49 protein-coding genes are annotated in these 56,570 nt (G+C 69.1%); 20 read left to right on the plus strand and 29 right to left on the minus strand.

The genetic code is table 11. The features are described from left to right. Window positions 1-115 precede the first annotated feature (115 nt). Genes folP through J7495_RS15730 form a run of 3 tightly spaced genes read right to left on the minus strand, consistent with a single transcriptional unit; the run spans window position 116 to window position 2,937 of the window. A complete protein-coding gene (folP, locus tag J7495_RS15720) occupies window positions 116-1,201 on the minus strand; it encodes a dihydropteroate synthase (protein ID WP_294057676.1) in 1,086 nt (361 codons plus the stop codon). A gap of 42 nt (window positions 1,202-1,243) precedes the next feature. Then, a complete protein-coding gene (locus J7495_RS15725; RefSeq protein ID WP_294057678.1) occupies window positions 1,244-2,512 on the minus strand; it encodes an MFS transporter in 1,269 nt (422 codons plus the stop codon). After that, window positions 2,509-2,937 (minus strand): MarR family winged helix-turn-helix transcriptional regulator, encoded by a 429-nt coding sequence (locus tag J7495_RS15730; protein WP_294057680.1) that lies wholly within the window; start codon window positions 2,935-2,937, stop codon window positions 2,509-2,511. Before J7495_RS15730 ends, J7495_RS15725 begins: the two co-directional genes overlap by 4 nt. Window positions 2,938-3,120: 183 nt before the next feature. Here J7495_RS15730 and J7495_RS15735 point away from each other — a divergent pair, with 183 nt between their 5' ends. Further along, window positions 3,121-5,076 (plus strand): oligopeptide transporter, OPT family, encoded by a 1,956-nt coding sequence (locus J7495_RS15735; protein ID WP_294057681.1) that lies wholly within the window; start codon window positions 3,121-3,123, stop codon window positions 5,074-5,076. A gap of 169 nt (window positions 5,077-5,245) precedes the next feature. Here the strand turns inward: J7495_RS15735 and J7495_RS15740 are convergent, their stop codons facing one another. The 3 genes from J7495_RS15740 to queF form a co-directional block, all read right to left on the minus strand. Further along, on the minus strand, window positions 5,246-6,526 hold the full coding sequence (locus J7495_RS15740; RefSeq protein WP_294057683.1) for a glycoside hydrolase family 130 protein: 1,281 nt from the start codon (window positions 6,524-6,526) through the stop codon (window positions 5,246-5,248). A 42-nt stretch (window positions 6,527-6,568) separates the two neighbouring features. Then, window positions 6,569-8,845: a glycosyltransferase gene (locus J7495_RS15745; RefSeq protein WP_294057684.1), complete on the minus strand. Its 2,277-nt coding sequence runs from the start codon at window positions 8,843-8,845 to the stop codon at window positions 6,569-6,571. 137 nt (window positions 8,846-8,982) lie between these two features. Then, window positions 8,983-9,429 carry a preQ(1) synthase gene (queF, locus tag J7495_RS15750; protein ID WP_294057685.1) on the minus strand — a complete coding sequence of 149 codons (447 nt, stop codon included), beginning with the start codon at window positions 9,427-9,429 and terminating at the stop codon, window positions 8,983-8,985. Window positions 9,430-9,483: 54 nt separating this feature from the next. Here queF and J7495_RS15755 point away from each other — a divergent pair, with 54 nt between their 5' ends. Genes J7495_RS15755 through J7495_RS15770 form a run of 4 tightly spaced genes read left to right on the plus strand, consistent with a single transcriptional unit; the run spans window position 9,484 to window position 14,006 of the window. Then, a complete protein-coding gene (locus tag J7495_RS15755; RefSeq protein ID WP_294057686.1) occupies window positions 9,484-10,344 on the plus strand; it encodes a sulfurtransferase in 861 nt (286 codons plus the stop codon). After that, a complete protein-coding gene (gene metC / locus J7495_RS15760; RefSeq protein ID WP_294057687.1) occupies window positions 10,341-11,528 on the plus strand; it encodes a cystathionine beta-lyase in 1,188 nt (395 codons plus the stop codon). The genes J7495_RS15755 and metC overlap by 4 nt, the downstream gene beginning before the upstream one ends. Next, window positions 11,528-12,820 carry a mechanosensitive ion channel domain-containing protein gene (locus tag J7495_RS15765; protein WP_294057817.1) on the plus strand — a complete coding sequence of 431 codons (1,293 nt, stop codon included), beginning with the start codon at window positions 11,528-11,530 and terminating at the stop codon, window positions 12,818-12,820. The genes metC and J7495_RS15765 overlap by 1 nt, the downstream gene beginning before the upstream one ends. Before the next feature lie 46 nt (window positions 12,821-12,866). After that, entirely contained in the window at window positions 12,867-14,006 is a 1,140-nt protein-coding gene (locus tag J7495_RS15770; protein ID WP_294057689.1) for a GNAT family N-acetyltransferase, read from the plus strand. Window positions 14,007-14,133: 127 nt separating this feature from the next. On the opposite strand, the gene J7495_RS15775 is transcribed toward J7495_RS15770, so the two are convergent. Continuing rightward, window positions 14,134-16,032, minus strand: a complete 1,899-nt coding sequence (locus tag J7495_RS15775) for a hypothetical protein (RefSeq protein WP_294057691.1) — start codon at window positions 16,030-16,032, stop codon at window positions 14,134-14,136. A 68-nt stretch (window positions 16,033-16,100) separates the two neighbouring features. Next, on the minus strand, window positions 16,101-17,858 hold the full coding sequence (locus J7495_RS15780) for a hypothetical protein (protein ID WP_294057692.1): 1,758 nt from the start codon (window positions 17,856-17,858) through the stop codon (window positions 16,101-16,103). 101 nt (window positions 17,859-17,959) lie between these two features. Here J7495_RS15780 and J7495_RS15785 point away from each other — a divergent pair, with 101 nt between their 5' ends. The 3 genes from J7495_RS15785 (at window position 17,960) to J7495_RS15795 (ending at window position 21,238) form a co-directional block, all read left to right on the plus strand. Then, a complete protein-coding gene (locus J7495_RS15785; RefSeq protein ID WP_294057693.1) occupies window positions 17,960-19,168 on the plus strand; it encodes a glycosyltransferase family 2 protein in 1,209 nt (402 codons plus the stop codon). Window positions 19,169-19,446: 278 nt separating this feature from the next. Further along, window positions 19,447-19,878, plus strand: a complete 432-nt coding sequence (locus J7495_RS15790) for a DUF983 domain-containing protein (RefSeq protein ID WP_294057694.1) — start codon at window positions 19,447-19,449, stop codon at window positions 19,876-19,878. After that, window positions 19,871-21,238, plus strand: a complete 1,368-nt coding sequence (locus J7495_RS15795) for a PLP-dependent aminotransferase family protein (protein WP_294057695.1) — start codon at window positions 19,871-19,873, stop codon at window positions 21,236-21,238. Before J7495_RS15790 ends, J7495_RS15795 begins: the two co-directional genes overlap by 8 nt. Here J7495_RS15795 and J7495_RS15800 read toward each other — a convergent pair whose 3' ends face one another. The 5 genes from J7495_RS15800 to J7495_RS15820 all read right to left on the minus strand — a co-directional run bounded on the left by J7495_RS15800 (window position 21,239) and on the right by J7495_RS15820 (window position 26,736). Then, window positions 21,239-21,703, minus strand: coding sequence for a YaiI/YqxD family protein (locus tag J7495_RS15800; RefSeq protein WP_294057696.1), 465 nt, complete (start codon window positions 21,701-21,703; stop codon window positions 21,239-21,241). It abuts the gene before it with no gap. Then, complete coding sequence (locus tag J7495_RS15805) at window positions 21,700-23,394, minus strand: DEAD/DEAH box helicase (protein WP_294057698.1); 1,695 nt, start codon at window positions 23,392-23,394, stop codon at window positions 21,700-21,702. The genes J7495_RS15800 and J7495_RS15805 overlap by 4 nt, the downstream gene beginning before the upstream one ends. Window positions 23,395-23,501: 107 nt before the next feature. Next, the gene (locus tag J7495_RS15810; protein ID WP_366811304.1) at window positions 23,502-24,167 is read right to left on the minus strand and encodes a DUF6445 family protein; all 666 of its coding nucleotides are present in this window, start codon (window positions 24,165-24,167) and stop codon (window positions 23,502-23,504) included. Further along, complete coding sequence (locus J7495_RS15815; protein ID WP_294057699.1) at window positions 24,164-25,381, minus strand: argininosuccinate synthase; 1,218 nt, start codon at window positions 25,379-25,381, stop codon at window positions 24,164-24,166. Before J7495_RS15815 ends, J7495_RS15810 begins: the two co-directional genes overlap by 4 nt. A 32-nt stretch (window positions 25,382-25,413) precedes the next feature. Then, window positions 25,414-26,736 (minus strand): MATE family efflux transporter, encoded by a 1,323-nt coding sequence (locus J7495_RS15820; protein ID WP_294057700.1) that lies wholly within the window; start codon window positions 26,734-26,736, stop codon window positions 25,414-25,416. Window positions 26,737-26,895: 159 nt separating this feature from the next. On the opposite strand from J7495_RS15820, the gene J7495_RS15825 reads away from it, so the two are divergent. Then, window positions 26,896-27,315, plus strand: coding sequence for a DUF1801 domain-containing protein (locus tag J7495_RS15825; RefSeq protein WP_294057701.1), 420 nt, complete (start codon window positions 26,896-26,898; stop codon window positions 27,313-27,315). Here J7495_RS15825 and J7495_RS15830 read toward each other — a convergent pair. The 4 genes from J7495_RS15830 to J7495_RS15845 all read right to left on the minus strand — a co-directional run bounded on the left by J7495_RS15830 (window position 27,303) and on the right by J7495_RS15845 (window position 31,472). Next, window positions 27,303-28,556, minus strand: coding sequence for a cyclopropane-fatty-acyl-phospholipid synthase family protein (locus tag J7495_RS15830; RefSeq protein ID WP_294057702.1), 1,254 nt, complete (start codon window positions 28,554-28,556; stop codon window positions 27,303-27,305). The two genes, J7495_RS15825 and J7495_RS15830, sit on opposite strands and share 13 nt — an antisense overlap. Window positions 28,557-28,620: 64 nt before the next feature. Beyond that, window positions 28,621-29,370: a molybdopterin-dependent oxidoreductase gene (locus tag J7495_RS15835; RefSeq protein WP_294057703.1), complete on the minus strand. Its 750-nt coding sequence runs from the start codon at window positions 29,368-29,370 to the stop codon at window positions 28,621-28,623. Further along, the gene (locus tag J7495_RS15840; RefSeq protein ID WP_294057820.1) at window positions 29,367-30,116 is read right to left on the minus strand and encodes a cytochrome b/b6 domain-containing protein; all 750 of its coding nucleotides are present in this window, start codon (window positions 30,114-30,116) and stop codon (window positions 29,367-29,369) included. Before J7495_RS15840 ends, J7495_RS15835 begins: the two co-directional genes overlap by 4 nt. A 129-nt stretch (window positions 30,117-30,245) precedes the next feature. Beyond that, on the minus strand, window positions 30,246-31,472 hold the full coding sequence (locus J7495_RS15845; protein ID WP_294057705.1) for a cyclopropane-fatty-acyl-phospholipid synthase family protein: 1,227 nt from the start codon (window positions 31,470-31,472) through the stop codon (window positions 30,246-30,248). Between the two features lie 109 nt (window positions 31,473-31,581). Between J7495_RS15845 and J7495_RS15850 the strand changes: the two genes are divergently transcribed. Continuing rightward, window positions 31,582-33,033: a GH1 family beta-glucosidase gene (locus J7495_RS15850; protein WP_294057706.1), complete on the plus strand. Its 1,452-nt coding sequence runs from the start codon at window positions 31,582-31,584 to the stop codon at window positions 33,031-33,033. A 52-nt stretch (window positions 33,034-33,085) separates the two neighbouring features. Here J7495_RS15850 and ppc read toward each other — a convergent pair whose 3' ends face one another. Both ppc and J7495_RS15860 read right to left on the minus strand, forming a co-directional pair. After that, window positions 33,086-35,758: a phosphoenolpyruvate carboxylase gene (gene ppc / locus J7495_RS15855; RefSeq protein ID WP_294057707.1), complete on the minus strand. Its 2,673-nt coding sequence runs from the start codon at window positions 35,756-35,758 to the stop codon at window positions 33,086-33,088. A gap of 76 nt (window positions 35,759-35,834) precedes the next feature. Further along, window positions 35,835-36,869: a L,D-transpeptidase family protein gene (locus J7495_RS15860; RefSeq protein WP_294057709.1), complete on the minus strand. Its 1,035-nt coding sequence runs from the start codon at window positions 36,867-36,869 to the stop codon at window positions 35,835-35,837. A gap of 136 nt (window positions 36,870-37,005) precedes the next feature. Between J7495_RS15860 and J7495_RS15865 the strand changes: the two genes are divergently transcribed. Next, complete coding sequence (locus J7495_RS15865) at window positions 37,006-37,866, plus strand: oxygenase MpaB family protein (protein WP_294057710.1); 861 nt, start codon at window positions 37,006-37,008, stop codon at window positions 37,864-37,866. 115 nt (window positions 37,867-37,981) lie between these two features. Here J7495_RS15865 and gyrB read toward each other — a convergent pair whose 3' ends face one another. Beyond that, window positions 37,982-40,519 (minus strand): DNA topoisomerase (ATP-hydrolyzing) subunit B, encoded by a 2,538-nt coding sequence (gene gyrB / locus J7495_RS15870; protein WP_294057711.1) that lies wholly within the window; start codon window positions 40,517-40,519, stop codon window positions 37,982-37,984. Window positions 40,520-40,816: 297 nt separating this feature from the next. Here gyrB and J7495_RS15875 point away from each other — a divergent pair, with 297 nt between their 5' ends. Continuing rightward, window positions 40,817-42,235 (plus strand): M20/M25/M40 family metallo-hydrolase, encoded by a 1,419-nt coding sequence (locus tag J7495_RS15875; RefSeq protein WP_294057713.1) that lies wholly within the window; start codon window positions 40,817-40,819, stop codon window positions 42,233-42,235. Here the strand turns inward: J7495_RS15875 and J7495_RS15880 are convergent, their stop codons facing one another. The 3 genes from J7495_RS15880 to J7495_RS15890 form a co-directional block, all read right to left on the minus strand. Beyond that, a complete protein-coding gene (locus J7495_RS15880; protein ID WP_294057714.1) occupies window positions 42,236-42,775 on the minus strand; it encodes a hypothetical protein in 540 nt (179 codons plus the stop codon). It abuts the gene before it with no gap. A gap of 64 nt (window positions 42,776-42,839) precedes the next feature. After that, window positions 42,840-43,685 (minus strand): SPFH domain-containing protein, encoded by an 846-nt coding sequence (locus J7495_RS15885; protein ID WP_294057715.1) that lies wholly within the window; start codon window positions 43,683-43,685, stop codon window positions 42,840-42,842. Continuing rightward, the gene (locus J7495_RS15890; RefSeq protein WP_294057716.1) at window positions 43,682-43,912 is read right to left on the minus strand and encodes a hypothetical protein; all 231 of its coding nucleotides are present in this window, start codon (window positions 43,910-43,912) and stop codon (window positions 43,682-43,684) included. Before J7495_RS15890 ends, J7495_RS15885 begins: the two co-directional genes overlap by 4 nt. A gap of 407 nt (window positions 43,913-44,319) precedes the next feature. Between J7495_RS15890 and J7495_RS15895 the strand changes: the two genes are divergently transcribed. The 3 genes from J7495_RS15895 (at window position 44,320) to J7495_RS15905 (ending at window position 45,750) form a co-directional block, all read left to right on the plus strand. Further along, window positions 44,320-44,694, plus strand: coding sequence for a cupin domain-containing protein (locus tag J7495_RS15895; protein ID WP_294057717.1), 375 nt, complete (start codon window positions 44,320-44,322; stop codon window positions 44,692-44,694). 97 nt (window positions 44,695-44,791) lie between these two features. Then, complete coding sequence (locus J7495_RS15900; protein WP_294057719.1) at window positions 44,792-45,163, plus strand: ester cyclase; 372 nt, start codon at window positions 44,792-44,794, stop codon at window positions 45,161-45,163. Next, complete coding sequence (locus J7495_RS15905) at window positions 45,163-45,750, plus strand: TetR/AcrR family transcriptional regulator (protein WP_294057721.1); 588 nt, start codon at window positions 45,163-45,165, stop codon at window positions 45,748-45,750. The genes J7495_RS15900 and J7495_RS15905 overlap by 1 nt, the downstream gene beginning before the upstream one ends. Here the strand turns inward: J7495_RS15905 and recF are convergent. The 5 genes from recF to J7495_RS15930 all read right to left on the minus strand — a co-directional run bounded on the left by recF (window position 45,747) and on the right by J7495_RS15930 (window position 51,051). Next, window positions 45,747-46,814, minus strand: a complete 1,068-nt coding sequence (gene recF / locus J7495_RS15910; RefSeq protein ID WP_294057722.1) for a DNA replication/repair protein RecF — start codon at window positions 46,812-46,814, stop codon at window positions 45,747-45,749. The genes J7495_RS15905 and recF overlap by 4 nt on opposite strands. 45 nt (window positions 46,815-46,859) lie before the next feature. Next, entirely contained in the window at window positions 46,860-47,621 is a 762-nt protein-coding gene (locus J7495_RS15915) for a Coq4 family protein (protein ID WP_294057723.1), read from the minus strand. Window positions 47,622-47,646: 25 nt separating this feature from the next. Continuing rightward, the gene (locus J7495_RS15920; RefSeq protein ID WP_294057725.1) at window positions 47,647-49,164 is read right to left on the minus strand and encodes a hypothetical protein; all 1,518 of its coding nucleotides are present in this window, start codon (window positions 49,162-49,164) and stop codon (window positions 47,647-47,649) included. 18 nt (window positions 49,165-49,182) lie between these two features. Beyond that, window positions 49,183-50,295: a DNA polymerase III subunit beta gene (dnaN, locus tag J7495_RS15925; protein WP_294057822.1), complete on the minus strand. Its 1,113-nt coding sequence runs from the start codon at window positions 50,293-50,295 to the stop codon at window positions 49,183-49,185. Between the two features lie 150 nt (window positions 50,296-50,445). Beyond that, a complete protein-coding gene (locus tag J7495_RS15930) occupies window positions 50,446-51,051 on the minus strand; it encodes an outer membrane protein (RefSeq protein ID WP_294057726.1) in 606 nt (201 codons plus the stop codon). Window positions 51,052-51,339: 288 nt separating this feature from the next. On the opposite strand from J7495_RS15930, the gene J7495_RS15935 reads away from it, so the two are divergent. Further along, window positions 51,340-51,993 (plus strand): histidine phosphatase family protein, encoded by a 654-nt coding sequence (locus J7495_RS15935; protein WP_294057728.1) that lies wholly within the window; start codon window positions 51,340-51,342, stop codon window positions 51,991-51,993. After that, window positions 51,990-52,448, plus strand: a complete 459-nt coding sequence (locus J7495_RS15940; RefSeq protein WP_294057729.1) for a hypothetical protein — start codon at window positions 51,990-51,992, stop codon at window positions 52,446-52,448. Before J7495_RS15935 ends, J7495_RS15940 begins: the two co-directional genes overlap by 4 nt. A gap of 45 nt (window positions 52,449-52,493) precedes the next feature. On the opposite strand, the gene J7495_RS15945 is transcribed toward J7495_RS15940, so the two are convergent. Then, window positions 52,494-53,381 carry a LysR family transcriptional regulator gene (locus tag J7495_RS15945; protein WP_294057730.1) on the minus strand — a complete coding sequence of 296 codons (888 nt, stop codon included), beginning with the start codon at window positions 53,379-53,381 and terminating at the stop codon, window positions 52,494-52,496. Between the two features lie 91 nt (window positions 53,382-53,472). Between J7495_RS15945 and J7495_RS15950 the strand changes: the two genes are divergently transcribed. From J7495_RS15950 to rlmN, 3 genes are all read left to right on the plus strand, one after another. Beyond that, a complete protein-coding gene (locus tag J7495_RS15950; protein WP_294057732.1) occupies window positions 53,473-54,453 on the plus strand; it encodes an NAD-dependent epimerase/dehydratase family protein in 981 nt (326 codons plus the stop codon). A gap of 100 nt (window positions 54,454-54,553) precedes the next feature. Next, complete coding sequence (locus J7495_RS15955) at window positions 54,554-55,276, plus strand: NYN domain-containing protein (protein WP_294057733.1); 723 nt, start codon at window positions 54,554-54,556, stop codon at window positions 55,274-55,276. 17 nt (window positions 55,277-55,293) lie between these two features. Continuing rightward, entirely contained in the window at window positions 55,294-56,490 is a 1,197-nt protein-coding gene (rlmN, locus tag J7495_RS15960) for a 23S rRNA (adenine(2503)-C(2))-methyltransferase RlmN (protein WP_294057734.1), read from the plus strand. The last annotated feature ends 80 nt before the right edge of the window (window positions 56,491-56,570 follow it).

Raw genomic sequence — 56,570 nt, forward strand, 5'->3', positions numbered from 1 at the left:
CCGCAGCCGCTCCCACTGATCGTCTCGAAGCACTTCGCCTTCCACGCCAGCCTCCAAAAGCCAGCGTTGAATCAGAACTCCCCACTAAAGGGAATCCCTAAATCGTCACCACATCCTAGCGCGCGACCAGCGCGGCGTCGCGCATGCCGCGCCAGACGCGCAGCGCCTGCACCGTCTCGAACACGTCGTGCACCCGCACCAGTTGCGCGCCCTGCTCGGCCCCCTTGAGCGCCAGCGCCACCGACCCGCCGAGGCGCGCCTCGGCGGGCGCTTCGTTCGACAGCGCGCCGATCATCCGCTTGCGGCTCGCCCCGACCACGATCGGGCAGCCGATCCCGTGGAACAGCGACAGCCCGTTCAGCAGCGCGAGATTATCCGCGAGCGACTTGCCGAAGCCGATCCCCGGATCGACGAGGATCTTCGACCGCTCGACCCCCGCCGCCGCCACTTCGGCCACGCGCCGCTCGAGCCAGTCGTAGACGTCGAGCAGCACGTCGCCGTAGCTGCCGCCCATCACGCCGCCGTGCGGTCCCTTGGCGGGGTCGGGCGAATGCATCAGCACCACCGGGCAGCCCGCGCGCGCCACCACGTCGAGCCCGCGCGGATCCCAGAGCAGCGCCGCGACATCGTTGACGACGTGCGCTCCGGCCCGCAGCGCCGCTTCCATCACCTCGGCCTTGCGCGTGTCGACCGAGACGATCGCGCCCGAGCCCGCGAGCCGCTCGATCGCGGGGAGCACGCGCGCGATCTCGTCGCCTTCCCAGACCTCCTCGGCGCCCGGCCGCGTCGATTCGCCGCCGACGTCGACCACCGCAGCGCCGTGGATCGTCATGTCGACGCCCGCCTGCGCTGCCGCGGCGAGGTCGCCCGCATGCTTGCCGCCGTCGGAGAAACTGTCGGGCGTCAGGTTGAGGATGCCCATCACCTGCGGCTGGTCGAAGCGCAGCACGCGCGTGCCGAGCGTCAGCGCCGGGCGCCGGGCGGTCACGCGCTCCGCGATCGGCATGAGCAGCTCGGCCTCGGGCAGGTCTGCCAGCACCGCGACCGGCACGGTGCGCTTGGTGATGCCGCCACCCTCGCGGGCGATCCATTCCCAGGCAGCGAACCAGCCGAGCCCGCCCGCGAGCCGCGCGACCTCGCCGTCGCGCCCCACCGGCGTGTCGACGAACTGCACGGGGCGGAGATAGTGTCTGGCGGCCATGGCCGCGGCTCTAGAGCATCCGCGGTTCGCTTGCGATAGCCGCTACGCCACCGCCAGCCGCCGCGCGCGCTGCACGCCCGTCGCGACGAACATCGCCGCCGCGACCAGCCCGAACAGCCCGGCGATCACGAACGCCGGCGTGTAGCTCCCCCAGCCCTGGCGGATCACGCCCGCGCCCAGCGCCGCGGTGGCCGCGCCGATTTGGTGGCCGGTGAGGATCCAGCCGAACAGGATCGGCGCGTCGCGCTCGCCGAAGGCCTGGTTGGCGAGCTTCATCGTCGGCGGCACCGTCGCGATCCAGTCGAGCCCGTAGAGGATCGCGAACAGCGTGAGGCTCACCGTGCCGAAGTCGATGAAGGGCAAGGCGATCAGCGAGAGCCCGCGCAGGCCGTAATAGACCGCGAGCAGCTTGCGCGGATCATAGCGGTCGGTCAGCCAGCCCGAGGCGGTGGTGCCGATCAGGTCGAACAACCCCATCAGCGAGAGCAGCCCGGCCGCGGCGACCGGCGCGATGCCGTGGTCGCCGCAGAAGGCGATGAGGTGCGTGCCGACCAGCCCGTTGGTGGTGAGCCCGCAGATGAAGAAGGTCGCGAAGAGCAGCCAGAACATCGGCACGCGCGCGGCGCGGAACAGTGCCTCGAAGGCGATCATCGGCGTCGCCGCCTGCTTCATCGGCGGCGCAGGGGGTGTGTCCGGATGCTCGCCGTAGCGGCGGGCGTGGACGTCGGCCGGGCACTCCGGGACGAGGAAGAGCACCAGCGGGATCAGCGCAGCGCTCGCGATCGCGACGGCGAGCGCCACCGGTCGCCACTCGGCGCCGCGCGAGAGCCAGGCGAGCAGCGGCAGGAAGATCAACGCCCCGGTCGCGGTGCTCGCCGAGAGCACGCCCATCATCAGTCCCTGGCGCGCGGCGAACCAGCGGTTGACCACTGCCGCGCCGAGCACCGCGGCGATCGCGCCGGTGCCGATCCCCGAAGCGACGCCCCAGCTCAGCAGATAGTGCCAGGGCTCGCGCATCCACAGGCTGGAGAGCGTCGCGCAGGCGATCAGCACGAGCCCGCCGAGCATCGTCTTGCGGATGCCGACCGCCTGCATCAGCGCCGCGGCGAAGGGGCCGACGAGGCCGTAGAGGAAGATGCCGACCGCGGCGGAGAAGGAGATGGTCGCGAGGTCCCAGCCGAAGCGGAGCTGGAGCGGCACGAGCATCACGCCCTGCGCCGAGCGAGCGCCCGCCGAGACGAGCAGTGCGACGAAGGTCACCGCGGCGACGAGGAAGGGCCAGGCGCGGGGCGGCAGCGGCAGGCGGATCATTGCGCGATCTCGACGGTCTCGGCGAGCAGCGTGCGCAGCTCCGCCCATCTTGCTTCGCCCAGCGCTTCGGTCATCCGCTGCTGCGTGCCTTCCCAGCGCTCGACCGCCGAGTCGAGCACCGCGGCGCCGGCAGGCGTGAGCAAGGCGAGCTTGGCCTTGCCCGCGCCGGCCGCGACCGTCACCCAGCCGCGCCGCTCGAGCGGCTCGAGCGTGCGGTAGAGCGAGGTGCGCTCGAGCACGAGCTGGTCCGCCAGCCGGCTGAGCGGCACCGTCTCCGCGCGGGCGATGTGCCGCAGGATCGCGAACTGCACCGTGGTCATCCCCGCCGGATGCAGCGCCTCGTCATAGACGCGCGTCACGGCGCGCGACGCCTTGCGCAGCGCCGTGCACAGGCAGGGGCCGAGGGCTTCGGATACATGATGCATATACATCATATGCCATGCGCCGGCGGCTGGGTCAACAACCAACCGTCATCCCGGCGAAAGCCGGGACCCAGGGCCTCGAGCGACGTCCTCTGTAACCCTGGGTCCCGGCTTTCGCCGGGATGACGGTGGAAGGGATGGTAAAAACGCTGTTCTACCCCCGCAACTCTATGCCATCCCCTGCCGATGGCCACCCCTGCACCCGCCCGCCCGATCGCCGAGCTCACCGTCCGCGGCATCCTGCTCGGCGGGCTGATCACGCTGCTGTTCACCGCGGCGAACGTCTACCTCGGGCTCAAGGTGGGGCTCACCTTCGCGACCTCGATCCCCGCCGCGGTGATCTCGATGGCGCTGCTGCGCTTCCTGCCCAACGCCTCGATCCTCGAGAACAACATCGTCCAGACGATCGCCAGCGCCGCGGGCACGCTCGCCGCGATCATCTTCGTGCTGCCGGGGCTGATCATGATCGGCTGGTGGCAGGGCTTTCCCTTCGTCACCACCGCGGCGATCACCATGCTCGGCGGCATCCTCGGCGTGATGTTCTCGGTGCCGCTGCGCCGCGCGCTCGTCATCGACTCGCCCGAGCTGCCCTATCCCGAGGGCCGCGCCGCCGCCGAGGTGCTCGAGGTCGGCTCGGGGTCGCGCGCAGGCGCTGCCGAGAGCCTGCAGGGGCTGTGGCTGATGATCTGGGCGAGCATCGCCTCGGCCGGCTTCGCGATCCTCACCCAGATGAAGCTCGCCGCAGCCGAGGCCTCGGTCTGGTTTCGCGCCGGCGCGGGCGCGACGGGGATTTCTGGCGGCCTCTCCTTCGCATTGTTCGGTGTCGGCCACCTCGTCGGCATCTCGGTGGGCGCGGCGCAGTTCGTCGGGCTGATCACCGGCTGGTGGATCCTGCTGCCGATCCTGACCGCCGCGCACCCGATCGCCGGCGAGCCCGAGGTGTGGGCCAACACCGTGTTCCGCGCCGACGTCCGCTTCTTCGGCGCGGGCGTGATCGGCGTCGCGGCGGTGTGGACGCTGATCAAGATCGCAGGGCCCGTGGTCGGCGGTGTCCGCTCGGCGCTGGCGGCGAGCGCGGCGCGGCGCGGCGGCGAGGCGCTGGCGCTCACCGAGCGCGACCTGCCCTTCGGCATCGTCCTGCTCGGCTCGCTCGCGCTGCTCGTCCCGATCGCCTGGCTGCTGTGGGACGTGATCGCCGGCGGACCGCTCGCGGGATCGGCGGCGCTGCTGATCGGCGGCGCGCTGGTGTTCGTGCTGGTGATCGGGCTGCTGATCGCCTCGGTGTGCGGCTACATGGCCGGCCTCATCGGCGCGTCCAACTCGCCGGTCTCGGCGATCGGCATCCTCTCGGTGCTCGCTGCCTCGCTGATGCTCGCGGGGCTGTTCGGCCGCGACAATCCGCCCGAGACCACCCAGGCGCTGATCGCCTATGCCCTCATCGTCACCGGCGTCGTGTTCGGCGTCGCGACGATCTCGAACGACAACCTCCAGGACCTGAAGACCGGCCAGCTCGTTGGCGCGACGCCGTGGAAGCAGCAGGTGGCGCTGGTGATCGGCGTCGTCTTCGGCAGCCTGGTGGTGCCGCCGGTGCTCAACATCCTCAACACCGGGATCGGCTTCGCGGGCGCCCCCGGCGCGGGCCCCGACGCGCTCGCCGCGCCCCAGGCAGGGCTGATCTCGGCGCTGGCGAAAGGCGTGCTCGGCGGCGACCTCAACTGGCCGATGCTCGGCTATGGCGCGCTCGCGGGCGTGGGCTTCATCGTCGCCGACGCCCTGCTCGGCAAGCTCAAGCTGCTCCGCCTGCCGCCGCTCGCGATCGGGATCGGCATCTACCTGCCGATGGCGGTGATCCTGCCGACCGCGCTCGGCGCGGTCACCGGCTGGTTCTACGACCGCTGGGCCGATCGCACCGCCGATCCGGAGAAGGCCCGGCGGATGGGCGTGCTCACCGCCACGGGCATGATCGTCGGCGAGAGCCTATGGGGCGTCGCCTTCGCGGGCATCGTCGGCGCGACCGGCAAGGATTCGCCGCTCGCGATCGTCGGCGACGGCTTCGCCCAGCCCGCGCTGATCGGCGGGACCGTCTTCTTCATCGTGCTGACCGCGCTGCTGTATACGCGCACCCGCAAGGTCGCGCAGTGATCTACTCGCCTAATACAGTTTACACGATTGACACCGAGAATGTGAAAAAACGCCGTTCGTCATAAGCAAACGCGAACCGTTCCGGCGTGGCCGCTGGCGTGGATCGACGATGCGAAAGAGCAACGCGACGCTCGCACCTCGAATCCAATTTTGCAATCGAAGCGCGCGCCTACATCAGCTCGAGCAGCGACTCGATATCGACGAACGCGAAGGCCACCGAACTGTCCGCCACGCCGTAGGGGATGAACAGCTTGTCGCCGTGGCGCAGCGCCCCGCAGGTGTAGACGACGTTGGGCACATAGCCTTCGCGATCCTGGTCGGCGGCGGCGAGGATCGGCTCCGGCGTGCGGCCGATCACCTTCGAGGGATCGTGCTTGTCGAGCAGCGCCGCGCCGATCGAATATTTCCGCATCGCGCCGACGCCGTGGGTGAGCACCAGCCAGCCCTCGTCGAGCTCGATCGGCGGGCCGCAATTGCCCATCTGGACGAGCTCCCAGGGGTAGAGCGGCGTGAGCAGCTTCTCGCCGCCTTCCCAATGGGTGATCGAGTCCGAGGAATGGAGGAAGATGTTCTCGCCGTCCTGGCGGCCGAGCATCATGTAGCGCCCGCCGATCTTGCGCGGGAAGAGCGCCATGCCCTTGTTGCGCGCCGCGCCGCCGGTCATCGGCACGAGGTCGAACGAGCGCCAGTCGCGCGTGCGCAGCAGCTCGGACTGGATCTGCGAGCCGTTGTAGGCGGTGTAGGTGCCGATCCACTCCTGGCTGCCGTCGTCGTGGTGGAAATGGCAGATGCGCAGATCCTCGAGACCGTTCGACTGCGCCTTGGTGATCGGGAAGATGACGGTGCCCGACAGCGTCGAATCGCGGTGGCGATAGACTGTCACCGGCCCCTCGGGGATGTGCTCCTCGTCCTCATGCGCGTCGGCGGCGGTGGCGAAGGGCGGCTCGGGCGCGAGCGTCATGTCGCTGCCGTCGGTGATGATCCCCTCGCGGAAGGCGACCGAGCTGATATGCCCCTCGCCCACCGCGCGCAGGCTCATCAGGATGCGGAGCGACCCCTTGGGCATGCCGCTCTGGTCGTAGTGCGGCACTGCGCTCGGGTTCATCAGCGCGGCGGCGGCATAGCTGTATTCGTGGCAGAAATAGGCGCCGATCAGCTGGCGCTTCTCGTCGCCGATCGCCGCGCCGTCGAGCCCGAGCAGCGTCTCGATCTCGTCGTAGCGCGTCATGAACACGCGGCGCGTCTGCCAGTGGCGCGCCTCGAAGTCCTTGAGCACGATCTCGAGCTGCGTCCGCGCCTCGCCCGGCGACATGTCGAGCACTTCCTTCACCAGCCGCTCGGTGCGGCTGGGCGCCGTGCCGTTGGCCGCCCAGGCGATGTGGAAGGGCCGCACCACCACGCGCGAAGGATCGGCCTTCAATCGCAGGCTGTGGGTGACCAAATCGAGCATCCGTGCGCCCCCGAACCTTAACCCAGGTGGCGCCAGAACTGGTCAGGCCACCGCTCGTTCTGGTCCTGCCATGTTTTTCGCACGCTTTAAAAGCCCAGAAATCGCGCAATTCGCCAGCTGGAGCGCCAAAATCGACTCGGCGCCCTGGTTTCGGTTCAGGCCGTGCGGCATCAGCCCGTCGAAGCAGCCGCCGTCCTGCGGCGAGGCGAGCGGCAGGTCGAGGTCGTTGACCCCGAGATACCAATTGTACGCGCGCATCGCTTCCCTCGCCCAGAAGGGTTCGTCGGTGGCGGCGAGCGCGGCGATGCAGGCGTCGACGGTCGCCTGCGCCTCGAGCGGCTGCTGGTCGAACGGCAGCGGATCGGCATAGGGCCGGCCGAAGCTCTCGGTCCCCACCGCGCGGAAGCAACCCTCGGGCGAAGTCTGGCGCGACACGATCCATTCGAGCGTCTCGAGCCCGACGCTGGTGAACTCGCTGCGACCGAGCACCGCGCCGGCGCGGAGCAGCGCCTCGGGCAGGCGGGCGTTGTCATAGGCGAGGACGATCTCGAACCATTGCCATTCGGGCCGGCGCGCGGTGTCGAGCAGCGCGATCAGCTGCTCGCCGAACTGCGTGAGGATCTGGCGCGAGAGCGCGTGGCCAGGGTGCGCCTCGGCCGTCGCCGCCGCGCCGAGCATCGCGAACGCCTGCGCGCGCGGGCTGCCGAGCTCGAAGGCGATCGGCGCGGTGATGTCGAACAGGTTCGAGGCCCAGTCGCGATGCTTCTGCGCGCGGGCGTCGCGCGCCGTCACGCCGAGCGACCAGAGCGCGCGGCCGTTCGAATCCTCGGAGCCCGAATCCTCGCACCAGCTGCGGTCGAACGCCATGAAGTTGCGGAAGCGCCGGAGGTCCGGGTTCCAGGCGTGCTGGACGAAGCTGGCGTAGACGCTGGTCCATTTCTCGCGCGTCGCTTCGTCGATCGTGTCGAGCTTCGACATCAGGATCAGCGCGCGGGCGTTGTCGTCGATGCAATAGCCGTGGCGGCGATCGGGCACCGAATAGATCGAGTGCTGGAGCATGCCGGTCGCGTCGCTCATCCGCTCGACGGCGCTGAGATCGGGGGCGAGCGCGACGGGGTCAGCCGCCGCCTTTCCCTTGGCGATGCGCCGCGGCCGCGCAGCGAGCGCCGCCTCGATCACGCCGCGCGCCGCTTCGGCGAGCCGCGGCCAGATCATCGTCCGCCCGCGCGCATAGGCCCGCTCGGAAAGCGCACGCCGCGCGGCGGGGTCGGCGAGCAACCCGATAATCTCGCGCGCGAAGCCCTTGCTGTCGTTGAAGCCGACGAGCACGCCATGGCCGTCGTCGAGGATCTCGGTGGCATGGACATAGGGCGTCGAGATCACCGCCTTGCCGACGCCCACCGCATAGGAGAGCGTGCCCGAGGTGATCTGGGCGGGATTGGTATAGGGCGTGGCGTAGATGTCCGCCGCCTGGAGATAGTCGAGCAGTTCCCCATTCTCGACGAAGCCGTCGATGAAGGCGACGTGGTGGGCGACGCCCCTCGCCTCGGCGAGCGCCTTCAGCCGATCGCGATAGGCCTCGCCTTCGTGAGCGACGAGATTGGGATGCGTCGCGCCGAGCACGACGTAGAGCGCCTCCGGGCGCGCGGCGACCACCTCGGGCATCGCTTCGATGATCGTCTCGATCCCCTTGTTGGGCGCAAGCAGCCCGAAGGTGAGGATCACTTCGCGGCCCTGCCAGCCGAACCCGGGCTTGAGCGTGCCGGGATCGACGAAGACGCGGTCGGGCACGCCGTGCGGGATCATCGCGATGCGGCGGTCGTCGGCATTGTGGACGCGGCGGAGGATGTCGCGGCCGCGCTCGGCCATCACGATCACCTTGGACGCGCGCGCGAGCAGCGCGTCCATCACCCGGCGCTCCTCGGCGCTCGGATTCTCGAGCACGGTGTGGAGCGTCGCGATCACGGGGATCGTCAGCCGGTCGAGCAGCGCGATCAGATAGTCGCCCGCCGAGCCGCCGAAGATGCCATATTCATGCTGGACCCACACCGCCTGCGCGCCGCTCGCCTCGATCGCGCGCGCGGCCTCGAGATAGGCGCTGCGCTCGTTCTGCGGGATCGCGCGGGTGACTTCGGCCGGATAGTCGTAGCGGCCGGGGTGGTCGTCCATCGCATAGACGTCGACCTGGAGCTCGGGAAAGCGGGCCTTGAGCGCGAGGAACGTGTCGGTCGTGTATGTTGCGATGCCGCACTTTCGCGGCAGATAATTCCCGATCAGCGCCAGATGCCGGAACGCGGGACCCTGGGTCGTGGACGCCATTGCTGTCCTTTCTTTATCGCAACTTACACAGGCCAGACGGCCCATTCCCCCGTCTCAACTCCCCTTCGGCGATTCAGTTTCCATCTTGCTGCAATGCACAATGATATACCTGCGACGAGCCGCTGTAAATCATTCGTTCAGCCGCGTCCGCGGTACCCCGCGACTCCCTGGTCGGGCACCCAGACGCCATCGGGCACTGCGCCCGACTGCCAGAAGACGTCAATCGGAATCCCGCCGCGCGGGTACCAATAGCCACCGATCCGGAGCCATTCGGGCTTCATCTCGTCGAACAGCCGCTGGCCGATGCCGACGGTGCAATCCTCGTGGAAGCCGGCGTGGTTGCGAAAGGCTCCCAGGAACAGCTTGAGCGACTTCGATTCGACGATGCGCTCGCCGGGCACATAGTCGATCACGAGGTGGGCGAAATCGGGCTGGCCGGTGACCGGGCAGAGCGAAGTGAACTCGGGCGCGGCGAAGCGCACGAGGTAGCGCGTGCCGGCGCGCGGATTGGGCACATAGTCGAGGACCGCCTCTTCCGGCGAAGCGGGGAGCGCGCTGGCTTTTCCGAGATGCTGGGTTTCCATCGGCGCCATGTAGGCGTTTGCGCCCGCCTTTGCATCCATCTAGGAGCTAAGCCCATGGAAGCCCTTGTGACGACCGAATGGCTGGCCGGCGAGATCGGCAGCCCCGACCTTGCCCTGCTGGATGCGAGCTACACATCGACGATCCCCGGGACGATCCCGGGATCGCCGCCGAGCGATCCCCGCGCGGCCTTCGAGGCGGGCCATATCCCCGGCGCACGCTTCCTCGACCTCGACACGCTGCGCGATCCGCTGAACCCGCTGCCGTCGACCGTGCCGAGCGCCGAGGCGATCGCCGAGCGGCTGGGCTCGCTGGGCGTGACGCCCGAGATGCGCGTGCTGCTCTACGACGACGGCGGCCACCACACCGCCTGCCGTGCCTGGTGGCTGCTGCGGATCGCCGGGGTCGACGCCTCGATCCTCGACGGCGGCATTCCGAAGTGGATCGCCGAGGGCCGCCCGCTCGAACAGGGCACGGCGGAGGGCGACGGCACCACCTTCCCCGTACGCCCGGCGATCGGCCAGCTGCGCACGCTCGACCAGATGCGCGCCAACCTCAAGAGCCGCGCCGAGCAGGTCGCCGACGCACGCTCGGCGGCGCGGTTCAGCGGCGACGAGCCCGACCCGCGCCCCGGCTGCGCGCCCGGCCATATCCCCGGCTCGCGCAACATCCCCTCGGGCCGTTTCTTCAACGCGGACGGCACCTGGAAGCAGGGCGCCGCGCTCGAAGCCGTGTTCGCCGAGGCCGGGATCGATCCGGCGCGGCCGTTCGTCGCGACCTGCGGCTCGGGGATCACCGCGGCGATCATCGTGTTCGGCGCACACCTGCTCGGCCATGAGGCGGCGCTCTACGACGGCAGCTGGACCGAATGGGGCACGACCGCCGACACGCCCAAGCACCTGGGGGCCGTGGCGTGAGCGAGGAGGAGAAGGACGCGACGCGCCTCGTCGAGGCCGGGCGGCGCAAGGAATGGACGCAGGGCATCGTCAACCCGCCGGTGTGGCGCGCGTCGACGATCCTCTACGACAGCGTCGCCGAGCTGCGCGCGCGCGGCGCGGCCGACACGCACCACAAGCTCTTCTACGGCCGCCGCGGCACGCCGACGCAATGGTCGCTCGCCGATGCGCTGACCGCGATGGAGCCGGGCGCCGAGGCGACGCTGCTCTACCCTTCCGGCGTCGCCGCGGTCGCTTCGGCGCTGCTCGCGGTGCTCTCGCCCGGTGACGAGCTGCTGCTCGCGGACAGCGTCTATGATCCGACGCGCAACCTCGCCAACGGCCTGCTCAAGCGGATGGGGATCGCGACGACCTTCTACGATCCGATGATCGGCGAGGGCATCGCGAGCCTCGTCACCGAGCGGACCCGGGCGATCTTCCTCGAAAGCCCCGGCAGCCTGACCTTCGAAGTGCAGGACCTGCCCGCGATCGTGGGCGTGGCGAAGGACAAGGGGCTCGTCACGCTGCTCGACAACACCTGGGCGACGCCGCTGCTGCTCCCGGCGATCGGCATGGGGATCGATTATTCGATCCTCGCCTGCACCAAATACATCGGCGGCCATTCGGACGTGATGCTCGGCTCGGTCACCGCGGCGCGGGGGAAATACCAGCAGTTGCGCGCCACGACCTACCAGCTCGGCCAATGCGCCTCGCCCGACGATGCGTTCCTCGGCTCGCGCGGGCTGCGCACGCTCGCCGTCCGGATGAAGCAGCATGGCGAGGCGGCGCTCCAGGTTGCCGAGTGGCTCAAGTCGCGCCCCGACGTCGCGCGGGTGCTCCACCCGGCGCTGCCCGACTGCCCGGGCCACGAGATCTTCCACCGCGACTTCAAGGGCGCCGCGGGGCTGTTCTCCTTCGTGCTCAAGGGTGGCAACGACGCCGCGCGCGCCGCGCTGATCGACGGGCTCGAGCATTTCGGCATCGGCTACAGCTGGGGCGGCTACGAGAGCCTCGCGATCCCCGTCGATCCCAGCAGCTACCGCAGCGTGACGCGCTGGGAAGCCGAGGGGCCGGTGGTCCGCCTCCAGATCGGGCTCGAGGATCCCGACGACCTGATCGCCGACCTCGAGGCCGGGCTCGCGCGCTTCCGGGCGCTCGCGGGATGATGCAGGACCTCGCCCAATGGCTCGCCGGCAACGGCATGGCGATGCCGAGCCAGGGCGAGATCATCCAGGCCGCCGTCGCCTATGCCCTCGCCGCCGTCGCGCTCGCCGCCGGCTGGCTCGCGGGCGACCGGCTCGGCCATCCGCTCTCCGCCGCCTGGGAGAAGCATGTCGGCGCCTCGGCCGAGGGGCTGGCGCCGCGGATGTGCAAGATCAGCCAGCACGGCACTGCGGCGATCCTGCTCGCGCTCGTGTTCAACGCCCAGTCCTGGCAACCGCTCGCGGCCTTCGGGCTGGGGTTGGCGCTGGGCGTTTCGGTGGCCCTGCTGGTCAAGGCGGTGCTGCGCGGGCTGCACCTGCCGGTCTGGGCAGCCTGGAGCATGGCGGCGCTCGCCTTCACCGCGATCCTCAGCCGGGCGATGCACGGGCTCGATTCGATCCGCAACACGCTGGGCCGGGTCGGCTTCACCGTCGGGATGCGCGAGGTCAGCCTGCTCAACGTGCTGACCTTCCTGATCACCGCGGTGATCCTGTTCGCGGCGGTGCGGCTGATCAACCGCGTCGTCGCGCACCTCATCCGCCGCTCGAAGACCTTCGACCCGACGCAGAAGCTGCTGTTCGAGAAGCTCGCCGGGATCGCGGTGGTGGTGGTCGCCTTCTTCGTGGGCATCGACCTGCTGCGCATCGACCTGACCGCCTTCACGGTCTTCACCGGCGCCTTCGGGCTCGCGGTGGGCTTCGGCATGCAGAAGACGATCGGCAACCTCATCGCCGGGATCATCCTGCTGATGGACCGATCGGTGAAGCCCGGCGACGTGATCGTGGTGGGCGACAGCTTCGGCTGGGTGAACAAGATCGGCGTGCGCGCGGTCTCGGTGGTGACGCGCGACGGCAAGGAACATCTGATTCCCAACGAGGACCTGATGACCCGCGAGGTCGAGAACTGGTCCTACACCGATCGCAACGTCCGCGTCCGCGTGCCGGTGACCGTCGCCTACAGCTGCGACCTGAAGCTCGCCCAGTCGCTGATGCTCCAGGCCGCCAAGGACAGCCCGCGCGTGCTCGACACGCCCAAGTCCAACGTCTGGCTGACCGCGTTCGGACAGACGGGCGTCGAGCATGAAATCCTCGTCTGGATCAGCGACCCCGAGAGCGGGGTGGGCAACGTCAAGAGCGACGTGCTCAACCGGCTGTGGCTGCTGTTCAAGGAACACGGCATCGAAGTGCCCTATCCGGTGCGCGACATCCGGGTGCGCGAATGGCCGGGCGCCGCACCCGAGGGCACGAAAGACTGATCGGCCCCATTGCCGAATCCCGGGGGCAGACCTTATTTTGTCGCTCGTGCCCCCCTCCCCCGTGACCGCGCGTATCGCCGATGGAGTCGGCTCGATCCCACCGGCGGAGTGGGATGCCTGCGCCGGTACCGGCAATCCGTTCCTCAGCCATGCCTTCCTGTCGATCCTCGAGGCCTCGGGGTCGGTCGGGCCGAACACCGGCTGGCAGTCGCTGCCGATCGTGATCACTGCCGCCGACGGCAAGGCAGGCGCGATCGCGCCGGCCTATGGCAAGACACACAGCCAGGGCGAATATGTCTTCGACCACAGCTGGGCCGACGCCTGGGAGCGCGCGGGCGGGCATTATTATCCCAAGATCCAAGTCGCGGTGCCCTTCACCCCCGTGCCCGGCCCGCGGCTGCTGCTGCGCGACGCCGCGCTCGCGCCGGCGCTGATCGCCGGGATCGAAGCGGTGACCGACCAGAACCGCCTTTCCTCGGCGCACGTCACCTTCGTCGAGGAAGGCCAGCTGCCGCTGTTCGAGCAGGCCGGCTGGCTGGTCCGCTCGGGCACGCAATTCCATTGGCAGAACCACGGCTATGGCGACTTCGGCGACTTCCTCGGCGAGCTCGCCAGCCGCAAGCGCAAGGCGATCCGCCGCGAGCGCGAGCGCGCGGTCGAGGGGATCACCATCCGCCATCTGACCGGCGCCGAGATCGGCGAAGCGCATTGGGACGCCTTCTGGGCCTTCTACCAGGACACCGGCAGCCGCAAATGGGGCCGGCCCTACCTCACCCGCGAATTCTTCTCGCTGCTGGGCGCGGCGATGGCCGACAAGGTGCTGCTGATCTTCGCCGAGCGGGGCGGTGTCGCCATCGCCGGCGCGCTCAACCTGATCGGCGCCGACACGCTCTACGGCCGCTATTGGGGCGCGGTCGAGGAAGTGCCCTTCCTCCATTTCGAGCTCTGCTACTATCAGGCGATCGACGCCGCGATCGCGCGCGGCCTTTCGCGAGTCGAGGCCGGCGCTCAGGGCGAGCACAAGCTGGCGCGCGGCTATGCGCCGGTGACGACCTGGTCGGCGCACTATCTCCCCGATCCGGGCTTCCGCAGCGCGGTTGCCGAGTTCCTCGAGCGCGAGCGGATGGCGGTCGAGCAGGAGCAGGAATTCCTCGGCGAGCTGACGCCGTTCCGGCGCGAGGGGTAGCGGGCGATCGATTTCGATCGAACCCCGCCCGTCATCCCGGCGAAAGCCGGGACCCAGGGCCACGAGCGACGCCCTCTGCAACCCTGGGTCCCGGCTTTCGCCGGGATGACGATGGATTGATCGAACCTCAGTCCTGAGGGTGCGGCTCGGCCGCCTCAGGCGCCACCCCGGGCGCTTCAGTCGGCGTCGGGCGCGGCTTGGGCCGGGCCTTGGGCTTCACGACCTTCTTCACCGGGCACGGCTTGCCGCGATGACACTTCTTCTTTTTCTTCTTCGGCTTGGGCGTCTCGGTCGGCGTCGGCGTGGGAGCCGGGGCGCGGATGATCTTGATCGGCTTGAGCTCGATGCCGACGGTGTTGCCCGGATAGCGGCCGTCGCCGTGGATCTCGAGATAGGCCATCGGCTTGGGCACCGGCAGCCCTGCGGGCACCGCGGGGGGGATCGCGCGATCGACCTTGAACACCGCGCTCGATCCGTCGCGCCAGATCGGGATCAGCCCGCGCTCGAGCTTGTGGTCGTAGGCGGGCGGGCGGATCACCCAGACATAGTCGAACGCGTCGCGCGGGAAGCGCGTCAGGCTGATGTCGATCGGCTTCCACCATTCGCGCGGGCATTGCTTGTCGGTGACGATCTGCGACGCGTCATGGACGAAGCGCTTGCCCACGTCGCCGCGCGGCCGGTCCATCAGGTAGCGCACCGTCAGCAGCTGCCCGCCCGCCATCGACCATTGGTCGTTGGTATAGGCCAGCCGCCGCTCGAGCGCGAGCGCGGGGACGTGCTGGAGGCGCGTCATCCGCCACTCGTTGTAGCAGGTCTCGCCGACGAAGGTGATCAGCCGCGCGCCGACCGGCACATGGTCGAGCGCCTTCAGCTCGCGGTCGTAGCTCGCGTCGTAGAGCGCGAACGACCAGGTCGTCGCGACGATGCGCGCCGCGAAGAAGGCGAGGCCGAGCACCGCCACCACCGCGGTGCCGCGGATCGACAGGCCGGGCTTGGGCCGGATCGCGATGATCGCGATGGCGATGAGGAACGGCACCAGCCGCATGTCGGCATAGGCGGACCCGAACACGATCCGCGGCAGCAGGATGTAGACCAGCAGCAGGAAGATCGCCGAAAGTGCGAGGTTGCGCGAATATTGGATGTTCGGGTCGCGGATCGCCTTGAACATCAGCAGGAAGATCACCCCGACCGAGGCGATGTCGAACAGCTGCCAGCGGTCGCGGAACACCTGGGTGACCCAGAGGATCTTGGCGCGCCAGTTGAACCAGTCGCCGGTCTCGCCGGTCACTGCGCCGCTGCGCCAGGCGAGCATCAGCAGCAGCGGGAAGGCGAGCGACAGGCACTGCACGCCGGCGAAGAACCAGGGGACGATCCAGGCGTCGAACACGCCGGGCCAGCCCTGGCGCGCGGTCTGGCGGCGCAGGTCGTGCTGGCGGATCAGCTCGGCCGAGAAGGCGAGCACGCCGAGCGTCCCCCAGCCGAAGGCGTGCGCCACCCAGATCGCGATCGAGATCGGCACGAACAGCGCCGCGCGCAGCCTGAACCTGCCCAGCCGCCCGAGCCGCAGCCAGAAGCCGAAGGCGAGCAGCGCGAACGCCATCGACAGCGCGAAATTGACGAAGCCGAAGTGGAAGGGGAACGCATAGGCGAGCGGCAGCGCGAACAGCGCAGTCGCCGGGATGCGGCCATGCACTTCGCGCGCGATCCACAGCAGGCCCGCGACGGTCATCGCGGGGATCGCCATCACGATCAGCTTCACCGCGAGCTCGAGCCCGAAGATCTTGGAAAGCGGGATGACGAGCAGGTCGACGCCGAGGTTGCCGATCAGCATCCAGCGGAAGTCATACCATTCGGCAAGCCAGGGATAGCGCCACCCGTCGAGCTGGACGCGGTAGCGCCCCATGTGCCCGGGCAGGTCGACGAGCGGCGGGATGTCGGGCCAGACCAGCGGCAGCATCGCGAAAAGCGTCGCCGCCAGCACGAACCATCGTGTCTGCCACCACTGCCGCGCGTCGCCCCTGTTCATCGGCGCGCTTCTAGGGCGAGCAGGGGCGCCCCCGCAAGCCGGTGCGGCGGCGATTCACCGCGTTCGCCTCAGTGGACGCGGTAGAGCCGGATCGATCCGCCGGTCGGGATGCGCTCGAGCCAGGCCGGCGCGGGGCCGTCGCCCTCGAGCTGCTCGGCGAGGCTGCCCTTGCGATAGGGCGCCATGCCGTCCTCGCGCAGGTTCTCGGGGCAGATCGCGACATAGTCGATCCCCCATTGGTGCGCGAGCTTCTCGGACCGGGCGGCGGGCGAGAGGAAGAAACGGTACATGGCCAGATTCCCGCTGTTGTTGCGATGGTAGACCGACGCGACGATGTGGTGGTTCGACATGCCGGTGAGGTAGGCGCCGAAATCGAGCGGCGCGATGATCGTGCCGGTGGGCTGCGCCGCCACCGCCTTGAGCGGCGCGGCGAGGATGCAGAGCGGGCGGTCGCGCTTCTCGGCGATCGCCTTGGTGACGTGGACGGTGTCGATCTCGAGCCCGAGATAGTTCCACACGATGCCCGCGCCGATCGTCCAGATCGCCAGCCGCCGCCCGAGCCCCTGCGCGTGGACGAGCGCCACCGCGAAGGGAATCGCCGCGAAGCCGGCGACGATGTAGGTCACGCGGATCGCGAGCACCGCCGCGACGGTGGAGAGCGCGAGGAAGATCGCGAAGGTCCGCCACTTCGGGTCGCGCAGCCGCGGCAGCACCAGCAGCCCGCCGGCCAGCGCGAGCCCGCCATAGGCGACGGTGGTGCCGATCGTGTCCTGGCCGAAGAACAGGTCGCGCGCCTCGCCGACGTTGCGCATCCAGACGTGCTGGAGGAACGGATCGAGCGCGCCATAGGGGCCCGAGAGGCACACCGGGGAAGTCTTGTAGGTCAGCGCCGCCGCGGCCGCGCCGAGCACCGCGGCCACCGCGAGTCGCGGCTTCCAGCCGGCCGTCCGCGTGCCCGCCAGCCCGAGCAGCAGCCAGGCTCCCGCGAGCACCAAGGTGCCGCGCGAGGAGGCGGGGGTGAAGCCGTCGCACCATTGCTCGGGCCAGACCGTGGGGCGCATGAAGGCGAGCAGGAACAGGGTGACGCCGCCCAGCGCGACCGCGAAGCCGAGCGCGCGCCGGTCCTCGTCGCGCCCGCCGGCCAGCCAGGCCAGGCCCATCGCCGCCACCGCCGCGAGGATCTCGGGCGCCGATTCGAGCCCGATCGCGAGGCTGATCGCCGTCGCGAAGCCGACCACCGCGCCGCTCCGCCGGCCGGGCGCGGCGATCAGCGCGTCGACGAGCAGGAAGCAGAGGACGATCTGCAGCGCATGGTGATCGATCCGCCCCGGGATGAACAGGCTGATCGTCGGAAAGGCGATCGCGGCGAGCAGCAGCGCGGGGATCGCGACGCGCTCGCCCGCCAGCCGCCGCGCGATCCGCACGGCGAGCAGCAGATAGGCGTAGAAGAGCATCGCCGGCCAGGCGATCACCATGACGATCTCGGCGCCGGTCTGCCCCATGAGCGGACGCAGCAGCACGATCAGCGCGGCGGGCACGAGATCGGGGATGCGCGACCAATGCATCGACGATCCGCCCGGCGGGCCGACGCGATATTGCATCAGGTCGTTGAACCCCTGGCCGTTCAGCCAGTCGCGGATCTGCGCGAGTCGCGCCATGTCGTCGTTGTCGGGCAGGCGCAGCGCGAGCAGGTTGCTCCAGTCGCGCGCGGCCCAGGCGGCGGCGAGCAGCAGGGTCATCGCCAGCGCGAGCCACGGCACGAGGCGCGCGGGCGTGCGCGGTTCGGCGGAAGCGGCCAAGGGCGTGGCGGTCGCGGCGCTGGTCATCGGCGCCCTGATGCCTTCATTCGGCTTAAAATTGTGTTTCGGCGTTAACCAGATTTTTTCACGAGCGGGGCCAGAAGCGGGCACGTTTCCCAGGAGAGCCCATGGCTGCCCAGCCCGCGTTTCGTGCCCAAGTCCCTAACGCCCAGCCCCCGCTGGCGGCGGACGAGGTCGAGCTGTCGATCGTCATGCCTTGCCTCAACGAGGCGGAGACGATCGCCGCCTGCATCATCAAGGCAAACGCCTTCCTCGAATCGCACGGCCTCAGCGGCGAAGTGGTGATCGCCGACAACGGCTCGACCGACGGTTCGCAGCACATCGCCGAATCGCTCGGCGCGCGCGTCGTGCCGGTGCCGGACCGCGGCTATGGCGCGGCGCTGATCGGCGGGATCGCCGCGGCGCGCGGCCGCTACATCGCGATGGGCGACGCCGACGACAGCTACGACTTCGGCTCGCTGATGCCCTTCGTCGAGGAACTGCGCGAAGGCGCCGAGCTCGTCATGGGCAATCGCTTCCAGGGCGGGATCGCCCCCGGCGCGATGCCGCCGCTCCACAAATATCTCGGCAATCCGGTGCTGAGCCTGCTCGGCCGCGTCTTCTTCGACGTGGGCATCGGCGACTTCCACTGCGGCCTGCGCGCCTTCCGCCGCGACGCGATCCGGCGGCTCGGCCTCGCCGCGCCGGGCATGGAATTCGCGAGCGAGATGGTGGTCAAGGCCGCGATCGAGAAGCTCGACATCCGCGAGGTTCCCACCACGCTCCAGCCCGACGGCCGCAGCCGCCCGCCGCACCTGCGCACCTGGCGCGACGGCTGGCGACACCTGCGCTTCCTGCTCACCTATGCGCCCAAGTGGCTGTTCCTCTACCCCGGCCTCGCGCTCGCGCTGATCGGCATGGGGGTGATGATCGGCCTCGCGCCGGGCGACGCGCGCATCGGAGGAGTCGAGCTCGGCGTCCACACGATGATCTTCGCGGCGATGGCAGTGCTGATGGGCTCGCAGCTCGTCGGCCTCGCGGTGATGGCGCGGCGCTACGGCGTGATCGCGGGCATGTGGCCCGAGACCGGCGTGATGCGCGCGGTGCGCAACTGGTTCACGGTCGAACGCGCCTGCCTCGCCGGCGGGGCGATGCTCGCGCTGGGGCTCGGCGGCGGGATCACCGCGACCTCGATCTGGGCGTCGAGCGGCTTCGGCGCGCTCGATCCGACCGCGCTGATGCGGCTGACCATCCCCTCGGTAGTGCTCGCCTGCGTCGGGCTGCAGACGGCGGTGACCGCTTTCTTTATCGGGCTGCTCGACCAGCCTCGGCGCTAGGCCGGATCGACGTTCAGAACCGCGGGTTGGTCCTCCCCGGCAAGCCCATCGTCACCCCGGCCTTGTGCCGGGGTCCACGGGAAGTCGATGGCTGGAATAGAAGCTTGCGTTCAGCAAGTGCGCCTAAGTGGGCCCCGGCACAAGGCCGGGGTGACGGATAGCTTGCTGGTGCCGACGCCAAAACCCTGAGTGCCGATACCGTCCAGGGCTGGACTCCGGCATTGCATGGTATTATGTATGGCTCATTGTATTGCCATACGTAAGCGAGTGACGATGCCATGGACGTTCAGCAGGACAAGTTCGCCTGGATCATGAAGGCCGGGTGGCACGGGCTCTGCCCGCGCTGCGGCAAGGGGCATATGTTCCGCGGCTGGCTCAGGATCGCCGAGCGCTGCGAGGTCTGCGGGCTCGACTATCGCTTCGCCGCGCCCGACGACGGCCCCGCCTTCTTCTCGATGAGCATCGCGGCCTTTCCGCTCACCTTCGTGATCCTGTGGATCCAGGTCGCGTTCAATCCGCCGCTCTGGGTGCATTTCGTCACGTCGCTTCCCTTGATGGCGATCGGCTGCGCGCTGCCGCTGCGACCGATCAAGGGTTGGCTGGTCGCCTCGCAATATGTCAACAAGGCGCAGGAATCGGGGACCGGAGCGCTCTGGGCGAAGCTGGATGGCGGATTCGAACGACAGGACGGCACCGGCACCGATGGCTGAGGCGTGGGTGCCCGATCTCGCGACGGCGGTCGGCGCCAAATACCAGGCGATCGCCGATGCGCTGAGCGGCGCGATCACACGGAGCGAGCTGCGCACCGGCGACCGGCTGCCGCCGCAGCGCGAGCTGGCGGCGCGGCTGGGCGTCGACCTCACCACCGTCACCAAGGCCTATGACCTCGTCCGCCGCCGCGGGCTGATCGAGGCCCGCGGCCGCGCCGGCAGCTTCGTCGCCGAGCCCGGCGGCGCGCCGGCGGAGGTGACGGACGCATCGCTGGTCGACACCGGCATGAACATGCCGCCCGAGATATCCGGCGGGCTGCTTGCCCATACAATGAGCCGTACAATCACCGCGCTGCTCGGCGTGGGCACCGCGCGGCTGCAATACCAGCCCTCGGGCGGCGCGCCGCAGGACCGTGCCGCCGGCGCGCGGCTGCTGCGCGGGGTCGGGCTCGAGAGCAGCGAGGAGCAGGTCGTCGTGACCGCCGGGGGCCAGAACGCGCTCCATGCGATCCTCGGGCCGGGACTCGAGCCCGGCGCGGTGGTGGCGTGCGGACGCTTCGTCTATCCCGGCTTCAGGGCGCTCGCCGCGCGGCTTGGTCTCCGGCTGCTCGCGCTTCCCGAGATGCGCGCCGAAGCGCTGGCCGAGGCGTGCCGCAGCGCGCGGGTGAAGGCGCTCTACGTCGTCCCGACCAACGACAATCCGACCGCCGAGACGCTCCCGACCGAGGAACGCGCGGCGATCGCCGCGGTGGCCGAGCGCGAGGGCCTCACCATCGTCGAGGACGATGCCTATGGCCTGCTCGCGGGCGGATCGATCCCGCCGATCGCGGCGTTCGCGCCCGAGCGGAGCTGGCATATCGCGAGCCTCTCCAAGCTGCTCTCGCCGGGGCTGCGCGTCGCCTATGTCCGTGCGCCGAGCGTCGGCGGTGCGCTCCGACTGGCCGCCGACGTCCATGAGACGGCGATCATGGCGCCACCGCTCAACGTCGCGATGGCGACGGCGTGGCTCGCGGACGGCAGCTTCGACCGGCTGGTGGCGGCGATGCGCCGCGAAGTCGCCGAGCGCCAGGCGCTGGCCGAAGCAGCGCTCGGCGGCGTCGACTATCGGCGCCATCCGCGCGGCTATCACCTCTGGCTGCCGCTGCCGCCGGGGCTCGCCGCCGCCGAGCTCGTCCATGCGATGCAGCCCGAGGGACTGTCGCTGACCGCCGCGGATCGATTCGCGGTGACGCCGGGCGCGGAGCAGGCCGTGCGCGTCTCGCTCGGCGGCCCGATCGCGCGCGAGCGGCTCGGGCGCGCGCTCCGCGTGCTCCACGGCTATCTCACGGCGCCCGCGGCACGCGCCGCGCCGATCGTCTGATCAGCGGCGCAGACGGACCAGCGCGCTGTCCAGCGCCTGGAGGAAACGCGAGCGATCGGCCTTGGCGAAGGGCGGCGGGCCGCCGAGCTGGTCGCCGGCCGCGCGCAGATCGGCCATGATCGCGCGCGTCGCGATCGCGCCGCCGATCGAGCTGGTGGTGAAGGGCTTGCCCGTCGGCGCGAGCACCGTCGCCCCCGCCTTCAAACAGCGGTCGGCGAGCAATATGTCCGCCGTCACCACCACCGCCTGCGCATCGGCCGCCTCGGCGATCCAGTCGTCCGCCGCGTCGAATCCGTCGCTCACCACCACGCGATCGATCAGCGGATGCGCCGGCACGCGCAGGTGGCTGTTGCTCACCAGCGTGACCGGCACTTCGAGCCGCCAGGCGACCTTGTAGATCTCGTCCTTCACCGGGCAGGCATCGGCGTCGACGAGGATGCGGACACCGGTCACGTTGGCGCTCACGGGGTGCGCGGACCCTTGCGGTGCGGCTTGGCCTTATGGTGCGCCGGGCGCGGCGGCCGGTTGGGACCGTTGCGCTGCGGCCGCGCACCTTCGACCGGGCCCTGCGACAGCTCGATGCGAACGTCGTCCTCGCCTTCGCCGGTGCGCGCCACCGCCGCCTGGAACTTCGCGGCGATCGCGCGCGGGATCTGGAAGGCGGTCTCGTTGGGACCGATCCGGATCGCGCCGACTTCGTTCTTGGTGATGTGCCCGCGGCGGCAGAGCAGCGGCAGGATCCAGCGCGGATCGGCGTTCTGCCGCCGGCCGACATCCATGCGGAACCACACGACGTCGTCGAACCCCGGCCGGTGGCGCTCCTGCTGCGCGGCGCGACGCGCCTCGGGCGTACCTTCGATCAGCTCCTCGGGCTCGGGCATCGCGGCGCGGTGCGCGCGGACCAGAGCGGCGGCGATTTCCGCCGGGGTCTTCTCGGCGAGCAGCCGCTCGGCGAGCGCCTGGTCCTCCTCGTCGACCTCGACCGGCGCGAGCAGCGCGGTCAGCAGCCGCTCGCGATCGGCGGCGCGGATGTCCTCGGGGGTCGGCGCATCGACCCATTCGGCGTTGATCCGTGCCCCGCGCAGCATCATCTCGACCCGCCTACGGCGCGGATAGGGCACGATCAGCACCGCCGTCCCCTTCTTGCCCGCGCGGCCGGTGCGGCCCGAGCGGTGCTGGAGCGTCTCGGCGTCGCGCGGCAGCTCGACATGGATGACGAGGCTGAGCGACGGCAAGTCGATCCCGCGCGCCGCCACGTCGGTCGCGACGCAGACTCTGGCGCGCCGGTCGCGCAGCGCCTGGAGCGCGGCGTTGCGCTCGTTCTGGCTGTGCTCGCCCGACAGCGCCACCGCCGCGAAGCCGCGCTCCAGCAGGCCGGCGTGGAGATGCCGGACATTGTCGCGCGTCGCGCAGAACAGCATCGCGGTCTCGGCCTCGTGGAGGCGGAGCAGGTTGATCACCGCATGCTCGATGTCCGAGGGGCTGACGGTCACCGCCTGATAGGCGATGTCGCCGTGTCCGCGATCCTCGCCGACGGTCGAGATGCGCAGCGCGTCCTGCTGGTAGCGCCGCGCCAGCGCGACGATCGGCTTGGGCATCGTCGCCGAGAAGAGCAGCGTGCGGCGCTCGGAAGGCGTCGCGTCGAGGATCTCCTCGAGGTCCTCGCGGAAGCCCATGTCGAGCATCTCGTCCGCCTCGTCGAGCACCGCGACGCGCAGCGCGGTGAGGTCGAGCGCGCCGCGCTCGAGATGGTCGCGCAGCCGCCCCGGCGTGCCGACGACGATGTGCGCGCCATGGCTGAGCGCGCGGCGCTCCTTCGAGGCGTCCATCCCGCCGACGCAGGTCGCGATCCGCGCCCGCGCCTCGCCGTAGAGCCAGGTCAGCTCGCGGCTGACCTGCAGCGCGAGCTCGCGCGTCGGCGCGATGATCAGCGCGAGCGGCGTGCGCGGCGGCGGCAGCGCTCCGTCGTCGAGCAGTTGCGCGGCCATGGCGAGGCCGAAGGCGACGGTCTTGCCCGATCCGGTCTGGGCGGAGACGATGAGGTCGCGCCCCTCCGCCTCGGGCTCGAGGACGGCGGCCTGGACCGGAGTGAGCGCGGCATAGCCACGCGCGGCGAGCGCTTCCGACAGAAGCGGGGGTAGGGTTTCTAGGGGCATGAACTCGGCAACATGGGGGTTCGCGGCACCGCTGCAAGGAGGCGCGACAAGGCGTGCGACTCCGGGCGCGGTGCGTTCGATCAGCTGCGCCCCTAGCCGCAAATGGGCTATTCGGCCACCAGAAATCCCGTCACGGTCAATCGGCCCGCCGCCGGATCGCTCGAAAGCGCGGCGTCGGGAGCGATCGCGCCGCTGTGGAGCAGCCAGCTCGGATAGAGCAAGGCGCGGTTGTAGCGCGCCTCGGCGTGGCCGATCTGCTCGAACAGCGGCGTGTCCCCGGCGATATACGCGGCCGGCGGCATCCCGCGCATGCGCAGCTCGGCCTCGAGCTGGTCGAAGAAGATCGGCGCGCGGCTCTCGTCGATCGTCTCGAAGCCGGTCGAGCGATGGCGGTAGAAGGCGGTGCCGTCGCCGCCCTCGGGCGAGAGATAATGGACCAGCGCGATCCGGTTCTCGGCGAACGCATCGACGTGCGGCAATCGCTGGCGCACGCCCAGCTCGGCGGGGGGCGTGGTGACGATCGAGAAGCTCGCGTCGATCACGCGCAGCTCGCCGGCCACGCCCATCGCGCGCACCGCCTCGGCGATCACCGGCAGCTGCGCCTCGAGATACGCTTCGGGCAGCGGCGCGCGGATGCCGGGATAATGGTTCGCGCCGGGCCCGAACCCGGCCGCCATCGCCGCCTCGCGCAGCCCGTCGGGATCGGCCGCGAAGCCGTCGAGCACGACCAGCGGCTGCGCCTCGCGCCCGATCCGATGCAGCCCGGCGCTTATCGGTCGCGCCGCCCGAGCAGCCTGAGGCGCAGCGCGTTCAGCTTGATGAAGCCCGCCGCGTCGCGCTGGTCATAGGCGCCCTGGTCGTCCTCGAAGGTCACCACCTTCTCGCTGTACAGCGAATTGGGCGAGCGGCGGCCGATCACATGCACGCCGCCCTTGTAGAGCTTGAGCCGAACCTCGCCCGAGACCTTGGCCTGGCTGTGGTCGATCGCCGCCTGGAGCATCTCGCGCTCGGGCGAGAACCAGAAGCCGTTGTAGATCAGCTCGGCATAGCGCGGCATCAGCTCGTCCTTGAGGTGCGCGGCGCCGCGGTCGAGCGTGAGCGATTCGATCGCGCGGTGCGCGACGTGGAGGATCGTGCCGCCCGGCGTCTCGTACATCCCGCGCGACTTCATGCCGACGAAGCGGTTCTCGACGAGATCGAGCCGGCCGATGCCGTGCTCGCGGCCGAGGTCGTTGAGCCGCGCGAGCAGGCTCGCCGGCGACAGCGGCTCGCCGTCGACCGCGACCGCATCGCCCTTCTCGAAGGCAAGGGTGATGACCTGGGGCGTGTTCGGCGCTTCCTCGAGGCTGGCGGTGCGCGAGAAGACGTAGTCGGGGACTTCCTGCCACGGATCCTCGAGCACCTTGCCCTCGGACGAAGTGTGGAGAAGGTTCGCGTCGGTCGAGAAGGGCGCTTCGCCGCGCTTGTCCTTGGCGACCGGAATCTGGTGCGCCTCGGCGAACTCGATCAGCTTCGAGCGCGAGGTCAGGTCCCACTCGCGCCAAGGGGCGATCACCTTGATGTCGGGCGCGAGCGCATAATAGCCGAGCTCGAAGCGCACCTGGTCGTTGCCCTTGCCGGTGGCGCCGTGGCTGACCGCATCGGCGTTCACGGCTCGTGCGATCTCGATCTGGCGCTTGGCGATCAGCGGGCGCGCGATCGAGGTGCCGAGCAGGTAGACGCCCTCATAGGCGGCGTTGGCGCGCATCATCGGGAAGACGAAGTCGCGGACGAACTCTTCCTTGAGGTCGTCGATGAAGATGTGCTCGGGCTTCACCCCCGCCAGCTCGGCCTTCCTGCGCGCGGGCTCGAGCTCCTCGCCCTGGCCGAGGTCGGCGGTGAAGGTCACCACTTCGCATTGGTAGGTCTGCTGGAGCCACTTCAGGATCACGCTCGTGTCGAGACCGCCCGAATAGGCAAGGACGACTCGGTTGATCTTCTCGGACATGGACGACTCCAACGATGGGAAACGGGGGCGCTCTAGGAGCGGGGCGCGGGTTCCGCAAGCGAGCGCAGCAGTCCGGGGAACCACGCGCCCAGCGCCGCCGCGCGATAGACGTAGCTGAGCCCGAACGCCCAATAGAGGCCGGTATGCCCCCAGGGCCTGAGCGCGATGTCGGTCGCCACGTAGAGCGCGGTCGAGATCAGCGCGGCGTTGCGCAGCGCCTTGCCGCCGGTCGCGCCGATGAAGATGCCGTCGAGCATCCACGCCGGCGTCCCCACCACCGGCAGGATCGCGACGAGCGGCAGCAGCATCACGGCGCGGTCGCGCACCTCGGGGTTGGCGACGAGCCAGCCGATCGCCGGCGCGCCCGCCAGCCAGATCAGCAGGCAGGCAAGCACCGCGGTCGCCAGGCAGAACTCGCCGGTCAGCCGGATCGCGCGGAGGAAGTCGGCCCTCGAGCGCGCGCCGATCGCCTGGCCGACACGCGATTCGGCGGTGAAGGCGAAGCCGTCGAGCACGAAGGCGGCCAAGCCCACTGCCTGGAGCAGCACCTGGTTCGCTGCCAGCGCCACCGTCCCCAGCCGCGCGCCGGCGTTGGCGAGCCAGGCGAAGAGGAAGAGCAGCGCGATCGTGCGGACCATGATGTCGGCATTGACCGCGAAGAGTCGCCCGAGCGCCGCGCCGTCGAACAGCCTCGCACGGTCGCCGAGGCCATGGAGGTGCGGCGCGACGAGCGCGAGCCCGGTCGCCAGCGCGATCCACTCGGCCGCGGCGGTGCCCAGCCCCACGCCGCGCGCGCCCATGTCGAAATGCCAGACGAACAGGATGTCGAGCGCCGCATTGGCGAGGTTCATCACGATCTGCAGCGCAAGCGCGCCGCGGCTCCGCCCGAGCCCGAGCAGCCAGCCGTTGATCGCGAACACCGCGAGCCCCGCCGGCGCGCCGAAGAAGCGCGCCGCGACGAAGGTCCTCGCGGCCCTGTCGACATCGGGCCCGCCGGCGAGCAGCGCGAAGGCCGCCGGGATCAGCAGCAGTTGGAGCGCGAACAGGACCGCGCCGATCCCCGCCCCCACCATCAGCCCGCGCACGAGCAGCGCGTCCACTTCCGCCGAGTCGCCCGCGCCCTGGGCTTGCGCGGTCATCCCGGTCATCCCCATGCGGAGGAAGCCGAAGCTCCAGAAGATGAAGCTGACGATCGTCGCCCCCAGCGCCACCCCGGCGAGCGCCGCCGCGTCGCCGGTCCGCCCGATCACCGCGGTGTCGACCAGCCCGACGAGCGGCACCGTCGTCTGGCCGAGCATGATCGGCCAGGCCTGGGCGAAGATCGACCGGCGCGTGAGGGGGAGGGTGGCGGACATTGGGGGGCGCTTACCGGTTCCACCATCACCACACCACCCACCCCGTCATCCCGGCGAAAGCCGGGACCCAGGGCCACAAGCGACGTCCTGCTTGGCCCTGGGTCCCGGCTTTCGCCGGGATGACGACAGTGTATGGTTGGAAGCGTCGGGAGACAGATCATGGCCGAACTCAAGACCAAGCCCAGCGAGGTCAGCGTCGACGCCTTCCTCGACGCGATCGAGCACCCCGTCCGCCGCGAGGACGGCAAGGCGGTGCGCGCGCTGATGGAGCGGCTCTCGGGCCGGCCCGCCGCGATGTGGGGGCCGACGATCATCGGCTTCGGCACCTACCGCTACAAATACGACAGCGGCCACGAAGGCGAGATGTGCCGGATCGGCTTCTCGCCGCGCAAGGCCGAGCTCGTCTTCTATCTCGGCGGCATCGTCAGCCAGGGCCACCCGCTGCTCGCCCGCCTCGGCAAGCACAGGACGAGCAAGGCCTGCCTCTACGTCAAGAAGCTCGCCGACATCGACACCGCGGTGCTCGAGGACCTCGTCCGCGACTCGCTCGCCTATATGGACGAGGCCTATCCCGCCTGACGCAGCGCCGCCTGGTCGGGGCAGCGCAGCCGCGCTTCCGCTTCGGCCATGTAATCGCGCGTGATCGGCAGCGCATGGCGGTCGCGCGCGAACTGGAGCTGGTAGTTGACCAGCCCGCCGTTCATGAACCCCGTGATCGAGCCCGCGAGATAATAGGTCCACATGCGGAAGAAGCGTTCGTCGTACATCTCGACGATCGCCTCCTTCGCGGCGGTGGTACGGTCGTACCAATGCTTGAGCGTGTGCCCATAGTGCATGCGCAGCACCTCGAGGTCGGTGAGGTAGTAGCGCATCCCCTCATAGCCTTGCGCGATCTCGGAAAGCGCGGGGATATAGCCGCCGGGGAAGATGTATTTCGCGGTGAAACGGTCGGTCACCCCTGGCGCGCCGGCGCGGCCGATGGTGTGGATCAGCATCACCCCCTGCGGGGTCAGCAGCTCGCGGCACTTGGCGAAGAAGGTGCGGTAGTTGGGCGGGCCGACATGCTCGAACATGCCGACCGAGACGATCCGGTCGAACTGCCCTTCGACGTCGCGATAGTCGATCAGCTCGAACCTGACCTTGTCCGCGACGCCCGCCTCCTCGGCGCGGCGGCGCGCGACCTTCAGTTGCTCCTCCGAGAGCGTCACGCCGAGCACCTCGGCGCCGGTCTGCTGGTGGAGGAACAGCGCCATCCCGCCCCAGCCGCAGCCGATGTCGAGCACGCGCATGCCCGGCTCGAGCGCGAGCTTGGCGGCGATATGCGCCTTCTTGTCCCATTGCGCCTGCTCGAGGCTGTTGGCGGGATCGGTGAAATAGGCGCAGCTGTACTGGCGGTCGGCGTCGAGGAAGAGGTCGTAGAGCCGGTCGGAGAGGTCATAGTGGTGCGCGACGTTGCGCTTGGCCTGTCGGCGCATGTTGATCCGCCCGAGCCGGTGGCGCACCGCCTGCAGCCCGCGGCTGAACGGCCCCGGCTCGAGGTGGCGCGCGCCGCCTTCCCAGCGATTGTTGCCGGTGGCGAGCATCAGCAGGTCGAGGATGTCGCCCTGCTCGATCGTGATCCGCCCGTCCATGAAGCCCTCGGCCGCGCCGAGCGCCGGATCGCGCACGATCGCCGCGGTCGCGCCGCGGTGGAGCCGGATCGTGACGGGATTGAACGCCGGATCGGGCGTGCCGAAGCGGACGGTCCGGCCGTTCTCATGGATGAGCGTCAGCGAGCCGCGCTTGATCGCTCGCGAAAAGAACTTGTCGATTAACACCATAACGGAATGATCCACTCCTGAATCGGTTCCCCTCCGTTATGATCCATATCGTTGGAGCCCACCCTCAGATCCCGGCGTACCATTCATAGCCGCTGGCGTCCTCCCAATAGCCGCCATTGCCGTCGCCGAACCCCGCCAGGCTGTCGGTCGCCTGGATACGCATGATATATTTCGCCTGTTTGTACCCCAGCTGGCGCTCGACGCGCAGGCGGAGCGGCGCGCCATGCCCGACGTTGAGCGGCTTGTCGTTGAGCGCCCAGGCGAGCAGCGTCTGCGGATGGAGCGCGTCGACCAGGTCGATCGATTCATAATAGGGCCGGCCGTTGATCGAATCGGCGCAGTGGAAGACGAGGAAGCGGGCGGAGGGGAGCAGCTGCGCGGCGTCGACCAACGTCGCGAGCCGCGGGCCCTGCCACTTGCCGATCGCGCTCCAGCCTTCGACGCAATCGTGCCGCGTGATCTGCGCGCGCTGCGGCATCTGCTGGAGCTGGGCGAGCGACACCGATAGCGGCCGCCGCACCAGCCCGTCGAAGCGCAGCCGCCACTCGGCGAAGCGGTTCGCGACATGCGCGTTGTAATCCTGCGTGTTCGGATTGGCGGTGCCGTTGACGCGGAACACCGGGCTGCGCTGCTCGGGCCGGAACTCGCGCGCGAGGCTGTGGCCGCCACCGATCAGCCGCTGGAGCCTGTAATGGAAGTCGCTGTCCTTCATCAGGATCGACTTGGCGGTGGGGTTGCGCCCCACCGCGTCGCAGCCGGCGAGCAGCCCGCCCGCGCCCGCGACGAACAACCCGCGCCGGGTGACCAGGCTCATGACGCTTCCTCCTCGTCGGGGAGCGTCCACCAGCCGGTGATCATCGAGCGGACTTCGTTGACGGCGTCGGCAAGGATCACCAGCGCCAGGTGCACGACGATGAACGCGACCGTCGCCGCCATGCAGAGGAAGTGGATCGACCGCGCCGACTGCCGCCCGCCGAACACGTCGATGAGCCAGGGCCAGTTCGCCCCCATCCCCGGCGAGAGCGCGAGGCCGGTGAAGATCAGCAGCGGCAGCAGCACGAAGATCACGCCGATATAGGCGAGCTTCTGGAAGATGTTGAACGCGAGCGGATCGGCCGAGTCGTGGAAGCGGAAGGCGAGGTGCGCCTTCAGATCGGCGAGCAGGTGAGCGGGCGCAAGCTCGGCGCGGCGCAGCGTCAGGCGCTCGCGGAAATGGCGGTTGGCGAGGCTCGCGATCATGAAGCCGAGCAGGGCGAAAGCGAGGATGAGCGCGAAGAACAGGTGCCAGTGCCGCGCGATCGCGAGGCTGTAGGTCGAGGGGATCGTCGCCCAGCCGGGGAAGCGCGGCAGCACCAGCCAGGCATGGTCGAAGTTCGCGCCATACTGCCCCCAATAGAGGCGGGGGTGGGCGTTGAAGATCATCAGGCCGGAGCCGATCATGATGAAGACGGTGACGGCGTTCACCCAATGCCAGAGGCGCGTGGCGAGCCGATGCCGGTAGAGCCGGCGCGGCGCAGGGGCGGGCGGCGGCGCTTCGCGCTCGGGTTCGTCGGGGAGAATCTCGGCCTCGCTCACGCAATCGCTTATAGCGCCATCCCAAGCGCCGTCATCCCGGCGAAAGCCGGGACCCAGGGTTGCAGAGGGAATCGCTCGCGGCCCCGGGGGTCCCGGCTTTCGCCGGGATGACGGCTAGGAGGATGTCCCCCGCAGCTTCGCCTCCGCCTCGAACATATAGTCGCGCGTCATCGGCAGCGCGTCGCGGCGGCGGGTGTATTGCAGCTGATAGTTCACCATGCTCGTCTCGGTGAACATCGTCATCGCCCCAGCGAGGTAGAACAGCCACAGCCGCAGGAACCGCTCGTCGTAGCGCCGCACGATCTCCTCGGCATTCTCCGTCACCCGGTCGTACCAGTGGCGGATCGTGTAGTAATAATGGAAGCGCAGCGTCTCGCAGTCGGTCATGATCAGCCGCGTCTGCTCGCTCGCGCCGACGATCTCCGACAGCGACGGGATATAGCCGCCCGGGAAGATGTATTTCTGGGTGAAGGCGTCGGTCGTCCCCGGCTTGCCCATCCGCCCGATCGTGTGGAGCAGCATCACCCCGTCGGGCGCGAGCAGGTCGCGGCACTTCTGGAAGAAGGTCTCGAACTGCGGCGGACCGACATGCTCGAACATGCCGACCGAGACGATCCGGTCGAACTGGCCCTCGACGTCGCGATAGTCGATCAGCTCGAACTTGACCTTGTCCGCCACCCCCGCCGCTTCGGCGCGCGCCCTGGCGGTGCGGATCTGCTCCTCGGAGAGCGTGATGCCGAGCACTTCCACCCCCGCCACGCGGTTGAGGTACAGCGCCATCCCGCCCCAGCCGCAGCCGATGTCGAGCACGCGGTTGCCGGGCTTCAGGTTCAGCTTGGCGGCGATGTGCGCCTTCTTGTCGAGCTGCGCCTGCTCGAGCGTCACCCCCGGCGCAACGTGATAGCCGCAGCTGTACTGCATGTCGGCGTCGAGGAAGAGCTCGTAGAGCTGGTTGCCGATGTCGTAGTGGTGCGCGACATTCTGCTTCGATCGCCGCTGCCAGTTGAACCGGTCCCACGCGTTCTTGAGCTTGCCGCCCTTCTTGAGGAACTTGTCCTTGCCGCTGCGGTCCTCCCAGCGGTTCGAGCGGCGGATCACCAGGATCAAGTCGAGGATGTCGCCCTGCTCGAGCACCAGCCGCCCGTCCATCAGCGCCTCGGCCGCGCCCAGCCCGGGATCGCGCGCGATCTCGCCCGCAACGCGCGCGTCGGTGAAGCGCACCGTCACCGGGTTCAGCGCCGGATCGGGCGTGCCGTAGCGATAGGCCTTGCCGTCGTGATCGACGATGGTGAGTTCGCCGGTGCGGATGAGGCGCCCGAGCGCCTTGTCGAGGAGCCACATGCCGCCACTTTGACAGCGATTCGGCCGTGCGCGCAACCGCGACCATTTTTGAGGCTCGCTCGAGCCCATGAAGCTGCTATCCATGCGCAAACACATGCGGGAGAGGACCATGACCAACTTCACGCGCCGCGACCTCGGCAAGACGCTGGGCGCCGCGGCGATCCTGGCCGGCGGCGGGATCGGCACCGCCGAGGCCAAGGGACATGCCGAGGAGACAACGCTGTCACCGCAAAGCTTCCCCAAGGGCTTCCAATGGGGCTGCGCGACGGCGTCGTACCAGGTCGAGGGCGCGGCGACCGAGGACGGGCGCGGCGCGACCAACTGGGACGTCTTCTCGCACACCCCGGGCAAGGTCGCGAACGGCGACACCGGCGACGTCGCCTGCGACAGCTACCATCGCTACGCCGAGGACCATGACCTGCTGAAGAACCTCGGCGTGGGCATGTACCGCATGTCGATTGCCTGGTCGCGGATCTTCCCCGAGGGCCGCGGCACGCCCAACCAGAAGGGCGTCGACCATTACAAGCGCGTCGTCGACGACCTGCTCGCCAAGGGCATCACGCCCTATGTCACCATGTTCCACTGGGACTATCCGGCGGCGCTGCCGGGCGGCTGGCAGAACCGCGACACCGCCTTGGCGTTCGCCGACTATGCCGGCTACATGGCCGGGCAGCTCGGCGATCGCGTCAAGCATTTCATGACGACCAACGAGATCCGCTGCTTCACCGATCTCAGCCACATGCAGGGCATCCACGCCCCCGGCCTCAAGCTGCCGCCGGCGGGCGTGAACCAGGTCCGCCACCACGGCGTGCTCGCGCACGGCCTCGCGGTCCAGGCGATCCGCGCCAAGGCCGCGGCGGGCGCGCAGGTCGGCCTCGCCGAGAACCCCAATTTCATCGTCCCCGCGATCGAGACGCCCGAGGACATCGAAGCGGCCAAGCGCGCGACCTACGACCAGAACGCGATGTTCCTGGGCGCGGTGATGACCGGCAAATACGACGAACACTATCTCGCGACCTGCGGCGCCGATGCGCCCAAGGTCCAGCCGGGCGACATGGCCGCGATCGGCAGCCCGCTCGATTTCGTCGCGCTCAACATCTACACGCCCGGCTATGCCAAGGCCGATCCCTCGGCGCCGCGCGGCTACAAGCTGCTGCCGCATCCGAGCTCGGCGCCGCACATGGCCTCGCCCTGGCTCTTCGTCGGCCCCGAGGTGCTCTACTGGGGCGTCCGCCAGGTGGCGGAGCTCTACAAGCCCAAGGCGATCTTCATCTCGGAGAACGGCTGCTCCTCCGACGACAAGCTGGTCGGCGGCGAAGTCAACGACACCGACCGCGTGATGTACCTGCGCAACTACCTCACCCACCTCCACCGCGCGACGGCCGAGGGCTTGCCCGTGAAGGGCTATTTCCTCTGGAGCCTGATGGACAATTTCGAATGGGCCGACGGCTATGGGAAGCGCTTCGGCATCCACTACGTCGATTTCGCCACCCAGAAGCGCACCCCCAAGCTCAGCGCGCTCTGGTACAAGGAACTGATCCGGCGCAACGCGCTGGTGTGAAGGCCGGGCGCGCGATCCTCTGCCGCTGAAGCGAAGGCTGGAGGACGCGCGCCTATCCGCTGTTGCGAAGCGCCGTCGCCACGGCGTTGATCGACAACAGGATGCCGTCGCCGACGCGCGGATCGTCCTCGCCGGCGCGGTGGCGCTTCATCAGCTCGATCTGCAGCAGGTTGAGCGGCTCGATGTACGGCAGCCGCAGCCGGATCGAGGCGTCGAGCGTCGGGTGCTTCTCGAGCAGCCGCGTCTGGCGCGTCACCTGGAGCAGGCCATCGTGCGTCGCCTGCCAGCCGTCGCGGATGCGGCCGAAGATCGAGTCGCGCAGACCCTCGTCCTCGACCAGCGCGGCATAGTGCTCGGCGATCCGCATGTCGGACTTGGCGAGCACCTGCTCCATATTGTCGAGCGTCGCCTGGAACAGCGGCCAGCCCGCCGCCATCTCGCGCAGCAGCCCCTTGTCCTCGAACGCCTCGAGCGCGGCGCCGACGCCATACCAGCCCGGCAGCATCACCCGCGCCTGCGCCCAGCTGAACACCCAGGGGATCGCGCGCAGGTCCTCGATCGCGTCGGACTTCTTCCGGCTCGCCGGGCGCGAGCCGATCTTCAGGCCCGCGATCTCGGCGATCGGCGTCATCTGGCGGAAGAAGGTGGTGAAGCCCTCGGTCTCGTAGACCAGCCCGCGATAGGCGCGGAACGCCGCGTCGGAGAGCTGGTCCATCGCCGCATGGAAGCGCGTCGCATCCTTGGGCGCGAGCTTGGCGGGCTCGAGGCTGGCGAGCAGCGTCGCCGAGGCGACCGCCTCGAGGTTGGTCATCGCGCTCTCGCGCGTGCCGTATTTCGCCGCGATCACTTCGCCCTGCTCGGTGATGCGGATGCGGCCCTGCACCGTGCCCGGCGGCTGGGCGAGGATCGCCGAATAGCTCGACCCGCCGCCGCGCCCGACCGAGCCGCCGCGGCCGTGGAATAGCTGCATCCGCACGCCGGCCTTTTCGAACACCGGCGCAAGCGCAGTCGAGCCGCGCGAGAGCTGCCAGGTCGAAGTGAGATAGCCGCCGTCCTTGTTCGAATCGGAATAGCCGATCATCACTTCCTGGTGTCCGCGCGCCTTGGCGATCGCATCGATCTCGGGAAGCGCGAAATAGGCCTCCATGATCGCCGGCGCGCCCTCGAGGTCGGCGATCGTCTCGAACAGCGGGATCGCCATCACCTGCGCCTGCGGCGGCTCGCCGGGCGTGTAGAGCCCGGCTTCCTTGAGCATCACATGGACCTCGAGCAGGTCGGAGACCGACTGGGCCATCGAGACGATGTAATGGGTGATGCACTGGCGCCCGTAGCGTGCATGCGCGCTCGCCGCCTCGCGCACGATCGCGAGCTCGGAGGCGGTCTCCTCCGAATAATCCGCATAGGGGCTGGTGAGCAGCCGCGGGCTCTGCAGCTCGCGGCGAAGCAGGGCCACGCGCGCATCCTCGTCGAGCCCGGCATAATCGTCGCACACGCCGGCGCGCGCGAGCAGCTCGCCGACGACGCGCTCGTGCACCGCGCTGTTCTGCCGCATGTCGAGCGTCGCCAGGTGGAAGCCGAAGGTTTCCACGGAGCGAATCAGGCGCCCGAGCGCGCCGCCGCTCGACAGCGCCCCGCCGCCGGTCTCGGCGAGCGCGCGCGCGACCACCGCCAGCTCCTCGCGCAGCTCGCCGGGCTCGGCATAGGGCTCGCCTTCGATCGTCGCGGGGCGCGGCGGCGCCTTGCCGGTGAGCTTCACATGGGTGGCGCAGAGCCGCGCATAGATGCCCGAGAGCGCGCGGCGATAGGGTTCGTCCTGTCGGCTGCGGCCGGGATCGTGGCTCGCCTCGGCAAGCGCGAGCACGCCGGGATCGACGTCGCTGTTCTCGGTCGAGATCGACAGCTCGGCGCCGAGCGCATGGACCTGCGAGAGGTAATGGCCCAGCACCGTCTCGGCCGCGCGGGCGAGCGCCGTGCGCATCGAATCGGCATCGACGAACGGGTTGCCGTCGCGGTCGCCGCCGATCCAGCTGCCCGGCTTGAGGAAGCTCGGGGTTCGCGAGCCCAAGGCGCGGTCCCAGCGCGAATAGAGCGCGGGGAGCACGCGGAGGAACACGTCGCGCAGGTACGACAGCGCTGTCTCGACCTCGTCGACCACGCCCAGCTTCTCGCGGCGCAGCACCCGCGTCTGCCAGAGCAGCGCGATCTGGCGCAGGATCGCATCGTCGATCAGGTCGCCGTCCTCGGTCTCCTTGAGGCCCAGGTCCTTGAGCGCCATCAGCTCGGCGATCCGGTTCTTGTGATCGATCATGCTCTTGCGGCGCACTTCGGTGGGGTGCGCGGTGAGCACGGGGACGACGAGCGCGTGCTCGAGCAGCCTGATCACCGCGGCATGATCGATCCCGTCCTTCTTGAGATGCGCGAGCGTGCTGGCGACGTCGGCGCCCTTGTCGGCGCTCACGCCCTGGCGGTCCTCGGCGAGGTTGGCGAGCATCGAGAAGAGCATGAAGCCGCGCACGAACTCGAGCGTGTCGTCGAGGCTGAGGCGCTCGAGCCCCGAGTCGGTGCGGTCGGCGCCGGCGATGCCGCGCGCGCGGTCGACCGAGGTCTGGCGGATATATTCGATCCGCTTGAACAGCGCCTCGCCGCCATAGGCGCGGATGACGTCGCCGAGCATCCGCCCGAGGAAACGGACGTCGGGATTGTTCGCGATCGTTACGCTGGCCATCTGGTTACGCTGCACTGCAAAACGGCGCCGGGTCAACGCCTAACTCGGCCGAAAGGGGCACCGCGACTCATCAAAATCAGCGCGTGTCGCTGAGCCGCGCGTCGCTCATCCAGTCCGCGACGACGGGACCGTTCTCGATCAGCGTCATCGGCACCGCGGGTTCGGCTTCGGCGGGCGCCAGGTTGAGCCCCAGCGTGTCGGGGATCACCACCATCGTCGTGCCGGGCCCGACCACCGAGGCGAGCGCCTGGCGGAAGGGATCGGTGCCCTGGAAGCGCTCGGCCTCGCCGCCCGTCCCCAGGTCGAACGCCGCCGGCGCCTGGCCGGGCAGCTCGACGCGCTGCCAGTCGTAGCGGCCGCCGGCGACCGACTGGAGCACATAGGCCTGCATCCGCTCGACCTCGCCGTCGAAGCGCACCGGCGCCGAGCCGATCTGGACGCCGTTGCGCAGCACCACCATCCGGCGGTCGGCGGCGCTCACCACGATCGAGACGGGGCCATAGGGCGCGCGCTCGGGATGCCATTCGGCGGGTCCGGTGGCGGTGTAGGGCCGGTTGCTGCGCACGCTCGCCGCCGAGGGGCCGAGGCGGAGCTGCGGCGCCTGGTTGACGACCACCACGGTCATGCCGAGCGCGGTCTCGCCGAACAGCAGCTTGGCGAAGTCGTTGGGCAGGCGGATGCAGCCGTGCGAGGCGGGATAGCCGGGCAGGTTGCCGGCATGGAGCGCGATGCCGTTCCACGTCAGCTTCTGCATGAAGGGCATCGGCGCGCGGTTGTACTTGCTCGAGAAGTGCGTCTCCGCCTTCTGCAGCACGGTGAAGACGCCGAGCGGCGTCGCATGGCCGGGCTTGCCGGTCGAGACGGTGGAGACCGCGATCGGCACGCCGTTGCGATAGGCGACGAGGCGCTGCGTGGCGATGTTCACCACCACCAGCATCGGGCCCTGCGGCGCGATCTGCGGCGCCCAGAGGAACTGCCCGGGCCGCAGCCGCTCGACCGCGGCGAGCACGCTGCCGCCGGTGATCGGCTGCATCTGCGCCGTCCCCGTCGTCGCGACCAGCGCGACCGCCCCCGCCAGCACCAACGCCCGCACCCGCATCGAATTCAGCATCGTCGCCCCCAATGCTTAAGCGACTCGCTGCCGCCATGGCGTCATAGCATCGGTGCGTGCGGAGTCGAAACGATCGGGCGTTTCCGCGATATGTCGGGGCCTTGGCCTCTGCGCCGCGGCCCCCTAGACCGGCGGCGTGTCTCCGCTCCATTTCCTCTCCGCGCCGGTCAAGCGCCGCCTCGTCGGCCAGGTGCGCGGCCTGTTCAACGACCAGGAACGCGGCGAGACGCCGGTGGTGCGCCGGCCCGACGACGGGCTGTTCGGGCCCCGATCGGTGTGCTGGCGCGTGCACGGCGACGTGACGACGATGATGGTTGGCGGCGTCGCGGCGCTGCTGCTCCAGATGCTCCACCCCGCGGTGCTCGCCGGCGTGTGGGACCATTCGGCGTTCCGCGGCGACATGATCGGGCGGCTGCGGCGCACCGCGCGCTTCATCGCGGTGACCGGCTTCAGTTCGCGCGAGGACGCCGCGGCGGCGATCGCCAAGGTGCGCGAGGTGCATACGCGCGTGAAGGGCATCCTGCCCGACGGCACGCCCTATTCGGCCGACGACCCGCACCTGCTCGCCTGGGTGCATGTGAGCGAGGCGGTGAGCTTCCTCGACGCCTGGATCCGCTATGCCGAGCCGCGGATGTCGATGGCCGACCAGGATCGCTATTTCGCCGAATTCGCGCTGATCGCCGAAGCGCTCGGCGCCGATCCGGTCCCGCGGACGCGCGCGGCGGCCGAGGCGTTGGTGACCGCGTTCCGCAGCGAGCTGAAGGTCGACGAACGCACCCGCGAGGTGGCGCGGATGGTGCTCGAGCAGCCGGCGCCCAGCCTTGCGGCCAAGCCCTTCCAGTTGCTCACCTTCGAGGCGGCGATCGACCTGCTCCCCGACTGGGCGCGTGCGATGCACGGGCTCTCGGGGCCGGGGTTGGCAAGGCCGGTGGTGCGCGGCGGGACCTGGGGCCTGGCGGGCACGCTGCGCTGGGCGTTCGATTTGGAGCGGCGATAGCAGCTCTCTAAACCGTTATCCCGGCGAAAGCCGGGACCCAGAGTTACAAAGGACCTCGCTCGTGGCCCCGGGTCCCGGCTTTCGCCGGGATGACGATGAACGTGGGTGTCGGCGCTCAAACGTCCAGGTTCGCCACGCTCAGCGCATTCTCCTGGATGAACTCGCGGCGCGGCTCGACCACGTCGCCCATCAGGCGCGTGAAGATCTCGTCCGCGACATCGGCCTGATCGACCGCGACCCTGAGCATCGAGCGGTTCTGCGGGTCGAGCGTCGTCTCCCAAAGCTGCTCGGCGTTCATCTCGCCCAGCCCCTTGTAGCGCTGGATCTTGAGGCCCTTGCGCCCGGTGGCAAGCACCGCGTCGAGCAGCTGGCTCGGCCGCGCGACCAGCCATTCGCCCTTGCCCGCGGTCGCCGCGGCGGCGGGCTCGGCGCCGTCCTCCTCGGCCTCGGCAGGGGTTTCCTCCACGACCTGCGACGTCGACGTCGCCGAGACGAGCTTGTGCACGCCGGCATAGCTCTCGGCCTGTTCCTGCGCGAGCGCGTGGAGCTTGCGCCCCTCGGCCGAGCTGAGGAACGCCGCCTCGACGATGTGATGGTCGGTCACGCCGCGCCACAGCCGCTCGAAGTGGAAGCCGCCCTCCTCGGTCACGCGGCCGGTCCAGCGCGCATCCTCGTCGGTCAGGTCGAGCCGCCTGGTCACCGCCGCCAGCCTTGCGGCGCGGTCCTCGCGGCTCGCCTGCGGGTCGAGTGCGCCGCCGAGCGCGAGCGATTCGACGATCTCCGGGGCATAGCGCCGCGGCACGTAGCGCATCAGCGTGCGCATCCGCCGGGCATGCTCGACGAGGTCGGTCAGGTCCTGGCCGAAGCGCGCGCCTTCGCTGGTGTCGAGCCGGCTCGCCGAGACGCCCGCCTCGACGAGATACTGGTCGAGCGCGCCGTCGTCCTTGAGGTACACCTCCGAGCGCCCGCGCGTCGCTTTGTAGAGCGGCGGCTGGGCGATGTAGAGATAGCCGTCCTGCACGATCTCGGGCATCTGCCGGTAGAAGAAGGTGAGCAGCAGCGTGCGGATGTGTGCGCCGTCGACGTCGGCGTCGGTCATGATCACGATCTTGTGGTAGCGCAGCTTGGCGAGGTTGAACTCCTCGCGGCCGATGCCCGTGCCCATCGCCTGGATCAGCGCGATGATCTCCTTCGACGAGAGCATGCGGTCGGTCCGCGCGCGCTCGACGTTGAGGATCTTGCCGCGGATCGGCAGGATCGCCTGATACTCGCTGTCGCGCCCCGATTTGGCGGAGCCGCCGGCCGAATCGCCCTCGACGATGAACAGCTCGGCCTTGCTCGGATCGCGCTCGCGGCAATCGTGGAGCTTGCCGGGGAGCCCGCCGAGCGAGTCCATCACGCCCTTGCGCCGGGTGAGGTCGCGCGCCTTGCGGGCGGCTTCGCGCGCGGCGGCGGCGTCGATGATCTTCTGGACGATCGCCTTGGCGGCCGCGGGATTCTCCTCGAGCCATTCGGCGAGCTTGTCCGCCATCAGCGATTCGAGCGGCTGGCGGACTTCGCTACTGACCAGCTTGTCCTTGGTCTGCGAACTGAACTTGGGATCGGGCAGCTTGACCGAGACGATCGCGGTGAGCCCCTCGCGCATGTCGTCGCCGGTGAGGCTCACCTTCTCCTTCTTCAGCGCGCCCGACTTGTCGGCATAATTGTTGAGCGTGCGCGTCAGTGCCGCGCGGAACGCCGCGAGGTGCGTGCCGCCGTCGCGCTGCGGGATGTTGTTGGTGAAGCAGAGGACGTTTTCGTAATAGCTGTCGTTCCACTCGAGCGCGACGTCGATCGTCACGTCGTCGCGCGTGCCGCCGATCGCGATCGGATCGGGCATCAGCGCGGCCTTGTTGCGGTCGAGATACTTCACGAACGCAGCGATTCCGCCCTCGTAGAACAGCTCGATCTCCTTGACTTCCTCGTGCCGGGCGTCGCGCAGCAGCAGCCGCACGCCCGAGTTGAGGAAGGCGAGCTCGCGGTAGCGGTGCTCGAGCTTCTCGAAGTCGTATTCGGTGATCTTGAAGGTGGCGGGCGAGGCCAGGAAGGTCACCTTGGTGCCCTTCTTGGTGCCGCCGCCGGGCAGCGCCGGGGCCGTGCCGATCACCTTCAAGGGCGCTTCGGCGTCGCCGTGGCGGAAGCGCATCCAATGCTCCTCCCCGTCGCGCCAGATGTTGAGGTCGAGCCACTCCGAGAGCGCGTTGACCACCGAGACGCCGACGCCGTGGAGGCCGCCCGAGACCTTGTAGGCATTGCCGTCGGACGTGTTATCGAACTTTCCGCCCGCGTGGAGCTGGGTCATGATCACTTCGGCGGCCGAGACGCCTTCCTCGGCGTGGATGCCGGTCGGGATGCCGCGGCCATTGTCCTCGACCGACACCGAGCCGTCGGCGTTGAGCGTGATCTGGATGAGGTCGCAATGCCCCGCCAGCGCCTCGTCGATCGCATTGTCCGAGACTTCGAACACCATGTGGTGGAGGCCCGAGCCGTCGTCGGTGTCGCCGATGTACATGCCGGGGCGCTTGCGCACGGCATCGAGGCCCTTGAGGACCTTGATCGAATCGGCGCCATAGTCGGAGGAAGCGGAAGGAGTGTTTTCGTCTTCGGTTGCCATGGCGAGCATATAGGGATCGGGGCGCCCGAAAGGAAGCGAAATGGGCCGCCCCCGCATGCCGGGCAAGCCGCTGGAAAAGTTGGATTTGCCGTGCTTAACTGCACCCGTGCGGGATCGCTGCGTCCGGAGCGGCGGGCCGAGGCCGGAGGGGCGGATCGTGGCGACGGGTCGTGACTCTTGTGACTTTTGGGTAGGGCGCCGCCGTTGCTCCCACCCGCTGGGAGCCGATCGAACCACCCCTTCCCCCCGGCCGCGCGACATGCTTCAACCGCGCGACGACATTCGGGAGGCAGGGCAATGAAGACATTGGTCGCGGCGATCATGGGGGCAGGGCTGCTGGGGGCGCTTCCCGCCGCCGCGCAGGATGCGGGCGCGCTCCGCTCCGACCAGGCGAAGTTCTTCGAGCTCTACAAGGAGCTGGTCGAAACCAACACCGTGGTGAACGTCGGCAGCTGCACCAAGGCGGCGGGGCAGATCGCCGTGCGGCTGAAGGCGGCCGGGTTCACCGACGGCCAGATCGTCCCCTTCGCGACGCCCGAGCATCCCGAGGACGGCGGGCTGGTCGTCGTCTATCCGGGCACGTCGAAGAAGGCGAAGCCGATCCTGCTGCTCGCGCACATCGACGTCGTCGCCGCCAAGCGCGAGGATTGGGTGCGCGATCCGTTCAAGCTGGTCGAGGAGAACGGCTATTATTACGCGCGCGGCACCGTCGACGACAAGTCGATGGCGGCGATCTGGTCGGACGCGCTGATCCGCTTCAAGGAAGCCGGCTACAAGCCCAGGCGCACGATCAAGATGGCGCTGACCTGCGGCGAGGAGACGACCTGGGCGTTCAACGGCGCCGAATGGCTCGCCAAGAACAAGCGCGAGCTGATCGATGCCGAATTCGCGCTCAACGAAGGCGGCGGCGGCCAGACCGACGGCCATGGCAAGCTCGTCGTCCAGACGATGCAGGTCGGCGAGAAGGCGGTGCAGAACTATCGGATCGAGACGACCAACCCCGGCGGGCACAGCTCGATCCCGGTGCGCGACAATGCGATCTACGAGCTTGCCGACGCGCTGGTGAAGATCCGCGAGCACGAGTTCCCGATCGAGCTTTCGGACACGACGCGCGCCTTCTTCGCCAAGGCCGGCATCGCGCGCGGCGGCGACATGGGCGCAGCGATGATCGCACTCGCGAAAGACCCGAGCGACAAGGCATCGGAGGCGATCGTCAACACCGATCGCAGCTTCCATTCGATGCTGCGCACGACGTGCGTCGCGACGCTGATCGAGGGCGGCCACGCCAACAATGCACTGCCCCAGCACGCCGAGGCCAACATCAACTGCCGCATCTTCCCCGGCCATCCGATCGAGGAGGTCCAGGCCGAGCTCGTCAAGGCGATCGGCGACGCCAGGGTGAAGATCACGCCGGTGCCGCCGCTCCGCCCGATCGCAAGCCCGCCGCCGCTCGACCCCAAGGTGGTCGGCCCGGCGGAGAAGCTCGTCGCCAGATATTTCCCCGGCGTGCCGGTGATCCCGTCGATGTCGACCGGGGCGACCGACGGCATCTTCCTCGAGGCCGTCGGCATCCCGACCTATGGCGTGCCCGGGCTCTGGCTCGATCCCGATCTCAACGGCATCCACGGGCTCAACGAGCGGATCGAGGCCAAGTCGCTCTACACGGGCCGCGACTATCTGTTCGACCTGGTGAAGGCGTACGCCGACAAGGAGTGATCAGCCGCTCTCGGCCGTGATCAGGTCGAACACGCGCTCGGCGTCGCGGATCATCGTGAACTGCGGCGTCCGGCTCGATGCGGGGCCCCATGAGGCGTGGCGGTCCCACGGACGGTTCTGCCACGCCTCCGCGAACAGGATGGTGCCGCGCCCGCTCCAGCCCAGCCTGAGCTGGAGGTCGGGGAGCGAGCGGATGTCGAGCGCGGTCAGCTCGCCCAGCGGGCCGGTGCGCAGGATCAGCACGCGCCGGTCGGTCACGGCGTACCAGCTGTGCGCGCGCACCCACGCGTCGTGGAAGAAGCGCCCGGCGATGATATAGCTTCCCACGAGCACGAACGGCACGCCCCACAGCCGGAAGAAGATCGGCGCGTCACTCAGGATGACCATCGTCTCCCAGAAGAAGGCGAAGCCGCCCCACAGCAGCGAGAAGGGAATCATCAGGACGTCGGACGGCGTGAAGACGATGCCTTGCCGGGGCCGGCCGCTCCACAGCAGCCGTTCGCCGCGCGCGAGGCGGGGCACGATGGGTGAACCCGTCATGGGAACCTCCAGTCGATTGGATCGGGTTGGGATGGAAAGCGGCGGCGCGCGGCCGCCGCTCGCCTCACTGCGGCTGGACGATGAAGGGTAGCTGGCCGCCGCCCAGGTAGGTGGGCAGCTTGCCGTCCCACTTCTCGATCGCGCGCTGGCGCAGGATCTCGGGATTGGCGCGCAACGCGTCGCCTTCGATCTGCGAGGCCCTGGCCTTGCCTTCGGCCTGGGCGATCTGGGCGTCGGCATTGGCCTTGACCGTCGCGACGTTCGCCTGCGCCGCGAGCGCGGCCTGCTCGTTGGCGATCTTGGTGTTGATCTGCGCGAGCACCTGGTCGGGCACGCGGATGTTCGACGCCCAGTAGAGCTGCTCGACGTGGAGGCCGAAGGGCTCGAAATAGCGCGCGACATCGGCGCGGACGAGGTTGATCAGCGCGGCCTTGCGCGGGCCGTAGATCTCCTCGACGCCGAGCTTCGCCGCTTCCTCGTTGAGCGCCGAGCGGACGGCATTGCGCAACGGCCCCGCGACGATCCCGCCCATCTCGGTGCGGTATTTCTGGAACAGGATCGGCGCGCGCACCGGATCGACGCGATAGGCGACCGAGACGTCGGCCGAAAGGTTGAGGCCGTTCCTGTCCTGGAAGTTGAATTCCTCGTTGGTCTCGCTCTGCTCGGCCGAGGTGCGCGTCCACGCATAGGTCGAGGTGTAGACCGGGTACTGGTAGATGTTGGTGCCGAAGGGCGTGAAATACCAGCCGACGCCGAGCGACGCGTCGGAGACGCCCGCAGCGCTGCCGAAATTGTTGACCTTGATGCCGACATGGCCGGGCTCGACGCGGCTGCACGAGGTGACCGGCACGATCAGCAGCAGCAACGGCACCGCGACCAGCGGCGCGAAACGGATCAGACGAGTATTCATGAGTCCTTGTCCCTGAAGACATTCGCGAATTCGCGAGTGAGCGCCGTGCCGGTGAGAAAGCCGCCGGCGAGCGCAAGCATCGCCACGAGCGCCGCGCCGACATCGGCGAGGTCGCTGTGGAGGTTGAAGAGCGTGGGAATCAGATAGGCGAAAGCCGCCAGCTCGGCGAACACGAGCGCGCCGCATCGCAGCCCGAACCCCACGAGCCACAAATCCAGCAATTTCATTTCGGAGCTTGTCTCCATCACTCCCGTAGATGCGGGGAGCGGCATCGCGCCAGGAGGCGCGACGGGGGCGCATATAGATCGCGTGTTTATTGTTCGCAAGTGAAATCAGAGCAAATAAGTGAGTCATCTATATTCGGAACATTCTCGGCTCAACTGTAACCGATGTGACAATAGGACAAAGAATATGTGACCTAATCGTGTATATATCGAAACATGAACTTGGATGATCGCGATCCCGCGGGGCTTCCGTGGTCGAATATCCGGCGCTATTGCGGAGCCGTGACAATTCTCGCCAAGCGGAGCGTTTGTGCGATGCAGAAAATCAATCTCGCCGAGGCGTTCGACCGGATTCCGGATTGCTGGAACCCGCGGATCGCCCGCCAGATCAACGACACCAGGTCAAGCTGGTGAAGCTTTCGGACGCGTTCGACTGGCACCACCATGCAACCGAGGACGAGATGTTCCTGGTGATCGCCGGCCGGCTGCGCATGCACCTGCGCGATGGGCCGATCGACCTCGGCCCCGGCGAGTTCCTGGTGGTGCCGCACGGCGTCGAGCATTGCCCCGACGCGATCGAGGAGCCGTGCCACGTGCTGCTCGTCGAACCGGGCACCACGCTCAACACCGGCACCGACGTCACCGACCGGACCCGTGCGACGCTCGAGCGGATCGACCGCTACCCCCCACCCCTCCATCCGTCATCCCGGCGAAAGCCGGGACCCAGGCTAGCAAGCCGGGCCGCTCGTGGCCTGGGTCCCGGCTTTCGCCGGGATGACGGATGAGGGAGCGAGGCTGCGTATCTGTACGAATGAGAATTCATTCTTGTCATGAGACCAAAATCTCATTACGAGCTCGATCCGTCAACCGTTGGAGGACCCCATGACGCTCTCGCGCGAAGCGATGGATCGCAAGATGGACCAGCATTTCGGCTATGAGGCGCGCGACGACATCGTCGGCTGGCCGCTCGGCCCGAGCCACGGGCGCGAGGGCGCGCGGCCCTTCTACGAAGCGCTGTTCGGCGACCTGAAGGACGGCGAGGTGCGCTGCCTGCGCCGGCTCTATGGCGAGGACTTCCTCGTCGACGATTCGCTCTGGCGCGGCCACGCGCCTGGACGGCCGTTCGGGATCGAAGGACAGGGACGCCCGCTCGAGTTCCGCCTGCTCCACGTCGTCGAGTTCGATGGCGGCGGCGATATCCGGCGCGAGAACGTCTGGGTCGATCTCGCCGCGATCCAGGCTCAACTGACCTAGTGGCGCGCGAGAGACAGCGCGCCCGCACGCGCAAGGACCTGCTCCGCGCCGCCGCGCGGCTGATGGCGGAGGGGCGTTCGCCGAGCCTCGAGGAAATCGCCGAGGCCGCGATGGTGAGCCGCGCGACCGCGTACCGCTATTTCCCCGGGCTCGACGCGCTGCTCGTCGAGGCGGCGCTGGACGTGGCAGCGCCCTCGGCGGATATCCTGCGCGCCGACTCGGCGCCGGCGGGACTCGCCGACCGGCTCGCCTTCGTCGGCGACGCTTTCGACTCGATGATCCGCGAACATGAGGCGCCGCTGCGCACGATGATGGTGCACGCGCTCCAGCGGCGGCTGCGCGGCGAGGACGAGCTGCCGGTACGCCAGAACCGGCGCATGCCGGTGATCGAGGCGGCGATCGGCGACGCCGCCGAGACACTCCCGCCCGCCGCGGCCGGGCGGCTGGCGCAGGCGATGGCGCTGGTGATCGGCACCGAATCGATGCTGGTGTTCAAGGACGTGCTCCAGCTCGGCGACGAAGAGGCGCGCGAAGTCCGCCGCTGGGCGACCCGCGCGCTCGCGGGCGCGGCGCTGGCCGGCGACTAGGCAGGCTCGATCCGTCCCTCGGCGACGCGGTAGCGCGTCGCTTCGCCCGGCACCGCGTCGAACAGCGCCGGCTCGGTGCCGGTCATCCACACTTGGCCGCGGCCGTCGAGCCGGTCGAACAGCGCGGCCCGGCGGCTGGGGTCGAGGTGCGCGGCGACTTCGTCGAGCAGCAGGATCGGCGCGCGGCCGGTGCGCTCGGCGACGAGCTCGGCATGCGCGAGGACGAGGCCGAGCAGCAGCGCCTTCTGCTCGCCGGTCGAGCAGAGATGCGCCGCTTGCCCTTTGCCGAGATGCGTGACGACCAGGTCGTCGCGGTGCGGACCCACCAGCGTGCGCCCGGCGGCGGCGTCGCGGCGGCGGCTCTCGGCCAGCGCGCGGGCGAGCGCAGGCGCGTCGCCTTCCCAGCCTTCGAGTGTCAGGCCGGCGCGCGCGAACACGCCCTCGGGCTGGGCGGCAAGTCGCGCGGCGAGCGCCGTCGCGGTTTCGTCGCGGGCTTCCTCGATCGCGGCGCCGTGCTCGGCCAACCGCGCCTCGAGCGCAGTCAGCCAGGCGGGATCGGGCGTTTCGTCGCCGCCGAGCAGCCGGTTGCGCTCGCGCATCGCGGCTTCGTAGCGCGTGCTGTGATGCGCGTGGCCGGGGGCGAGCGCGAGCGTCAGCCGGTCGAGGAAGCGGCGGCGCTCGCCCGCGCCTTCGACGAACAGCCGGTCCATCGCCGGGGTGAGCCACAGCACGGTGAGCCATTCGGCGAGCGAGGTCGCCGCGGCGGTCGCGCCGTTGACGCGGACCAGCCGGCGCTCGGGTGCGCCCGGCTCGGTGCCGGTGCCGATCTCGGCCTCGCCAAGCCGCGTCGCCACCGCGAAGCCGCCGCTGCCGCCCTGGCGCGCGATCTCGGCGAGCGGGGCGCGGCGCAAGCCTCGGCCCGGCGCGAGCAGCGAAACGGCTTCGAGCACGTTCGTCTTGCCCGCACCATTCTCGCCGCTCAGCACGACGAAGCCCGGCCCGGGCATCAACGACGCCTCGGCATGGTTGCGGAAGTCGGTGAGGCGCAGGCGAGTGAGGGCCATGGCGCGGCGATAGACGGCGCGCGGGCCCGCGTCACCTGCGGGCGCTCAGATGCCCTTGAGCCCTGCCGCCTCGAGCTCGGCCTGGGCGATGCGGTAGCGCGCCGGCTCGGCGATCCCGAGCCGCTGGCGGGCCTGGTCGATCGGCTCGGCCATCAGTGCCTCGTAATCCTCGCCGTGGAGCCATTCGGCGCGCTTGCCGTGGCGATAGCCTTCGATCACGGCCTTGAGGAAGTCGGTGCTGCCGGTGACGCGCAGGCTCTTGAACGCCGCGCCCATCGCGATGAAGCCCCAGCCGAGCCCGCCAGTCTGCGCATAGGAGAAGGCGACGAGGCAGGCCTCGCCGAGATGCTCGCTCGCCTTGTAGCCGGTGAGCACGTGCCAGAGGTCGTGGATGTCGCGCTCGCGGCGGCCCATCCAGGCATAGGGGTGCTCGACGTCGACGCCCTGGAACGCGCCTTCGGCCATGCTCAGCTCGGCGAGTCCGTCGGCCGTATAACCGGTGCTGTCGAGAAACTGGCGATAGGCCGCGCCGACGGTGCCTTCGGCGAAGCTGTCGATCCAGCCGCGATCGGTCAGCCGCGTGGCGAGCTCGAGCCGGCGATAGGCGAGGCGGCCACCGTTCGGCAGGGTGAGCAGGCGGCGATAGTTGCGCTGGGTCACGTCGCCGTTGAGCGCGCGCATGATCCGGAACACCTGGTGGGTGTCGTCGCCATTGGCGAGCAGCTTGCCCAGCGCGCGGAACGCCGTGCTCCAGTCGCGCTTCATCGGGATGCCGGGATTGTGAGTCGGGGCGGGAAGCGTGGCCATGGCCCGCTCGCTACTTACATTGCTGTTAATAGTCAAGTCCGGGATGACCCGGAGCACGATCGCGGCGCGCGTAGAGCAGCCTGTGTCGGGGTATCATCGGCTGGTCGAGCACCAGCCGATAGTCGCGGGCGAGCACGCCGCGCATATAGGCCCAGGCCTCGGGTGCCGCTTCGAGAAAGCGATCGTCCCCGCGCAGCACGACGAAATCGGGCCGCGAGTCCATCACACGGACAAGCTCGCGCTGCCGATCGGCGCCGAGCGACCTGGCGTCGGGCCATTCGCTGAGCAGCGTCGGGAAATTATAGCGCGTGGGCAGGCAGCTGCGGGTGAGCAGGTAGATCACCGGATCGCCGCTGAACACGAAGACGCAGCGCGGCGGCGACGGGCCGATGAGGGGTACGAGCGCGCGCATCTGCGCGGCATCGCCATGGCGCCAGCGGGTGTCGGTCGCGATCCGGAACCCCGCGAGCGTCGCGAACAGCGCGAGGAGCAGGGCGATCGGCGCCACCCGCACGCGGCCACGGAGCGCGGCACCGGGGACAGTCCAGAGCCAGCCGAATGCACGCGACGCCGCGATCGTCATCGGCGGCAGCAGCGGCAGCGCATAATGGTCGTGATAGGTGCCGAACAGGATCACCGACAGCGTCGCAATGCCGGCCCATGCGGCGAGGAACCGGTGCGCGGCGCGTCCCCCGGCATCGCCGCGCCACAGGCTGCCGGCCAGCGCCGCGAGCGCGAGCGGCAGGATGCGCGTGACGATCCGGATGATGCGATGCGCCAGATCGTCGCCGGTCGGCGGCGAGCGCAGGAAGATCGACTGGAAGTTCTGGAACACGAAGTCCTGGCCGTGGCCGACCGCCACATAATAGCCCCAGGCGAGCCCGGTCGGCCCGAGCGCGAGCGCGATCCACAGCGCCGCGGCAGCCCCGAGCCTCGCGATCCCGCTGCCGCCGCGCCACGCCAGCCATGAGAGCGTCGCGCCGAAGAAGACACCTTCGAGCAGCACCGAATATTTGACCTGCAGCGCACAGCCGATGATCGTCATCGCCACGGTGCCGAAGCCGAACGCCGCTCGATCGAAGCGCGGGCGCTCGAGCACGCGCACCACGCACCATGCGGCAAGCGTCACCAGCAAATTGTAGAAGACGGGTGCCTGGCCGCCCGAGCCGCCGAACAGCAGCAGATAGACGATATAGATCGCACCCGCCGCCAACGCGCCGCGCTCGGGCGCGATGCGCCGCGCGAGCGCGTGGATCATGCAGGCGGTCGCCACGACGAACAGCGTCGCGACGAGCTGGTACTGGATGATGCCGTCGCCGCCCAGGAAGCGGATCAGATAATAGACGAGAAACAGCCCGAGCGGCTTGCGATCCCAGAAATCGACGTAGGGCAGCGCACCCTGGTGCATCCGGTCGCCGACGAGCAGGTAGAATTGCTCGTCGATCCCGATCAGCGGATTGCCGAACTGCCAGCCGCGCGTCGCCAGCGCGACCATGAGGAACAGGAGCGCCGCAAGCCATTGGCGCCGTTCGATCCGGATCATGGCACCGAACCTCAGGCGCTACACGCGCATCGGCATCAGCACGTAGAGCGCGGGAGCCTTGTCGTTCTCGCGGATCAGCGTCGGCGCAGTGGCGTCGGCGAGATGGACCTCGACGACGTCGCCTTCGATCTGGTTGAGGATGTCGAGCAGGTAGCGGCTGTTGAAGCCGATCTCGAGCGGCGCCGCGGCATAGTCGCCGGGCACTTCCTCCGCCGCCGCGCCATTCTCGGGGCTGGTGACAGAGAGGATGATCTTGTCGCGCTCGAGCGCCATCTTGACGGCGCGGGTCTTCTCGGTGGCGATCGTCGAGACGCGGTCCACGCCTTCCATGAAGCTCTTGGGGTCGAGCTTGAGCAGCTTGTCGTTCCCGGTCGGGATCACGCGGGTGTAATCGGGGAAAGTGCCGTCGATCAGCTTCGAGGTGAGGATCGCCTGGCCGAGATCGAAGCGGACCTTCGAATTGGACATCGACACGCCGACCGACCCGTCGACTTCGTCGAGCAGCTTCCTGAGCTCGGCGACGCATTTGCGCGGGATGATCACGTCGGGCATCGATTCGGCGCCGTCGGGGCGCGCGACCGTCACGCGCGCGAGGCGGTGGCCGTCGGTCGCGGCAGCCTTGAGCATCGGCGTCGCTTCGTCCGAGACGTGGAGGAAGATGCCGTTGAGGTAATAGCGCGTCTCTTCGGTCGAGATGGCGAAGCGCGTCTTGTCGATGATCTGCTTGAGCGTCTCGGCCGGCAGCTCGAAGGTGACCGGCAGCTCGCCCTCGGCGATCACCGGGAAGTCGTCGCGCGGCAGCGTCGCCAGCGTGAAGCGCGCGCGGCCGGCGGTGATGACGATGCGGCCCTCGGCAGCGCTCAGCTCGACCTGCGAGCCTTCGGGCAGCTTGCGGACGATGTCGAAGAAGGTGTGCGCCGAGACGGTGGTGGCGCCGGGCTGGTCGACCGCCGCGGCGATCGTCTCGTCGATCTGCAGGTCGAGGTCGGTCGCCATCAGGCGGAGCGCGCCCGAGCCCTGTGCCTCGATCAGCACGTTGGAGAGAATGGGGATCGTGTTCCGCCGCTCGACCACCGACTGGACGTGGCTCAGTCCCTTCAGCAGCGTTGCCCGTTCGATCGTCGCCTTCATCGTCCTCAAACCCCCGGGCCGCCGCCCCTATCCACCCAGTTCCGCAAGCGGCCGGTGGCAATTCGCCGCCCAGCATCCTTAACGCGAAAAAGGGCCGGAGCAAGCGCCCCGGCCCCTTCTTTTTAGGCCAAAGTCAAGGCCGAAACGATCTCAGAAGCGAATACCGACGCCCCCGACGATCTGGTGGCGGCTCGCATCGATGCCGGTGCTGTCGCCATCATTGTACTTGGAGTAACGATATTCGGCCTTGGCATAGACATTGCCGGTCAGCTTGACCTCGGTGCCCGCGCCCAGGCGCCAGCCGTCGAGATTGTCGTGCTCGCTCACCGTGGTGGTCGGGCTGGTGTAGCTCGTGCGAATCTGCGCGTTGGTATAGCCGCCCTTGACGTAGAGCAGGGTGCGGTTGCCGACGGCATAGCCGACGCGCGCGCCGGCGTAGAGGTCACGGCCCGCCTTCACCTTGAGCGAATCGCCCGCGACGAGCACGTTGGTGTCGCGATCCTTGGTGGTGGCGCCGGTGACTTCGCCTTCGACGCCGATCACGGCATGGCCGATCTGATAGTCATAGCCGAGCGCGCCGCCATAGGTCAGGCCGTCCTTCTTCGCGCCGTAGATCGAATCGTCCTTCACATGATCCCAGCCGGTGATCACTTCCGCGCGCGGCCCGGTGAAGCCCTTGTCGTCGTCCTGCGCGAGAGCAGGGGTGGCGATGGCGCCCAGCGCCAGGGCCGAAGCGGTGAAGATTGCGATACGCATAAACGAACTCCTTACGTACTTACTGGCCCGCGCATCGTGCAGGCCCCGTTAGAAGCGGCCTGGCGCGGGCTTGTTTCATGAACCTGAGATAAACGAGAAAAACCGTGGCTTTTGAGCCACAAGCCGAAGGCCTCTCACAAGGCCGTCACGTCATTCGCTCACTCCCTACCTGACGGCGTCGTTGCGCCGCAGCAACGCCTTGGACCCACGAACCTGTTCGGTGCATGAACGAAACGGGGCCGTAAAAAGGCGTTGCCACACGAGCGCCAAAAGGCTGTGGTGATCGTCATGAACGGCACGCGGAAAGGGCGCGACTTCATCGCGCGGCATGGCGAGACGGTCTACAATCGTGCCAAGCGGATGCAGGGCGACCACCCGCACACGCCGCTCACGCGCGCAGGGTTCAGGCAGGCCGACGAGATGGGCGAGGCGCTGCGCGCGCTGCTCGGCCCCCGACCGAAGCTCGCGCTCTGGTCCTCGTCGGCAGGGCGCGCGCTGCAGACGCTCGCGGTGATCGCCGAGCATCTCGAGCTCGACTGGCACCAGGCGCACCGCGACGACCGGCTGGTCGAGATCGGCATGGGCGACTGGAGCGGGCGTTACTACCACGACGTCGCGGCCGAGGGCGGCGCCGACATCCTCGATCCCGAGCACCGGCTCTACCTGCGCCCGCCGCCCGGCGGCGAATGGTATGATTCGATCGCCGCGCGCGTCTCCTCCTGGCTCGCAGACACCGACGACGATCCCGGCGACCGGCTGGTGATCATGCACGGCATGTCGAGCCGGGTGCTGCGCGGCGTGATGACGCATGCGCCTGTGATGCCGCAGTTCGGCTCGGCCGTGGCGCCCGACCTGCCACAGGGTTCGGTGGCGATGATCGAGGGCGGGGTGGAGACCGTGGTCCATCGGGGCTCGGGCCGCATCGCCAACGAGGCGGTGTGAGCCTCGGGCTGGCCCTGGTCCTCGCGCTTCAGGCGCGCACGCCGCTGGGCGTGTTCGAGAGCTGGGGGGCGTTCCGCGACGCCTCGCCGCTCCATTGCTTCGCGATCGCGCGGCCGGTGGAGAAGGGCGGCAACGATCCCTTTGCGAGCGTCGCCACCTGGCCGCGCGACGGCGTGCACAACCAGCTTCATGTGCGTCTCAGCCGCCAGCGCCACCCTCGAGCCAAGGTGACGCTCGCGATCGGCGAGCGCCGCTTCGAGCTGGTCGCGGGCGACGCCGACGCCTGGTCGCCCGACGCGGCGACCGATGCCGCGATCGTCTCGGCGATGCGCGAGGGGCGGAGCATGAGCGTCGAGAGCGTGAGCGCCAGCGGCGGGGCGTTCGCCGACACCTATGCGCTGGCCGGCGCCGCGACTGCGATCGACGCGGCGGCGATCGGCTGCGCAGGGCGGTAGTCGACGCTGACACCGTCATCCCGGGCTTTCGCCGGGATGACGGTGTCAGCGGAGATACACCCCCAGCCCCTCCACCAGCGCATCGAAAACCGCGCGGACGCGGGCGAGGGTGCGCAGATCCTCGTGGCAGACGACCCAGGTATCGAGCGGGAAGGTGAAGCTCTCGGCGAACAGCGGCACCAGCGCCGGGTCGCGGCGTGCGAGCGGGACCTGGCACAGCCCGATCCCCAGACCCGCGCGGATCGCGGCGATGTGCGCGAGCTGGTCGTCGGTGCGGAAGGCGAAGTCGGCGAGGTCGAGGTCGAAGCCCTGCGCCTGGAGCACACGGAGCATCGCCAGGTCGCGCTCGACGCCGATCAGCCGATGGCTGCGGACCCGATCGAGTGTCGCCGGCGTGCCGTGGCGCGCGAGATAGTCGCGGTGGGCGTGGAGGCAGAGCGGAATCCTGCCGATCCGCTTGGCGACCAGCGCCTCCTGCCGCGGCTCGACCATGCGGACCGCGACATCGGCTTCGCGGCGCAGGATGTCCTCCGCCCGGTTGGTGGGCGAGAGGACGATCTGGAGCCGCGGGTGCTTGTCCATCAGCGTCGCGAGGATCGGCGGCAAGACCTCGATCGCGATGATGTCGCTGGCCGAGACGCGGACCGTGCCCGCGACCTCGTGCGCGGCGGCCGAGGCCGAGCGGACGAAGGCATCGGCAGCGAGCGCCATCGCTTCGGCATGCTGGGCGAGCGCCAGCGCCTGCTCGGTCGGCAGGAGGCCGCCCGGCGAGCGCGTGAACAGCGGCAGGCCGACGCTCGCCTCAAGATCCTCGACTCGCCGCCGCACCGTTGGCTGCGCGAGCCCGAGCGCGCGCGCTGCGGCCGACAGGCTGCCCTCGCGCAGCACGGCGAGGAAGGCGCGCTGGCGCTCCCAATCGTCGATGGGGTTCATCATTTTTATATAGTCGACCTGTCTGTCCTTGCCAATTTTGTTTGATCGGCCGCCGCCGCATATCGGCTTCGTCGAAACGATGGAGGCAAAGATGAGCAGAACGATCCTGGTGCTGGGGGCGACCGGCGGAGTGGGCGGCGAGACGGCGCGGGCGCTGCTCCGCCACGGCTGGCGGGTGAAGGCGCTGGCGCGGACGGTTCCGGCCGAGCGCGGCGGGATCGAGTGGCACCAGGGCGATGCGCTGGACCGCGACGCCGTGCTCACCGCGGCCGAGGGCGTCGATGCGATCCTCCACGCGGTGAACCCGCCGGGCTATCGCAATTGGGCGAAGGTCGTGCTGCCGATGCTCGCCAACGGCATCGCCGCGGCACTGGCGAACGGCGCGCGGCTGGCGCTGCCGGGGACGATCTACAATTACGATCCGCGTGTCGTCGCGGTGGCGCTGCCCGATACGGTCCAGCAGCCCAACACGCGCAAGGGCGCGATCCGCGCCGAGATGGAGCGGCGCCTCGCCGAGACGCCGGGGCTGCGCGCGCTGGTGCTGCGCGCGGGCGACTTCTTCGGGCCGGCGTCGCGCAACTCGTGGCTGTCCGAGGGGATGGTGACGCCGGGCAAGCCACTCGGAAGCGCGATGTACCCGGGCAATCCGGCGATCGGCCATGCCTGGGCGTACCTCCCCGACGTTGGCGAAGCGTTCGCGCGGCTGCTCGACGTCGAGGCCGGGCTACCGGCGTTCGCGGTCCATCATTTCGCTGGCACCTGGACCGACGGCCATGGCTTCCTCGCCGCGCTCGCCGAGGCGGGCGGCGTCGAGCGGCTCAAGACGCGCCGGCTGCCGTGGCGGCTGCTGCCGCTGGTCGCGCCGTTCGATACGACGATGCGCGAGCTGATCGAGATGGAGCCCTTCTGGCGCCACCCGCTGCGGCTCGACAACGCCACTCTCGAAGCCGCGATCGGCGCCGAGCCGCATACCCCGCTGGTGCAGGCACTGCGGACCACGCTGGGTGCGATGGGGTGTCTGGAGCGGGACGCAAGGGGAACAAACCTTGACTTTTCGCCGCGATCTGCCTAGGTGGGAGCATCCCGCCCCCGGCATGCCGTCTTGAGGCGCTCGAAAGAGCAGACATCAGCTCAAGGCCGATCCCGGGGGCAACCTTTTTCTGGTGCAGCCCATGCCGACCGCCATCGTGATCGACGGGGCGTATTTTCTGCGTCGCTTCGGATATTCCTTCCCGCATCTCGATTCGCGAGACCCGCATCATGTGGCTTGGGCAGTGGGGTACCTTGCGGGCTGGCATCTCAAGGTCAGGCATCTTTCTGAGCCTTTGGCAAAGGGCGATCTAGCTGCCGGCTTCATACCGACGGAATCGCCAACGCTATACCGTACCTTCTTCTACGACTGTCCGCCGCTGACCAAGCGCCTGCACTATCCGATTTCGAAACGGCCGCTCGATTTGGCGAAGACCGAAATGGCGCGGCAACGCCTGGCGATCCATCGGAACCTGTTGACTGCACGAAAGGTCGCGCTGCGCCTTGGGCGTCTCAATGAGGACGTGAATTGGCGGCCCAAGCCCGACGCGATGCGTCGCTGGCTGACGGAGGGCTTCAATCCGCGTGACGAAGACTTCGAGATCGACGTCATCCAGAAAGGCGTAGACATGCGCCTCGGCCTTGATGTGGCCGCGATGGCATTCAAGAAGCAGGTCGATCAGATTGTCATGGTGGCAGGCGATGGCGACTTCGTCCCTGCCGCGAAATTGGCGCGTCGCGAAGGCATCGACGTGGTTCTGGATCCGATGGGCGGCAAGGCCGCCAGCGATCTCTTGGATCATGCGGATGGCGTGCGTGAATGTAGAATGACGCAACCCACAGAAAACATTGGTACACTAGAATGACAGCCTCGGCCGCGCCCATGCCCATTCCCGGGCACATCGATCCCGTGCCCGTTCCGCGTGGCCTACCGCTGCGCGAGGACGGCAAGACCGACCTGATCGGACTTCCCAGGGAAGGGATTCGCGCCGCGCTCGAGGGTGCGGGCATGGAGCCCAAACAGGCGAAGCTGCGCGCCAAGCAGCTCTGGCACTGGATCTACAACCGCGGCGCGACCGACTTCGCGGCGATGACCGACATCGCCAAGGCGCAGCACCCCTGGCTCGCCGAGCGTTTCGTGATCGGGCGGCCCGACGTGGTCGAGGCGCAGGTCAGCGAGGACGGCACGCGCAAATGGCTGCTCCGCGGGGCGGGTGGGGCCGATGGCTCCCAGGATTACGAGATGGTGTTCATCCCCGACGCCGATCGCGGGACCCTTTGCGTGTCGAGCCAGGTCGGCTGCACGCTCAACTGCCGCTTCTGCCACACCGGCACGATGCGGCTGGTGCGCAACCTCACCGCGGGCGAGATCGTCGGCCAGGTCATGCTCGCTCGCGACGCCCTCGGGGAGTGGCCGAGCCAGCCCGAGGGGCGGATGCTCACCAACATCGTGATGATGGGGATGGGCGAGCCGCTCTATAATTTCGACCAGGTCCGCGACGCGCTCAAGTTGGTGATGGACGGCGACGGGCTCGCGCTCTCCAAGCGCCGGATCACGCTGTCGACGTCGGGCGTGGTGCCGATGATGGCGCGCGCGGGCGAGGAGATCGGGGTGAACCTCGCGGTGTCGCTGCATGCGGTGACCAAGGAGATCCGCGACGAGATCGTGCCGCTGAACCGGAAGTACGGGATCGAGGAACTGCTCCAGGCCTGCGCCGACTATCCGGGCGCGAACAACGCGCGGCGGATCACCTTCGAATACGTCATGCTCAAGGACAAGAACGACAGCGACGCCGATGCGCGCGAGCTCGTCCGGCTGCTCCGGAAGTACAAGCTGCCGGCGAAGGTGAATTTGATTCCCTTCAACCCCTGGCCGGGCGCGCCCTATGAATGCTCGACGCCCGAGCGGGTGAAGGCCTTCTCGAGCCTCATCTTCGAGGCGGGCATCTCGGCGCCGGTGCGGACGCCGCGCGGGCGCGACATCGATGCGGCGTGCGGCCAGCTCAAGACCGCCGCCGAGAAGAAGAGCCGCGCCGAGCTCGACCGGCTGGCGGAGGAGAAGCAGGCGGCGCTGGGCTGAACGCCCGCATTCCTTCCGTTCGTGCTGAGCCTGTCGAAGCACGGCCATCCACTCGCGAGCGGCTCATGGAGAGCCGCCCT

The organism is Sphingomonas sp. (genome assembly GCF_017745215.1).
In the GTDB taxonomy this organism is placed as follows: Bacteria; Pseudomonadota; Alphaproteobacteria; order Sphingomonadales; family Sphingomonadaceae; genus Sphingomonas.

Bases quoted from the DNA above. Each gene is read 5' to 3' on its own strand.
- J7495_RS15835 (WP_294057703.1), bottom strand. From the start codon at position 29,370: ATGAGCCTGGTCACCCGGCGCGGGTTGTTCGTCGCGGGCGCGGGCGGG.
- J7495_RS15785 (WP_294057693.1), top strand. From the start codon at position 17,960: ATGGCTGCCCAGCCCGCGTTTCGTGCCCAAGTCCCTAACGCCCAGCCC.
- J7495_RS15775 (WP_294057691.1), bottom strand. From the start codon at position 16,032: ATGAACAGGGGCGACGCGCGGCAGTGGTGGCAGACACGATGGTTCGTG.
- J7495_RS15885 (WP_294057715.1), bottom strand. From the start codon at position 43,685: ATGAATACTCGTCTGATCCGTTTCGCGCCGCTGGTCGCGGTGCCGTTG.
- J7495_RS15790 (WP_294057694.1), top strand. From the start codon at position 19,447: ATGGACGTTCAGCAGGACAAGTTCGCCTGGATCATGAAGGCCGGGTGG.
- recF (WP_294057722.1), bottom strand. From the start codon at position 46,814: ATGGCCCTCACTCGCCTGCGCCTCACCGACTTCCGCAACCATGCCGAG.
- J7495_RS15850 (WP_294057706.1), top strand. From the start codon at position 31,582: ATGACCAACTTCACGCGCCGCGACCTCGGCAAGACGCTGGGCGCCGCG.
- gyrB (WP_294057711.1), bottom strand. From the start codon at position 40,519: ATGGCAACCGAAGACGAAAACACTCCTTCCGCTTCCTCCGACTATGGC.
- J7495_RS15730 (WP_294057680.1), bottom strand. From the start codon at position 2,937: ATGCATCATGTATCCGAAGCCCTCGGCCCCTGCCTGTGCACGGCGCTG.
- J7495_RS15880 (WP_294057714.1), bottom strand. From the start codon at position 42,775: ATGACGGGTTCACCCATCGTGCCCCGCCTCGCGCGCGGCGAACGGCTG.
- J7495_RS15755 (WP_294057686.1), top strand. From the start codon at position 9,484: ATGGAAGCCCTTGTGACGACCGAATGGCTGGCCGGCGAGATCGGCAGC.
- J7495_RS15830 (WP_294057702.1), bottom strand. From the start codon at position 28,556: ATGGTGTTAATCGACAAGTTCTTTTCGCGAGCGATCAAGCGCGGCTCG.
- J7495_RS15900 (WP_294057719.1), top strand. From the start codon at position 44,792: ATGACGCTCTCGCGCGAAGCGATGGATCGCAAGATGGACCAGCATTTC.
- J7495_RS15745 (WP_294057684.1), bottom strand. From the start codon at position 8,845: ATGGCGTCCACGACCCAGGGTCCCGCGTTCCGGCATCTGGCGCTGATC.
- J7495_RS15805 (WP_294057698.1), bottom strand. From the start codon at position 23,394: ATGCCCCTAGAAACCCTACCCCCGCTTCTGTCGGAAGCGCTCGCCGCG.
- J7495_RS15860 (WP_294057709.1), bottom strand. From the start codon at position 36,869: ATGCTGAATTCGATGCGGGTGCGGGCGTTGGTGCTGGCGGGGGCGGTC.
- rlmN (WP_294057734.1), top strand. From the start codon at position 55,294: ATGCCCATTCCCGGGCACATCGATCCCGTGCCCGTTCCGCGTGGCCTA.
- J7495_RS15765 (WP_294057817.1), top strand. From the start codon at position 11,528: ATGCAGGACCTCGCCCAATGGCTCGCCGGCAACGGCATGGCGATGCCG.
- J7495_RS15725 (WP_294057678.1), bottom strand. From the start codon at position 2,512: ATGATCCGCCTGCCGCTGCCGCCCCGCGCCTGGCCCTTCCTCGTCGCC.
- J7495_RS15825 (WP_294057701.1), top strand. From the start codon at position 26,896: ATGGCCGAACTCAAGACCAAGCCCAGCGAGGTCAGCGTCGACGCCTTC.
- ppc (WP_294057707.1), bottom strand. From the start codon at position 35,758: ATGGCCAGCGTAACGATCGCGAACAATCCCGACGTCCGTTTCCTCGGG.
- dnaN (WP_294057822.1), bottom strand. From the start codon at position 50,295: ATGAAGGCGACGATCGAACGGGCAACGCTGCTGAAGGGACTGAGCCAC.
- J7495_RS15945 (WP_294057730.1), bottom strand. From the start codon at position 53,381: ATGAACCCCATCGACGATTGGGAGCGCCAGCGCGCCTTCCTCGCCGTG.
- J7495_RS15920 (WP_294057725.1), bottom strand. From the start codon at position 49,164: ATGATCCGGATCGAACGGCGCCAATGGCTTGCGGCGCTCCTGTTCCTC.
- J7495_RS15780 (WP_294057692.1), bottom strand. From the start codon at position 17,858: ATGACCAGCGCCGCGACCGCCACGCCCTTGGCCGCTTCCGCCGAACCG.
- J7495_RS15740 (WP_294057683.1), bottom strand. From the start codon at position 6,526: ATGCTCGATTTGGTCACCCACAGCCTGCGATTGAAGGCCGATCCTTCG.
- J7495_RS15915 (WP_294057723.1), bottom strand. From the start codon at position 47,621: ATGGCCACGCTTCCCGCCCCGACTCACAATCCCGGCATCCCGATGAAG.
- J7495_RS15820 (WP_294057700.1), bottom strand. From the start codon at position 26,736: ATGTCCGCCACCCTCCCCCTCACGCGCCGGTCGATCTTCGCCCAGGCC.
- J7495_RS15930 (WP_294057726.1), bottom strand. From the start codon at position 51,051: ATGCGTATCGCAATCTTCACCGCTTCGGCCCTGGCGCTGGGCGCCATC.
- J7495_RS15845 (WP_294057705.1), bottom strand. From the start codon at position 31,472: ATGTGGCTCCTCGACAAGGCGCTCGGGCGCCTCATCCGCACCGGCGAA.
- J7495_RS15815 (WP_294057699.1), bottom strand. From the start codon at position 25,381: ATGTCCGAGAAGATCAACCGAGTCGTCCTTGCCTATTCGGGCGGTCTC.
- J7495_RS15890 (WP_294057716.1), bottom strand. From the start codon at position 43,912: ATGAAATTGCTGGATTTGTGGCTCGTGGGGTTCGGGCTGCGATGCGGC.
- J7495_RS15875 (WP_294057713.1), top strand. From the start codon at position 40,817: ATGAAGACATTGGTCGCGGCGATCATGGGGGCAGGGCTGCTGGGGGCG.
- queF (WP_294057685.1), bottom strand. From the start codon at position 9,429: ATGGAAACCCAGCATCTCGGAAAAGCCAGCGCGCTCCCCGCTTCGCCG.
- J7495_RS15935 (WP_294057728.1), top strand. From the start codon at position 51,340: ATGAACGGCACGCGGAAAGGGCGCGACTTCATCGCGCGGCATGGCGAG.
- J7495_RS15735 (WP_294057681.1), top strand. From the start codon at position 3,121: ATGGCCACCCCTGCACCCGCCCGCCCGATCGCCGAGCTCACCGTCCGC.
- folP (WP_294057676.1), bottom strand. From the start codon at position 1,201: ATGGCCGCCAGACACTATCTCCGCCCCGTGCAGTTCGTCGACACGCCG.
- J7495_RS15955 (WP_294057733.1), top strand. From the start codon at position 54,554: ATGCCGACCGCCATCGTGATCGACGGGGCGTATTTTCTGCGTCGCTTC.
- J7495_RS15950 (WP_294057732.1), top strand. From the start codon at position 53,473: ATGAGCAGAACGATCCTGGTGCTGGGGGCGACCGGCGGAGTGGGCGGC.
- J7495_RS15795 (WP_294057695.1), top strand. From the start codon at position 19,871: ATGGCTGAGGCGTGGGTGCCCGATCTCGCGACGGCGGTCGGCGCCAAA.